This window comes from Nonomuraea insulae, assembly GCF_042656245.1.
Genome location: NZ_JBHSPA010000006.1, coordinates 15,139 through 69,267, shown reverse-complemented (window position 1 = coordinate 69,267; position 54,129 = coordinate 15,139). Strand labels below are relative to the sequence as shown.

The 54,129-nt window shown below is 69.9% G+C and carries 60 protein-coding genes and 1 tRNA gene (1 of these 61 only partly in view); 31 read left to right on the top strand and 30 right to left on the bottom strand.

The window, feature by feature from the left end:
- The 5 genes from ACFPZ3_RS03105 to ACFPZ3_RS03085 all read right to left on the bottom strand — a co-directional run.
- Positions 1 to 283, bottom strand: the 5' portion of a protein-coding gene (locus tag ACFPZ3_RS03105; RefSeq protein WP_379512386.1) for an ACP S-malonyltransferase. The gene continues 614 nt to the left of window position 1, outside the view; 283 of the gene's 897 nt are visible here — the first part of the coding sequence; the start codon lies at positions 281 to 283; the stop codon falls past the left edge of the window.
- Positions 284 to 386: 103 nt separating this feature from the next.
- A complete protein-coding gene (locus ACFPZ3_RS03100; protein WP_379512764.1) occupies positions 387 to 1,511 on the bottom strand; it encodes a PucR family transcriptional regulator in 1,125 nt (374 codons plus the stop codon).
- A 92-nt stretch (positions 1,512 to 1,603) separates the two neighbouring features.
- On the bottom strand, positions 1,604 to 2,035 hold the full coding sequence (locus ACFPZ3_RS03095) for a DUF350 domain-containing protein (protein ID WP_379512385.1): 432 nt from the start codon (positions 2,033 to 2,035) through the stop codon (positions 1,604 to 1,606).
- A 24-nt stretch (positions 2,036 to 2,059) separates the two neighbouring features.
- Positions 2,060 to 3,205: a glutathionylspermidine synthase family protein gene (locus ACFPZ3_RS03090; RefSeq protein ID WP_379512384.1), complete on the bottom strand. Its 1,146-nt coding sequence runs from the start codon at positions 3,203 to 3,205 to the stop codon at positions 2,060 to 2,062.
- Between the two features lie 3 nt (positions 3,206 to 3,208).
- Positions 3,209 to 3,598 (bottom strand): hypothetical protein, encoded by a 390-nt coding sequence (locus tag ACFPZ3_RS03085; RefSeq protein ID WP_379512383.1) that lies wholly within the window; start codon positions 3,596 to 3,598, stop codon positions 3,209 to 3,211.
- A gap of 102 nt (positions 3,599 to 3,700) precedes the next feature.
- Here ACFPZ3_RS03085 and ACFPZ3_RS03080 point away from each other — a divergent pair, with 102 nt between their 5' ends.
- The 4 genes from ACFPZ3_RS03080 (at position 3,701) to ACFPZ3_RS03065 (ending at position 7,392) form a co-directional block, all read left to right on the top strand.
- Positions 3,701 to 4,720, top strand: coding sequence for a PHP domain-containing protein (locus tag ACFPZ3_RS03080; protein WP_379512382.1), 1,020 nt, complete (start codon positions 3,701 to 3,703; stop codon positions 4,718 to 4,720).
- A gap of 311 nt (positions 4,721 to 5,031) precedes the next feature.
- Positions 5,032 to 5,760 carry a helix-turn-helix transcriptional regulator gene (locus ACFPZ3_RS03075; RefSeq protein ID WP_379512381.1) on the top strand — a complete coding sequence of 243 codons (729 nt, stop codon included), beginning with the start codon at positions 5,032 to 5,034 and terminating at the stop codon, positions 5,758 to 5,760.
- A 76-nt stretch (positions 5,761 to 5,836) separates the two neighbouring features.
- Positions 5,837 to 6,196 carry a VOC family protein gene (locus ACFPZ3_RS03070; protein ID WP_379512380.1) on the top strand — a complete coding sequence of 120 codons (360 nt, stop codon included), beginning with the start codon at positions 5,837 to 5,839 and terminating at the stop codon, positions 6,194 to 6,196.
- Positions 6,197 to 6,480: 284 nt separating this feature from the next.
- Positions 6,481 to 7,392 (top strand): calcium-binding protein, encoded by a 912-nt coding sequence (locus ACFPZ3_RS03065; RefSeq protein WP_379512379.1) that lies wholly within the window; start codon positions 6,481 to 6,483, stop codon positions 7,390 to 7,392.
- A gap of 19 nt (positions 7,393 to 7,411) precedes the next feature.
- On the opposite strand, the gene ACFPZ3_RS03060 is transcribed toward ACFPZ3_RS03065, so the two are convergent.
- From ACFPZ3_RS03060 to ACFPZ3_RS03040, 5 genes are all read right to left on the bottom strand, one after another.
- Positions 7,412 to 8,146, bottom strand: coding sequence for a maleylpyruvate isomerase family mycothiol-dependent enzyme (locus ACFPZ3_RS03060; protein WP_379512378.1), 735 nt, complete (start codon positions 8,144 to 8,146; stop codon positions 7,412 to 7,414).
- A 10-nt stretch (positions 8,147 to 8,156) separates the two neighbouring features.
- A complete protein-coding gene (locus ACFPZ3_RS03055) occupies positions 8,157 to 9,653 on the bottom strand; it encodes an alpha/beta hydrolase (protein ID WP_379512377.1) in 1,497 nt (498 codons plus the stop codon).
- Positions 9,654 to 9,841: 188 nt separating this feature from the next.
- Entirely contained in the window at positions 9,842 to 12,589 is a 2,748-nt protein-coding gene (gene aceE, locus ACFPZ3_RS03050) for a pyruvate dehydrogenase (acetyl-transferring), homodimeric type (protein ID WP_379512376.1), read from the bottom strand.
- 326 nt (positions 12,590 to 12,915) lie between these two features.
- Complete coding sequence (locus ACFPZ3_RS03045; protein WP_379512375.1) at positions 12,916 to 13,545, bottom strand: response regulator; 630 nt, start codon at positions 13,543 to 13,545, stop codon at positions 12,916 to 12,918.
- Positions 13,542 to 15,080, bottom strand: coding sequence for a sensor histidine kinase (locus ACFPZ3_RS03040; protein ID WP_379512374.1), 1,539 nt, complete (start codon positions 15,078 to 15,080; stop codon positions 13,542 to 13,544). Before ACFPZ3_RS03040 ends, ACFPZ3_RS03045 begins: the two co-directional genes overlap by 4 nt.
- A gap of 106 nt (positions 15,081 to 15,186) precedes the next feature.
- Here ACFPZ3_RS03040 and ACFPZ3_RS03035 point away from each other — a divergent pair, with 106 nt between their 5' ends.
- The 7 genes from ACFPZ3_RS03035 (at position 15,187) to ACFPZ3_RS03005 (ending at position 18,525) form a co-directional block, all read left to right on the top strand.
- A complete protein-coding gene (locus tag ACFPZ3_RS03035) occupies positions 15,187 to 15,369 on the top strand; it encodes a DUF1918 domain-containing protein (RefSeq protein ID WP_379512373.1) in 183 nt (60 codons plus the stop codon).
- A gap of 9 nt (positions 15,370 to 15,378) precedes the next feature.
- Entirely contained in the window at positions 15,379 to 15,786 is a 408-nt protein-coding gene (locus ACFPZ3_RS03030; RefSeq protein ID WP_379512372.1) for a secondary thiamine-phosphate synthase enzyme YjbQ, read from the top strand.
- A 118-nt stretch (positions 15,787 to 15,904) separates the two neighbouring features.
- Positions 15,905 to 16,336 carry a DUF3052 domain-containing protein gene (locus tag ACFPZ3_RS03025; protein ID WP_379512371.1) on the top strand — a complete coding sequence of 144 codons (432 nt, stop codon included), beginning with the start codon at positions 15,905 to 15,907 and terminating at the stop codon, positions 16,334 to 16,336.
- 37 nt (positions 16,337 to 16,373) lie between these two features.
- Positions 16,374 to 16,829, top strand: coding sequence for a peroxiredoxin (locus ACFPZ3_RS03020; protein WP_379512370.1), 456 nt, complete (start codon positions 16,374 to 16,376; stop codon positions 16,827 to 16,829).
- Positions 16,830 to 16,912: 83 nt separating this feature from the next.
- On the top strand, positions 16,913 to 17,158 hold the full coding sequence (locus tag ACFPZ3_RS03015) for a hypothetical protein (protein ID WP_379512369.1): 246 nt from the start codon (positions 16,913 to 16,915) through the stop codon (positions 17,156 to 17,158).
- A gap of 336 nt (positions 17,159 to 17,494) precedes the next feature.
- The gene (locus ACFPZ3_RS03010) at positions 17,495 to 18,436 is read left to right on the top strand and encodes an ROK family protein (RefSeq protein ID WP_379512368.1); all 942 of its coding nucleotides are present in this window, start codon (positions 17,495 to 17,497) and stop codon (positions 18,434 to 18,436) included.
- 17 nt (positions 18,437 to 18,453) lie between these two features.
- Positions 18,454 to 18,525, top strand: a tRNA-Val gene (locus tag ACFPZ3_RS03005).
- On the opposite strand, the gene ACFPZ3_RS03000 is transcribed toward ACFPZ3_RS03005, so the two are convergent.
- Complete coding sequence (locus tag ACFPZ3_RS03000) at positions 18,485 to 19,168, bottom strand: tyrosine-type recombinase/integrase (protein ID WP_379512763.1); 684 nt, start codon at positions 19,166 to 19,168, stop codon at positions 18,485 to 18,487. The two genes, ACFPZ3_RS03005 and ACFPZ3_RS03000, sit on opposite strands and share 41 nt — an antisense overlap.
- 14 nt (positions 19,169 to 19,182) lie before the next feature.
- Between ACFPZ3_RS03000 and ACFPZ3_RS02995 the strand changes: the two genes are divergently transcribed.
- Positions 19,183 to 19,338: a hypothetical protein gene (locus ACFPZ3_RS02995; RefSeq protein ID WP_379512367.1), complete on the top strand. Its 156-nt coding sequence runs from the start codon at positions 19,183 to 19,185 to the stop codon at positions 19,336 to 19,338.
- On the opposite strand, the gene ACFPZ3_RS02990 is transcribed toward ACFPZ3_RS02995, so the two are convergent.
- Both ACFPZ3_RS02990 and ACFPZ3_RS02985 read right to left on the bottom strand, forming a co-directional pair.
- Complete coding sequence (locus ACFPZ3_RS02990; RefSeq protein WP_379512366.1) at positions 19,335 to 19,928, bottom strand: DUF4240 domain-containing protein; 594 nt, start codon at positions 19,926 to 19,928, stop codon at positions 19,335 to 19,337. The two genes, ACFPZ3_RS02995 and ACFPZ3_RS02990, sit on opposite strands and share 4 nt — an antisense overlap.
- Before the next feature lie 252 nt (positions 19,929 to 20,180).
- Positions 20,181 to 20,543, bottom strand: coding sequence for a hypothetical protein (locus ACFPZ3_RS02985; RefSeq protein ID WP_379512365.1), 363 nt, complete (start codon positions 20,541 to 20,543; stop codon positions 20,181 to 20,183).
- Positions 20,544 to 20,868: 325 nt separating this feature from the next.
- Between ACFPZ3_RS02985 and ACFPZ3_RS02980 the strand changes: the two genes are divergently transcribed.
- Complete coding sequence (locus tag ACFPZ3_RS02980; RefSeq protein ID WP_379512364.1) at positions 20,869 to 21,099, top strand: hypothetical protein; 231 nt, start codon at positions 20,869 to 20,871, stop codon at positions 21,097 to 21,099.
- A 48-nt stretch (positions 21,100 to 21,147) separates the two neighbouring features.
- Here ACFPZ3_RS02980 and ACFPZ3_RS02975 read toward each other — a convergent pair whose 3' ends face one another.
- Entirely contained in the window at positions 21,148 to 21,852 is a 705-nt protein-coding gene (locus ACFPZ3_RS02975) for a LysR family substrate-binding domain-containing protein (protein ID WP_379512363.1), read from the bottom strand.
- A gap of 54 nt (positions 21,853 to 21,906) precedes the next feature.
- Between ACFPZ3_RS02975 and ACFPZ3_RS02970 the strand changes: the two genes are divergently transcribed.
- From ACFPZ3_RS02970 to ACFPZ3_RS02960, 3 genes are all read left to right on the top strand, one after another.
- Positions 21,907 to 22,278 (top strand): DUF5997 family protein, encoded by a 372-nt coding sequence (locus tag ACFPZ3_RS02970; protein ID WP_379512362.1) that lies wholly within the window; start codon positions 21,907 to 21,909, stop codon positions 22,276 to 22,278.
- A gap of 93 nt (positions 22,279 to 22,371) precedes the next feature.
- Positions 22,372 to 23,964 carry an alkaline phosphatase D family protein gene (locus ACFPZ3_RS02965; protein ID WP_379512361.1) on the top strand — a complete coding sequence of 531 codons (1,593 nt, stop codon included), beginning with the start codon at positions 22,372 to 22,374 and terminating at the stop codon, positions 23,962 to 23,964.
- A 138-nt stretch (positions 23,965 to 24,102) separates the two neighbouring features.
- A complete protein-coding gene (locus tag ACFPZ3_RS02960; RefSeq protein WP_379512360.1) occupies positions 24,103 to 24,360 on the top strand; it encodes a hypothetical protein in 258 nt (85 codons plus the stop codon).
- Between the two features lies 1 nt (position 24,361).
- Here the strand turns inward: ACFPZ3_RS02960 and ACFPZ3_RS02955 are convergent, their stop codons facing one another.
- Complete coding sequence (locus ACFPZ3_RS02955) at positions 24,362 to 25,768, bottom strand: glycoside hydrolase family 28 protein (protein ID WP_379512359.1); 1,407 nt, start codon at positions 25,766 to 25,768, stop codon at positions 24,362 to 24,364.
- A gap of 197 nt (positions 25,769 to 25,965) precedes the next feature.
- On the opposite strand from ACFPZ3_RS02955, the gene ACFPZ3_RS02950 reads away from it, so the two are divergent.
- Positions 25,966 to 26,112 (top strand): hypothetical protein, encoded by a 147-nt coding sequence (locus tag ACFPZ3_RS02950; protein ID WP_379512358.1) that lies wholly within the window; start codon positions 25,966 to 25,968, stop codon positions 26,110 to 26,112.
- Between the two features lie 61 nt (positions 26,113 to 26,173).
- Here the strand turns inward: ACFPZ3_RS02950 and ACFPZ3_RS02945 are convergent, their stop codons facing one another.
- Complete coding sequence (locus tag ACFPZ3_RS02945; RefSeq protein ID WP_379512357.1) at positions 26,174 to 26,431, bottom strand: hypothetical protein; 258 nt, start codon at positions 26,429 to 26,431, stop codon at positions 26,174 to 26,176.
- A gap of 208 nt (positions 26,432 to 26,639) precedes the next feature.
- On the opposite strand from ACFPZ3_RS02945, the gene ACFPZ3_RS02940 reads away from it, so the two are divergent.
- Positions 26,640 to 27,800 (top strand): ADP-ribosylglycohydrolase family protein, encoded by a 1,161-nt coding sequence (locus ACFPZ3_RS02940; RefSeq protein WP_379512356.1) that lies wholly within the window; start codon positions 26,640 to 26,642, stop codon positions 27,798 to 27,800.
- Between the two features lie 10 nt (positions 27,801 to 27,810).
- Here the strand turns inward: ACFPZ3_RS02940 and ACFPZ3_RS02935 are convergent, their stop codons facing one another.
- On the bottom strand, positions 27,811 to 28,041 hold the full coding sequence (locus tag ACFPZ3_RS02935; RefSeq protein WP_379512355.1) for a hypothetical protein: 231 nt from the start codon (positions 28,039 to 28,041) through the stop codon (positions 27,811 to 27,813).
- A 117-nt stretch (positions 28,042 to 28,158) separates the two neighbouring features.
- Here ACFPZ3_RS02935 and ACFPZ3_RS02930 point away from each other — a divergent pair, with 117 nt between their 5' ends.
- Positions 28,159 to 28,461, top strand: a complete 303-nt coding sequence (locus ACFPZ3_RS02930; protein WP_379512354.1) for a hypothetical protein — start codon at positions 28,159 to 28,161, stop codon at positions 28,459 to 28,461.
- A 15-nt stretch (positions 28,462 to 28,476) separates the two neighbouring features.
- On the opposite strand, the gene ACFPZ3_RS02925 is transcribed toward ACFPZ3_RS02930, so the two are convergent.
- The 5 genes from ACFPZ3_RS02925 to ACFPZ3_RS02905 form a co-directional block, all read right to left on the bottom strand.
- Entirely contained in the window at positions 28,477 to 28,842 is a 366-nt protein-coding gene (locus ACFPZ3_RS02925) for a hypothetical protein (protein ID WP_379512353.1), read from the bottom strand.
- 543 nt (positions 28,843 to 29,385) lie between these two features.
- Positions 29,386 to 29,700 (bottom strand): hypothetical protein, encoded by a 315-nt coding sequence (locus ACFPZ3_RS02920; RefSeq protein WP_379512352.1) that lies wholly within the window; start codon positions 29,698 to 29,700, stop codon positions 29,386 to 29,388.
- 78 nt (positions 29,701 to 29,778) lie between these two features.
- Positions 29,779 to 30,756 carry an aldo/keto reductase gene (locus ACFPZ3_RS02915; protein ID WP_379512351.1) on the bottom strand — a complete coding sequence of 326 codons (978 nt, stop codon included), beginning with the start codon at positions 30,754 to 30,756 and terminating at the stop codon, positions 29,779 to 29,781.
- A gap of 77 nt (positions 30,757 to 30,833) precedes the next feature.
- Positions 30,834 to 32,282 carry an aminotransferase-like domain-containing protein gene (locus tag ACFPZ3_RS02910; RefSeq protein WP_379512350.1) on the bottom strand — a complete coding sequence of 483 codons (1,449 nt, stop codon included), beginning with the start codon at positions 32,280 to 32,282 and terminating at the stop codon, positions 30,834 to 30,836.
- Between the two features lie 99 nt (positions 32,283 to 32,381).
- Complete coding sequence (locus ACFPZ3_RS02905) at positions 32,382 to 34,298, bottom strand: hypothetical protein (protein ID WP_379512349.1); 1,917 nt, start codon at positions 34,296 to 34,298, stop codon at positions 32,382 to 32,384.
- A 118-nt stretch (positions 34,299 to 34,416) separates the two neighbouring features.
- On the opposite strand from ACFPZ3_RS02905, the gene ACFPZ3_RS02900 reads away from it, so the two are divergent.
- Complete coding sequence (locus ACFPZ3_RS02900; protein ID WP_379512348.1) at positions 34,417 to 34,893, top strand: GNAT family N-acetyltransferase; 477 nt, start codon at positions 34,417 to 34,419, stop codon at positions 34,891 to 34,893.
- 52 nt (positions 34,894 to 34,945) lie between these two features.
- On the opposite strand, the gene ACFPZ3_RS02895 is transcribed toward ACFPZ3_RS02900, so the two are convergent.
- The gene (locus ACFPZ3_RS02895) at positions 34,946 to 35,236 is read right to left on the bottom strand and encodes a hypothetical protein (RefSeq protein WP_379512347.1); all 291 of its coding nucleotides are present in this window, start codon (positions 35,234 to 35,236) and stop codon (positions 34,946 to 34,948) included.
- Between the two features lie 202 nt (positions 35,237 to 35,438).
- On the opposite strand from ACFPZ3_RS02895, the gene ACFPZ3_RS02890 reads away from it, so the two are divergent.
- From ACFPZ3_RS02890 to nirD, 5 genes are read left to right on the top strand one after another with little or no spacing between them, the layout of a single operon-like run.
- Complete coding sequence (locus tag ACFPZ3_RS02890) at positions 35,439 to 36,749, top strand: MFS transporter (protein ID WP_379512346.1); 1,311 nt, start codon at positions 35,439 to 35,441, stop codon at positions 36,747 to 36,749.
- Positions 36,736 to 38,781 carry a molybdopterin oxidoreductase family protein gene (locus ACFPZ3_RS02885; protein ID WP_379512345.1) on the top strand — a complete coding sequence of 682 codons (2,046 nt, stop codon included), beginning with the start codon at positions 36,736 to 36,738 and terminating at the stop codon, positions 38,779 to 38,781. Before ACFPZ3_RS02890 ends, ACFPZ3_RS02885 begins: the two co-directional genes overlap by 14 nt.
- Complete coding sequence (locus ACFPZ3_RS02880; protein ID WP_379512344.1) at positions 38,778 to 40,172, top strand: FAD-dependent oxidoreductase; 1,395 nt, start codon at positions 38,778 to 38,780, stop codon at positions 40,170 to 40,172. Before ACFPZ3_RS02885 ends, ACFPZ3_RS02880 begins: the two co-directional genes overlap by 4 nt.
- A complete protein-coding gene (gene nirB, locus ACFPZ3_RS02875; protein WP_379512343.1) occupies positions 40,169 to 42,595 on the top strand; it encodes a nitrite reductase large subunit NirB in 2,427 nt (808 codons plus the stop codon). The genes ACFPZ3_RS02880 and nirB overlap by 4 nt, the downstream gene beginning before the upstream one ends.
- Entirely contained in the window at positions 42,592 to 42,942 is a 351-nt protein-coding gene (gene nirD, locus ACFPZ3_RS02870; protein ID WP_379512342.1) for a nitrite reductase small subunit NirD, read from the top strand. The genes nirB and nirD overlap by 4 nt, the downstream gene beginning before the upstream one ends.
- Here the strand turns inward: nirD and ACFPZ3_RS02865 are convergent.
- Positions 42,939 to 44,015 (bottom strand): sensor histidine kinase, encoded by a 1,077-nt coding sequence (locus ACFPZ3_RS02865; protein ID WP_379512341.1) that lies wholly within the window; start codon positions 44,013 to 44,015, stop codon positions 42,939 to 42,941. The two genes, nirD and ACFPZ3_RS02865, sit on opposite strands and share 4 nt — an antisense overlap.
- A 474-nt stretch (positions 44,016 to 44,489) precedes the next feature.
- Between ACFPZ3_RS02865 and ACFPZ3_RS02860 the strand changes: the two genes are divergently transcribed.
- Positions 44,490 to 45,026: a YybH family protein gene (locus ACFPZ3_RS02860; protein WP_379512340.1), complete on the top strand. Its 537-nt coding sequence runs from the start codon at positions 44,490 to 44,492 to the stop codon at positions 45,024 to 45,026.
- Between the two features lie 108 nt (positions 45,027 to 45,134).
- On the opposite strand, the gene ACFPZ3_RS02855 is transcribed toward ACFPZ3_RS02860, so the two are convergent.
- The gene (locus tag ACFPZ3_RS02855) at positions 45,135 to 45,389 is read right to left on the bottom strand and encodes a hypothetical protein (protein WP_379512339.1); all 255 of its coding nucleotides are present in this window, start codon (positions 45,387 to 45,389) and stop codon (positions 45,135 to 45,137) included.
- A 141-nt stretch (positions 45,390 to 45,530) separates the two neighbouring features.
- Between ACFPZ3_RS02855 and ACFPZ3_RS02850 the strand changes: the two genes are divergently transcribed.
- The 4 genes from ACFPZ3_RS02850 to ACFPZ3_RS02835 all read left to right on the top strand — a co-directional run bounded on the left by ACFPZ3_RS02850 (position 45,531) and on the right by ACFPZ3_RS02835 (position 47,345).
- Positions 45,531 to 46,223: a hypothetical protein gene (locus ACFPZ3_RS02850; RefSeq protein WP_379512338.1), complete on the top strand. Its 693-nt coding sequence runs from the start codon at positions 45,531 to 45,533 to the stop codon at positions 46,221 to 46,223.
- Between the two features lie 90 nt (positions 46,224 to 46,313).
- Positions 46,314 to 46,652, top strand: coding sequence for an NADH-quinone oxidoreductase subunit A (locus ACFPZ3_RS02845; protein ID WP_379512337.1), 339 nt, complete (start codon positions 46,314 to 46,316; stop codon positions 46,650 to 46,652).
- Between the two features lie 52 nt (positions 46,653 to 46,704).
- Positions 46,705 to 46,860, top strand: a complete 156-nt coding sequence (locus ACFPZ3_RS02840; protein ID WP_379512336.1) for a hypothetical protein — start codon at positions 46,705 to 46,707, stop codon at positions 46,858 to 46,860.
- Entirely contained in the window at positions 46,857 to 47,345 is a 489-nt protein-coding gene (locus ACFPZ3_RS02835; RefSeq protein ID WP_379512335.1) for a hypothetical protein, read from the top strand. Before ACFPZ3_RS02840 ends, ACFPZ3_RS02835 begins: the two co-directional genes overlap by 4 nt.
- Before the next feature lie 9 nt (positions 47,346 to 47,354).
- Here ACFPZ3_RS02835 and ACFPZ3_RS02830 read toward each other — a convergent pair whose 3' ends face one another.
- From ACFPZ3_RS02830 to ACFPZ3_RS02815, 4 genes are all read right to left on the bottom strand, one after another.
- Complete coding sequence (locus ACFPZ3_RS02830; RefSeq protein ID WP_379512334.1) at positions 47,355 to 48,137, bottom strand: hypothetical protein; 783 nt, start codon at positions 48,135 to 48,137, stop codon at positions 47,355 to 47,357.
- 6 nt (positions 48,138 to 48,143) lie between these two features.
- Entirely contained in the window at positions 48,144 to 49,049 is a 906-nt protein-coding gene (locus ACFPZ3_RS02825; RefSeq protein WP_379512333.1) for a DNA-processing protein DprA, read from the bottom strand.
- Between the two features lie 84 nt (positions 49,050 to 49,133).
- Complete coding sequence (locus ACFPZ3_RS02820) at positions 49,134 to 49,793, bottom strand: FadR/GntR family transcriptional regulator (RefSeq protein ID WP_379512332.1); 660 nt, start codon at positions 49,791 to 49,793, stop codon at positions 49,134 to 49,136.
- Between the two features lie 106 nt (positions 49,794 to 49,899).
- Positions 49,900 to 51,210: an ADP-ribosylglycohydrolase family protein gene (locus ACFPZ3_RS02815; protein WP_379512331.1), complete on the bottom strand. Its 1,311-nt coding sequence runs from the start codon at positions 51,208 to 51,210 to the stop codon at positions 49,900 to 49,902.
- A 73-nt stretch (positions 51,211 to 51,283) separates the two neighbouring features.
- Here ACFPZ3_RS02815 and ACFPZ3_RS02810 point away from each other — a divergent pair, with 73 nt between their 5' ends.
- A complete protein-coding gene (locus ACFPZ3_RS02810) occupies positions 51,284 to 53,227 on the top strand; it encodes a Xaa-Pro dipeptidyl-peptidase (protein ID WP_379512330.1) in 1,944 nt (647 codons plus the stop codon).
- A gap of 28 nt (positions 53,228 to 53,255) precedes the next feature.
- Here the strand turns inward: ACFPZ3_RS02810 and ACFPZ3_RS02805 are convergent.
- Positions 53,256 to 54,129, bottom strand: an 874-nt coding sequence (locus ACFPZ3_RS02805) for a hypothetical protein (protein WP_379512329.1), incomplete at its 5' end; no start/stop codon positions are given.

Sequence of the window (54,129 nt, the reverse complement as noted above, 5' to 3'; positions counted from 1 at the left end):
CCAGCGCGGCGGCGGCGAACTCGCCGACGCTGTGCCCGGCCAGCACGTCGGGGCTGGCGCCGAGCGCCTCGGCCGAGGCCAGCGCGGCGGCGACGAGCAGCGGTTGTGCGACGGCGGTGTCGCGGATCTCGTCGGCGTCGGCGGTGGTGCCGTAGGCGACCAGGTCGAGCCCGACGACCTCCGACCAGGCGCCGAGTCTGTCGGCCAGACCGGGCAGCTCGAGCCAGGGGGTCAGGAAGCCTGGAGTTTGGGCACCTTGGCCCGGAGCGACGAGTACAAGCACAAAATCCACCTTGCCCTGTAGAACTCCGACACGCGGATGGAGATCCGTACGAACTTTGTCCGGGGTGATTTGTAGGAACCCTACAGTGGGGATTTCGGCTGCATTACGTTAGAGCGCCCCAGGTTACGGCGCTCTCCGAGAGCCTGCCGAGGATGAGGCCGACCTGCAAGGTGAAGGCGGACCTGCCCTCCGTGGGCTGGTATCCGGTCAGCTCCGTGATCTTCTTGAGGCGGTAGCGCACGGTGTTCGGGTGCACGAACAGCAACCGTGCCGTCGCCTCCAGCGAGGTCCCCTGCTCCAGGTACGTCGCCAGCGTATCGAGCAGCGGTGTGCCCGCCAGCGGCAGGTAGACGTTCTCGATGAGCTGCTCCCTGGCGTCGGTGTCGCCGTCGAGCGCCCGTTCGGCCAGCAGGTCCTCGGCGTGCACCGGTCTCGGCGCGTCGGGCCAGCCGCAGGAGGCCTTCAGCCCGGCCAGCGCCGCCCTGGCGGACCTGGCGGCGGCGTGCAGGTCGGGCACCTCGGGGCCGATGACGATGGGGCCCACGCCGAAGCGGGCCACGACCTGCTTGGCCGCGTCGTTGACGCTGCCGGCACCGCCCACGATCACGATCAGCCGGTCGGCCTGCACCCCGGCCAGCAGGTCCATGCCGATGCGGCGGCCCTTCTCGCGCAGCCCGTCGATGACCGCGCGGGGGTCGTCGTCGGGCGCGTGGCCGGCGATGACGACCACGGGGGAGGAGGTCCAGCCGAGCGCGGCTGCCCAGGAGTGCAGCCCGTCGTCCACCTCGCCGCGGACGAGGGCGTCCACGATCAGGGCCTCCAGCCGGGCGTCCCAGGAGCCCCTGGCCTCGGCCTCGCGGGCGTAGACGTGGGCGGCGGCGAAGGCCACGTCGCGCGTGTAGCGCAGCATGGCCTGCTGGAGCTGGTCCTCGCCGCCTGGGGAGGCCAGCTCGTGGGCCTGCGCCTCGACCACCTCGACCACGACCCTGACGATGTCGACGGTCTGCTGGAGCGAGATCGACCGCTTGAGCTCGCGCGGGGCCGTGCCGAAGAACTCGATGCTGGGCGTGGGCCGGTCCTTGCCCGCGTACTGGAACCACTCGACGAACGCCGCGATCCCGGCCTGGGCCACGAGCCCGACCCACGACCGGTCCTCGGCGCTGAGCGCGCGGAACCACGGCAACTGCTCGTCCATGCGCGCCATCGCCGCCGTGCCGAGCGAGCCCATGGCCCGCTCAAGCCTGCGCGTGGTGTCCTCCCGGGTCCGGTCTGTCACGCCTCCTAGAGTGCCAGGTCTCCCCCGATGACCGGAACAGAGGTTCAGATCACGGCCACGGCCGTGATCAGGCCGATCGCCAGGTGGGTCACCGCCAGCAGACGGGAGCCGGGCTGCAGCTCGCTCTCCTTGACGAGGTCTCGTACGGAGATGCCGACCACCCGGTCGAACACCAGCATCGCCACCGTCTGCACCACGATCCCGACGAGACCGAACACCGCCGTGCCCGCCAGCCCCTCGGCGAGCCGCCCGCCGGAGGACCAGATGGAGGCGGCCACGATCAGGCCCACGGCGGCCAGCGCCGAGGTGGTGAGCAGGGTGGCGTTCGGGTTGCGCTCGGTGCGGATGATCTCGCTCAGCTTGCCGGGCGTGGCCCAGTCGATCACGTAGAAGCCGATGATCATCAGGATGACGCCGACGGCGGCGTAGGCGGCGATGGCTCCCGAGCCGCGGGCGAGGGTCTCAAGCAGGGTCACGTGCGTTCCAATCAAAGGAGGGTGTCAGTCGGCGATGCGGTGCGGGACGAAGGAGGAGGTGTCGTCGGTGATCAGGCCGGTCGTCTCCCTGATGCCCAGCCCGGCGGCCTCGTCGGCGATCATCCAGGCGCCGAGCACCGGGCGCTGCCCCTCGAACACGGGCAGGGCCTCGAAGCCCTGGAAGACGTACCCCTCCCGGCCGTAGGCGCCGGGCGTCTCCTGCGTGCCCTCCGGGGTGACGATGCGCATCGAGGCGCCCTCCCTGCCGAGCAGCGGCTTGGCGATGTAGGAGGTCAGGTCGCGGGGGCCGTCGAGGTAGGCGGGCAGCAGGTTGGGATGGCCGGGGTTGAGCTCCCACAACACGGCCAGCAGGGCCTTGTTCGACAGCAGGGTCTTCCACAGCGGCTCGATCCAGGTGGCGTGCCGTACGGCCTGCCGCCCGAAGTCGTCGCTCAGCATCCACTCCCACGGATAGAGCTTGAACGCCGAGCGGATCACGCGCTCCTCGACGTCGACGAAGCGGCGGTTGAGCTCGTCCCAGCCGATGTCCTCCATGGCCACGGCCACGGTGTGCAGGCCCGCCTGTTCGGCGGTCTCCTGCAGGTAGGCCACCGTCATGGCCTCCTCGCCCGTCTCGTCCGCGTTGGTGAAGGCGAAGTGGGTGGGCCCCGACGGGAGCCGAAGCGCGCGCCAGCGGTCGATGAGGCGTTCGTGCACCGAGTTCCACTGGTCGCCGTCGGGGAAGACGTCCTGCAGCCAGAACCACTGCACGACCGAGGACTCCACCAGCGACGTGGGCGTGTCGGCGTTGTACTCCAGCAGCTTGGCCGCTCCGGTGCCGTCGTAGCGCAGGTCGAAGCGGCCGTACACGTACGGGTCGCGCCGCTCCCACGAGCGGGCCACCTCCTCCCACGCCCACTCGGGGATGGCGAAGTCGGCGAAGCGCCCGGCAGAGACCACGTGCTCGACGGCCCGCAGGCACATCTCGTGCAGCTCCTCGACCTGCGTCTCCAGCTCCTCGACCTCGTCCATCGAGAAGACGTAGTGCACGGATTCGTCCCAGTACGGCCGGCTCAGCCCCGCCGGATGCGCGGCACGGTGGTAGGCCAGGCCCTGGCTCTCGATCGTCTTCTCCCAGTCGTTCCTGGGAGTGCCATGTTCGCGGCGCATGCGTCAGCTACCGCCGCTCCAGCTCCGGCCGAAGCCGCCCCGCTGGATCTCCTTGCCGCTCCGGCTGGTGATCTTCGCCTCGGAGGGGCGCAGGGTGGTGCCGCCCGAGATGCGGTTGCCGACTCTCCGCCCGCCGTAGTACCACAGGTACGCCCCCCGGGAACCGGCGTAGTAATGGGTCGAGGTGCCGTCGTCGTCGCAATTGTCGTCGTCCACGACCTCGTACGTGCCGTCGTCCAGCCGGATGGTGCAGTCCGCGGTGACCTCGTCGTCGTCCGCCACGGCGGCGCAGTAGCCGACCACCATCACGGACAGGACCCCGAGCACGACCAGCGGGATGACCTTCGACGACTTGCGCGGTGGCTCTTTGGGCGCTTGCGCCGGATTTGACATCAAACTCCTGCTTTCCTGGGCCGATCAGCCTAGCGGTGGCCCTTGTCCCTGTTCAATGTGTATGTCCCTGTGGTTGCCGTTGACTTGGGTATGAATGGACGCATGGAACCGGACGAGGCCTTGCGCGAGATCGCCTTTCTGCTCGAGCGGGCGGGCGAGCCCACCTACCGCGTGCGTGCCTTCCGCCGCGCCGCCGCGGTCGTGGACGAGCTGCCCAGAGACGAGCTCGTCCGGCTGACCCGCGGTGGCGGGCTCGGTGGCTTGCCGGGTATCGGCAAGGTCACCGCCCTTGTGATAAACGAAAGCCTTGACGGACAGGTTCCGACTTATCTGCGCAGAATGCGGGCCACCGAGGGCGTCGAGCTCGACGCCGAGACCGCCGAACTGCGGGCCGCGCTCAAAGGCGATCTGCACAGCCATTCCGACTGGTCGGACGGGGGGTCGCCGATCGAGGAGATGGCGGAGGCGGCGATCTCGCTCGGGCACGAATACGTCGCGCTGACCGACCACTCGCCGCGCCTGACCGTGGCCAACGGGTTGTCGGCGGAACGGCTGGAGCGCCAGCTTGAGGTGGTGGGCAAGCTGAACGAGCGGCTGGCGCCGTTCAGGATCCTGACCGGGATCGAGGTGGACATCAACCTCGACGGCTCTCTCGACCAGGAGCCCGAGCTGCTGGAGCGGCTCGACGTGGTGGTGGCCAGCGTGCACTCCAAGCTGCGGATGGGCGGCGAGGAGATGACCAGGCGGATGGTCACCGCCGTGGCCAACCCGCTGGTGGACGTGCTCGGGCACTGCACGGGGCGGGTGGTGCAGGCGGGCGGGAAGCGCGGGACGAAGCGGCCGGAGTCGGAGTTCGAGGCGGAGCTGGTCTTCGAGGCGTGCCGTCAGTTCGGGGTGGCGGTCGAGATCAACTCCCGGCCCGACCGGCTCGATCCGCCGAAGCGGCTGATGCGGCTGGCGTACGAGATGGGGTGCGTGTTCGCGATCGACTCCGACGCGCACGCGCCCGGGCAGCTCGACTGGCAGCGGCACGGATGCGAGCGCGCCGCCCGGTGCGGCATCGAGGCCGGGCGCGTCGTGAACACCTGGTCGCTCGACCGGCTGACGGACTGGGTGTCGTGAGAAAACCCGACCGGCTGACGGAGTGGGCGTCGTGAGAAACCCGACCGGCTGACGGAGTGGGTGTCGTGAGAAAACCCGACCGGCTGACGGAGTGGGCGTCGTGAGAAACCCGACCGGCTGACGGAGTGGGCGTCGTGAGAAAATCGGGCCGTCGTTGCGTGGCGGTGAAAGGCGAGCCGATCGCCGCTCCCGTCAGAGGGGCTTGAGGCACTCGCCGAACCGTGAGACCCCTGTGGCCGCGCGGTTACGTGGGTGTCCCGGGGCTACCGGGCGGCCCGCGATTGTCGGTGGCTCGGCGTAGCGTCTCGGCTGTGAACCGTACCGACCGGCTCTACGCGCTCGTCGAAAACCTGCGCGCCATCTCACCCCGCTGCCGCTCCGCCCGCGAGCTCGCCCAGCGGTTCGAGGTGAGCGTGCGCACGATCGAGCGCGACATCACCGCGCTGCAGGAGTCGGGCGTCCCGATCTATGCCGAGCCGGGGCGCAAGGGCGGTTACGCGATCGACAAGAAGCTGTCCCTGCCGCCGCTCAACTTCACCCCCGCCGAGGCGGTGGCCATCGCGGTGGCGCTCAGCCAGGCCGGTGACCAGCCGTTCGGCAGGCAGGCGCGCAGCGCGTTACGCAAGGTCGTGGCCGCCATGCCCGGGTCGGAGGGTGACCTGGCCAGAGAGCTGGCCCGGCGCGTGCAACTCGTCCACGTGCCCCGGGAGCAGGACAACGAGATCCAGCCGCTGGGCGCCGAGGGCATCTCGCGGGCCATCGAGGAGGCGCTGTTGCGGCGGCGGGTGCTCAGGCTCGACTACGCCGACGCCAAGGGGGCGCTGACCTCGCGCGACGTGGAGCCCGGGGTGTTCCTGGGCGGGCGGGGCGGGTTCTGGTATCTCGTGGCGTGGTGCCGGCTGCGTGATGACGTGCGCGTCTTCCGGCTCGATCGCATCGCCTCCGCCACCGTCACCGCCGAGCGGTGTCCCGAGCGGCCGCTCGAAGGGTTCGCGACCGAGGTCCCCGAGATGGTCGTGCACGGAACAATGCTCGATTAGTCAATCGAAAACACCGACATAGGGTTGTCGCCACAGCGTTAGATCGTTGCCTTGTTCGAGAAACTAGGAGACGATGATGGACAACACGGTGACGTGGTTCGAGGTCGCTACCGACGACCCCGACGGCGCCCAGCAGTTCTACGGTGGGTTGTTCGGCTGGACGTTCGCCGCCGGCGCGGAGGGGCCGATCGACTACCGGGCGATCGGTTATCCGGGGGCTGAGCAGCCTGGGGGCGGGCTCTACAACACCAAGGGCGAGTTCCCCGCCCACGCGGTCTTCCACGTGCAGGTGGCCTCCGTCGAGGAGACCTGCGCCAAGAGCGAGGAGCTGGGCGGCAAGGTCGTCGTCAAGGTGATCGACGACGGCGCCGGCACCGACTTCGCCTACCTGCGTGATGTGTCCGGCAGCCTCTTCGGGGTCTTCCACCGCAGGTGATCACCGTCTCGCCGGGCCGGGGAGTGCGCCTTCCCCGCGAATGTCCCGGCCGGCGAGCGGGCCGCGTCCCTGGGCTGGTCCCGGTCGCGGTTCACCCCAGAGCCCTGGACACGCCGCCGATCGCCGAGCGGCGGCGCGTCCAGGGCCACTCCCGGGCCCTGAAGGACCGTAGAGGGTGGCTGTGGCGCTCCCGGCCTGGAGATGGCACTTGGTGGAACCCCGTTGGAACGCCTACCACGTGGGTGCCAAGGAGGCGCCATCTCGCATGACGCAAGGGGACGCACATGTCAGCACGTGAATCGAGCGACCCAGGGGGCCGGGCGGCGAACAGCGGACTTCGAGGCCGGGCGCGGCGCGTGGCGGGGGTGCTCGGAGGCGTGGCGGCGCTGGCCGTTCTGCCGGTCGCCCTGGTCGCGCAGCCCGCGACGGCGGCACCGTGCTACGGCGACTGCCAGCCTGGTGTGGTGCGCTCCCCGGGGGTCCTCAAGTACGACGCCCCCGTGGGACTGAACGACCAGATCACCGTCAGCCCGGCTCCCGGCGGGCTCTTTACGGTCACCGACCCCGCCGCCACGCTCATCGTGGGCCCCGGATGCACGCTGGTGACTCCGCACGAGGCACGCTGCGCGGCACCGACCTCGGGAACCATGGCCGTCCGAGGGCTGGACGGCGATGACGTGATCACGAACGCCACGGGCCTCACCGCGCGCCTGAGCGGCGACGCCGGCAACGACCAGGTCGTCGGCGGCTCCGGCGACGACACGCTGATCGGCGGGGTCGGCGGCGATGTGCTGCGCGGCGGCGGCGGCTCCGACACCGCCCAATACCAGGCCACCCCCAACCTGCTCGGCGTCCGGGCCGACCTCGACGGCGCGAGCGGCGACGACGGCAGCGCCGACGACGGGCCCGCGGGAGCCAGGGACACCATCGCCGCGGACGTGGAGAACCTGGAAGGAACCAACTTCGGCGACGTGCTGATCGGCAACGGGGGGCCGAACGTCATCAACGGCGGAGGCGGCAGCGACCAGATCCAGGGTCTGGGCGGCGACGACGACCTCACCGGCGAGAGCGGCACCGGAACCCTCGACGGCGGCGCGGGCGGCGACCACTGCACGTCCGACAACCGGTCCGTGTCGGCGCCGCCCTACACCTTCGTCGGCTGCGAGTTCACGCTGATCATCGGTGCGGGTGGCTGAGCCGCCGGCCCGGGCGGCTTCAGAGAGCGGCTGTGGTGAGCCAGCGGGTCAGGAAGTCGTGGTCGCCGTAGACGGTGAGGGCGTCGGGGGAGCGGCGGCCGTACAGGAGGAGGAGCAGGTCGCTCACCGGGCCCTGGACGGCGGCGGAGCTCTTGGCGTGGCCGCGTGACCAGGTGATCTTCCCGGCGGGGCCCTGCGTGATGGTCCACTCGCCGTCGGTGTCGCTCGCGTGCAGGTGGATCGTGGCCCCCTCCGCGTCGAGCCGGGCCAGCGGCCGGGTGACCCATGCGGCGTGCGGCAGGTTGTGAAGGAACTCCTCGATTCCGTCGACCGCGGTCCCCGCCGGGATCTCCGGGTCGAGGCCGAGCGCGAGCTCGGCGTCGGCCCGGTGCACCACCAGCTCGAACAACATCCGGCGCGGCCACCAGGAGGCCCGCTTGTCCGGGCCCCACGTCCACACCGGCGTCGCCGGGTCGGTGACGCGCAGGGTCTCCAGCAGGTCGGCGGCCCCGGACCTCAGCCAGGCCGCGTCGCCGCTCTGCCCCTCGGCCAGCCCGCTGGGCACCTCCCGCGACCAGATCTTCTCCTGGACCCGTTCGCGCAGGACGTGCGCCGCCCAGCGGTGGGTCTGGCCGACATGCGTGACCAGCTCGGCGAGCGTCCATCCCGGGCATGTGGGCACCGGGATGGACAGGTCGTCGGAAAGGTCCGCCAGACGCGCGGTCTCTTCTTGGATCTGGGAGTAGTCCGTCATCCGGCCAAGACTAGGCCGCCGGGCACCTCGAACCCTTGCCGGGTACCTTGCCGTCGATCAGGTAGGAGTCCACGAGCCCCATGACGCACTTGCTGCCCGACAGGTAGGCCCCGTGCCCCTCGCCCTCGTACGTCACCAGCGTCGCCGTCTTGAGCTGGGCCGTCAGCTTGGGCGCCCACTCGTACGGCGTGGCGGGGTCGCCCCTGCCGCCCACCACCACGATCGGCGCGGACCCGGTCGCGTCCACATGCCGCGCCTCGTCGCTGCCCTTGGCCGGCCAGACCCGGCACAGACCGCCCGACCCCTCGCTGCCGAACAGCGGCGAGATCTTCATCGCGGCCGTCTCGGTGCGCCGCAGCGCGGCCTCGTCGGGCCGTTCGGCGGAGTCCACGCAGGTGATGGCCGGGAAGCTGGTCATCTGGGTGGAGTAGGTGCCGTCCTGGGCGCGCCCGGTGTAGGAGTCTGACAGGTACAGCAGCGCCTCGCCCCGCCCCTTGAGCGCCTCGCTGAGCGCCTGCTCAAGGAAGGGCCAGGTCAGCTCCGAGTAGAGCGCGGCGGCCACGCCGGTGGAGGCCAGGCCCTGGGTCAGCTCGCGGCCGTTGACCTGCAGGGGTTTGGCGGCGAGCTGGTTCATCAGCTTCTCGACGTTGGCGTTCGCGGTGGCCTGGTCCTTGCCGACGTCGCACGTGCTCTTGACGCAGGAGCGCAGGAAGCTCTCGTACGCCTTCTGGAAGCCGCGCGTCTGCGCCAGCGTGCGCTGCTCGAACGTCACCGTGGGGTCGAGCGGCGCGTCGAGCACCATGCGGCCGACGTTCTTGGGGTACTGGGTGGCGTAGACGCCGCCGAGTTGGGTGCCGTAGGACATGCCGACGTAGTTGAGCTTGGGGTCGCCGACGGCCGCGCGGATGCGGTCCATGTCGTGGGAGGCGTTCACGGTGCCGATGTAGGGGAGGATCTTGCCGGAGTTCTGCTGGCAGAGTGAGGCGAAGCGCTTGTTGGCCGCCTCGGCCTCCTGGTGCGTCTTGTCGTTGGACGGCAGCGTGTCGAGGGAGGTGAAGCGGTCCATCTCGGCCCCGTCGCCGCACTGCACGCCGGAGCTGCGCTCGACCCCGCGCGGGTCGAAGCTGACCAGGTCGTAGCGGGCGCGGAGGGTGGTGAGGGCCTTGGCGGCCTGGTCGAGCGTGTCGACGCCGGAGGCGCCCGGCCCGCCGAAGTTGAACACCACCGAGCCGAGCCGTTTCTCCTTGCCGGTGGCCGGCAGCTTGATGAGCGCCAGGTCCAGTTTCTCCCCGTCGGGTTTGGCGTAGTCGAGGGGCACCGAGAGCTTGCCGCAGCGTACCGAGGCGTCCTGGCGGGCCGGTGGCTCGCCGTCAGGGCGCTGGACGTCGGTACAGGGGCCCCAGGCGATCTTGTCAGGATCCATGGTGGAGTCGGCGGCCGGCTCGGCGGGTGTGGCGGAGCAGCCGGCGGCCGCCAGGAGCAGGGCAGCGGCGATAACGCGACGCATGACGAAACTTCCCCTCACATCTCTTCAGGGGGAAGTAGTGCCCACAATACGTGACCGTGCACCATACCTGGGTGAGGCGGCACGTACCCCTCCTGAACGTGCCGCCTCACTTGGCCAAACGGCGCGGACGGCCGAATATGACGGCGCTCCCGCGAAAAGTAATCGCGGGAGCGCCTCGTCTGGATGACTCAGACGCCCATGGATTGGGTGTCGTTGCTCTCCGCGCCGCCTGCTTCGGTGACGCCGTTCTTCAGGTGGTAGCGGGCGATGGCCTCGCGCAGCACCTCGCCGTCGAGCTCGCCGCGCTTGACCAGGCTGCTCAGCACGGCCAGCGTGATCGAGGCCGCGTCGACGTGGAAGTGGCGGCGCAGCGCCGAGCGGGTGTCGGACAGGCCGAACCCGTCGGTGCCCAGCGAGGACCAGTCACCCGGCACCCACTGCGCGATCTGGTCCTGGACGGCCTTCATGTAGTCGCTGACGCCCACGAACGGCCCCTGCACGCCGGTGAGCAGCTGGGTGACGTAGGGGACGCGGCGCTCGGCGTCGGGGTTGAGCAGGTTGTGCTCATCGCACGCCAGCGCGTCGCGGCGCAGCTCGGTCCACGACGTCGCCGACCACACGGTGGCCGACACGCCCCAGTCCTCGGCCAGCAGCCGCTGCGCCTCGACCGCCCACGGGCCCGCCACGCCAGAGGAGAGGATGTTGGCCTTCGGGCCCTGCGTCTGGGGTCCGTCGGCGAACTTGTACAGGCCCTTGAGCAGGCCCTGCAGGTCGACGTCCGCCGGCTGGGCCGGCTGCAGGTAGGGCTCGTTGTAGACGGTCAGGTAGTAGAAGATGTCCTCCGGCTGGTCGCCGTACATCCTCCTGAGGCCGTCCTTGACGATGTGCGACACCTCGAAGGCCCAGGACGGGTCGTAGGAGACCGCTGCCGGGTTCGTCGAGGCGATGAGCGGGGTGTGGCCGTCCTCGTGCTGCAGGCCCTCGCCGTTGAGCGTGGTGCGGCCCGCGGTGGCGCCCAGCAGGAAGCCGCGGCCCATCTGGTCGCCCATCTGCCACATCTGGTCGCCGGTGCGCTGCCAGCCGAACATCGAGTAGAAGATGTAGATCGGGATCATGTGCTCGCCGTGCGTGGCGTAGGCGCTGCCGGCCGCGATGGCCGAGGCCATCGAGCCCGACTCGCTGATGCCCTCGTGCAGGATCTGCCCCTGCACCGCCTCCTTGTACGACAGCAGCAGCTCCCTGTCGACGGCCTCGTACGTCTGCCCGTGCGGCGAATAGATCTTGGCCGTCGGGAACATGGCGTCGAGACCGAAGGTGCGCGCCTCGTCCGGGATGATCGGCACGAACCTGTGCCCGATCTCCTTGTCGCGCATGAGGTCCTTGAGCAGCCGCACGAACGCCATCGTGGTGGCGACCTGCTGCTTGCCCGACCCCTTCTGGATGATGCCGTAGACCTCGTCGCCGGGCAGCTTGACCGGTTTGGCGCGCATGACCCGCTTGGGCAGCACGCCGCCGAGCGCCGCGCGGCGCTCCTTCATGTACTGGATCTCGGGGTCGTGCTCGCCCGGGTGGAAGTAGGGCGGCAGGTCGCCTTCGAGCGCAGAGTCCGGGATCGGCAGGTAGAGCCGGTCGCGGAACTCCTTCAGCTCGGCCTTGGTGAGCTTCTTCATCTGGTGCGTGGCGTTGCGCGCCTCGAAGTCCTTGCCCAGTGTCCAGCCCTTGATGGTCTGGGCGAGGATCACCGTCGGCTGGCCGACGTGCTCGCGGGCCGACTTGAACGCCGCGTAGACCTTGCGGTAGTCGTGGCCGCCGCGCGACAGCTTGCGGATGTCGTCGTCGCTCAGGTGCTCGGCCATCTTGCGCAGGCGCGGGTCGGAGCCGAAGAAGTTGTCGCGGATGTAGCCGCCGGACTCGACCGAGTAGGTCTGGAACTGGCCGTCGGGCGTGGTGTTCATCTGGTTGACCAGCACGCCGTCGACGTCCGCGGCCAGCAGCGGGTCCCAGTCGCGGCCCCATACGACCTTGATCACGTTCCAGCCGGCGCCGCGGAAGTAGGACTCCAGCTCCTGAATGATCTTGCCGTTGCCGCGTACCGGGCCGTCCAGCCGCTGCAGGTTGCAGTTGATCACGAACGTGAGGTTGTCGAGCTCCTCACGCGCGGCCAGGCCGATCGCGCCGAGCGACTCCGGCTCGTCCATCTCACCGTCGCCGAGGAAGGCCCATACGTGGCTGCGGCTGGTGTCCTTGATCTGCCGGTTGAGCAGGTAGCGGTTGAACCGCGCCTGGTAGATCGCGCCGATCGGGCCCAGGCCCATGGAGACCGTCGGGAACTCCCAGAAGTCGGGCATGAGCCGCGGGTGCGGGTAGGAGGGCAGGCCGTGGAAGCCGTGCGACAGCTCCTGACGGAAGGCGTCGAGCTGGGCCTCGTTGAGGCGGCCCTCCAGGAAGGCGCGGGCGTAGATGCCCGGGGCCGCGTGGCCCTGGAAGAAGACCTGGTCGCCCGACTCGCCGTGATCCTTGCCGCGGAAGAAGTGGTTGAAGCCCACCTCGTAGAGCGAGGCGGCCGAGGCGTAGGTCGCGATGTGGCCGCCGACGTTGGTGCGGGCGTTGGCCCGGGACACCATGATGGCCGCGTTCCAGCGGATGTAGGCGCGGATGCGGCGTTCGACGTGCTCGTCGCCAGGGAACCAGGGCTCGCGCTCCGGCGGGATCGTGTTGATGTAGTCGGTGCTGCGCAGGCCCGGCACGCCGACCTGATGTTCGCGGGCCCGCTCGAGCATGCGGAGCATCAGGTAGCGGGCTCTGGTGCGGCCCTCGGTCTTCACGACGTTGTCGAGAGACTCGAGCCACTCGTTGGTCTCGCTGGGATCGACATCAGGCAGCTGGCTGGGTAGGCCGTCGCTGATGATCGAGAATCGCTGGCGTCCGGAAGCCACTGGGTCTCGCCTTCCGAGATGGACTGATGTCTGGTCAGGGTCGCCTTCCATCCTGGTCGCTAGCCGTAGAAAACGCATCTCTACTTGCCAGTAACCAGTGTGTCCCTGCTGGCAGGGCCATCCTTGATGGCCTAGACCACCGATGGTAGGACGAATCGCCAACAAAGGTTACATCGCGGGAGCAATTTAACAAGACAGGAAAACGAACGAAATTTCGCTCGTATGTCCTGGGACACCCGCGATGCCTCCTTCGTAGCATTAGCCTCCCCTTCCGGGGAGTGTTCTCGCTGCGGCGGGCGAGTCTAGCCGCCGTACCTGAGGCCAGGTCACAGCGCCTCGTCGAGCGGCACCAATCCCTGCTGAAGCGCGTAGATGGCGGCCTGCGTACGGTCCGCCACGCCGAGCTTGGCCAGGACGCTGGAGACGTGCGACTTGACCGTCTCCCTGCCCATCCGCAGGTCCCTGGCGATCTCCGCGTTCGAGCGGCCCCTGGCCAGCGCCGCCAGCACCTCGCGCTCCCTCGGGGTCAGCGTGTCGAGCGGCCGCCGCATCCTGCCGAGCAGCAGCGCCGCGACCCCCGGTTCCAGCACGCTGCCGCCGCGCGCGGCCACGCGCACCGCCTCGACCACGCGATCGACGGCGGAGGTCTTGGACAGATACGACAGCGCGCCCAGCCGCATGGCCGCCACCACCCGGTCGTCCTCCTGGAACGAGCTCAGCACGATCACCGCGGGGCCGTCCTCCGGGAGCCGCTCCAGCACCGCCAGCCCGTCCACGCCGGGCATCACCAGGTCGAGCAGCAGCACGTCGGGCCGCAGCCGTTCGACGGCGCGCAACGCGCCCTCGCCGTCGCCGCAGTCGCCCACGACCTCGACACCGTCTTCCTGCTCCAGGACGAAGCGCAGGCCCTGCCTGACGACCTCGTGGTCGTCCACTATGAGGACGCGGATCGTCATGCGAGGCTCGCCGTCACCTTCGTACCGCCTTCGTCGCTGTCGATCTCCAGCCGTCCGCCGAGTTCCGTCATCCGCTCGCGCATCAGCGTCAGGCCCATGCCGTGCCTGGTGGCCAGGCTCTCCGGGTCGAAGCCGGTGCCGTCGTCCGACACCGACACGGTGACCGCGCCTTCGCGCTCGCTCAGGCATACCTCGATCCTGGCCGGGTTCGCGTGCTTGACGGCGTTCCCGAGCGCCTCCTGCACCAGGCGGAGCACCGCGTGCTCGGCCGCGGGCGGCAGCGCGACCTCCTCCAGCACGGCCTCCACCTCGATGCCGAGCCGCTCCTCATAGGCGTGGCAGATCTCGCGCAGCGCGGGCAGCAGGCCCGCGTCCTCCAGCGCCACCGGGCGCAACTCCAGCAGCAGCGCCTGCATCTCGCGCATCGCGCGGGCGGCGGTGCGCTCCATCGACTCCGACTGCACGCGCAGGTCGCCGGGGGCGGCCCTGCGCATGCCCGCGGCCAGCAGGCTCAAGGAGAACAGGTCCTGGGAGATCGAGTCGTGCAACTCCCTGGCGATCCGGCCGCGCTCGGCCTGCCGGGCCTCGGCGTGCGCGTTCGCCCTGGCCGCCTCCACCGCCGCGCCGAGCCGGTCGGCCATGCGGTTGACCGAGCTCTCCAGCGTGCTCACCTCGTCGGCGCCCGCCACGGGGACGCGCGGGCGGAAGTCGCCGCCCGCCACCGCCGTCGTCACCTCTGCCAGGCGGCGTACGCGGCTGGTCAGGCGGCGCGTGCTCAGCAGCCCGAACACCAGCCCCACAGGCACCACCAGCGCCAGCGCCAGCCCGCCCGCCATGAGGAAGGGCAGAAAGTCCCCGGCCGTCGGCGCGGTGGCGGGTTCGGCTCGGAGCGGGGCCGCTGGGGGAGGCGGCCCCGCCCCGCCCAGCACCGGGGCGGCGGGCGCGGCGTCCGCGGGAGCCTGGACATAGACGTAGCCGAGGGTGCCGAAGCCGGTGGGGTTCTCCGGCGACTTGATCAGCACCGGGCTGAAGTGCCAGGCCGTCGCCCCCGTCCTGGTGCTGCCGGTGCCCTGGCTCTCCTCGGCCGGCACGGCGACGTCGAGCCTGCCGGTGCCCTGGCTCTCCTGGGCCGGCACGGCGACGTCGAGCCTGCCGCCCACCGGATAGGTCGCGGGCGTCGAACTGGCGACGACGACGCCTGAGGTGTCCACCAGCGCCTCCATCAGGACGAGCCCAGGCTGACGCCGCGGTCGCGCGCCGCCCGCGACCGTCCTGCCCCTCGTCTCGGCGGCGACCGCCTCCAGGAGTTCGCGGGGCGGGAGCTGAGGGCGCGCGGTCGAGATCCTGGCCACCTCAAGGCTCAGCACCCTGGTGTCCTCGCCCGCCTGCTCCCGCAGCACGGCGGCAAGATCGGCGGCGTTGGCGCGGGGGATCAGGAACAGGGCCGCGATCACGGCCTCGACCAGGAGCACCGCGGTCGCGGTGACCAGCACGTAGGAGGCCGCCATCTTGCCGCGCAGACCGAAACGCAACATCCGCGCAGCGTAACGGTCCGGTCATTTTTCTTCCTCCCCCTCTAGGGGGAGCAAAACTTGTGAGGCGGTCTTTTCGTTCGGCTTTCGGCGTACCAAAGTAGGGAGTATGAACGCGAACACAGGAGACCGGCTCCTGGTGCACGGGAATACCGTCGGCGAAAGGGAGCGGGCCGGAGTAATCACGGAGGTCCAGGGCATGGACGGCGGGCCGCCCTACATCGTGAGGTTCGATGACGGGCACACGGGGCTGGTGTTTCCGGGACCCGACGCTGTCGTGGTCCCTAAGTAAGATTTGCCCGTGAGATCTGAAATCATCTCTGTGACCACCGGTTCACGAGAGACGGTGCACGACATCACGGCCGAATGCGCAGACTTCGTCCGCGCTCAGGGCGAGGATGGGCTGCTGCACGTTTTCGTGCCGCACGCGACCGCCGGCGTCGCCCTGCTCGAGCTGCACTCGGGCAGCGACGACGACCTGCTGGCCGCCCTGCGCGACCTGCTGCCGGCCGACGACCGCTGGCGGCACGCCCACGGCTCCCGAGGCCACGGCAGGTCGCACGTCATGCCCGCCCTGATCCCGCCGTACGCCACGATCCCCGTCCTGGACGGGCGAATGGCGCTCGGCACGTGGCAGTCTGTGGCACTCGTGGACCTGAACGTCGACAACCCGCAACGCCAGGTTCGCCTGTCGTTTTTGTCGGATTGATTTTGCCTGGACAGGGGCCGTACCCGTGGCGACCGTTGACGACTGAGGGTCACAGCGTGTGGACTGTGCCGAAGCGATAAACCGCATATGCGGGGCCACTCAAGCAGGAGGGATAAACGTGAGCGCGACCGCGGGTCAGGCGCAGGGCGAGCGCGGCCTGGCCGAACGACTCGGCCTCAAGCCGAGTCAGGTGGTGCAGGAGATCGGTTGGGACGAGGATGTCGACGACGAGCTTCGCGACTCCATCGAAGACCTGACCGGCAACGAGCTGCTGGATGAGGAGAGCGACGACGTCGTCGACGTGGTGCTGCTGTGGTGGCGCGACGGCGACGGAGATCTCTTCGACGCTCTGACCAACGCCATGCGAGCACTCGCCGAGGGCGGCGAGATCTGGCTGCTGACTCCCAAGGCCGGGCGCGATGGCCACGTGGAGCCGAGCGACATCGGGGAGGATGCCACCACGGCGGGTCTCTCGCAGACCAGCAGCATCTCCGCCGCACCCGACTGGTCCGGGACCAGGCTCGTTCCGCCGAAGGGCAGCCGCCGGTAGGAGCCCGAGCGCCTGTCGTACGGCAGGATGGAGCCTTGTGAACGCACATCCTGCCGAGGTCGGCGCCCTGGCTCCGGAATTCGAGCTGCAGGACCAGCACGGCACTCCGGTGAGCCTGGCTCAGTTCCGGGGTGAGAGGGTCGTGCTGGTCTTCTACCCGCTGGCGTTCAGCGGGATCTGCCACGGAGAGCTGTCCGCCCTGCGCGATCAACCCTTGGAAGGTGCGCGGGTGCTGACGGTCTCCGTGGACTCCGTCTTCACACACCGTGCCTGGGCGGATCGCGAGGGTTATACATTCGCGCTGCTCTCCGATTTCTGGCCACACGGACAGGTCGCTCAGGCGTACGGTGTGTTCGATGAGGCGAAGGGGCTCGCTCAGCGGGGGACCTTCATCATCGACGGCGACGGCGTGATCCGGTGGTCGGTGGTCAATCCGATCTCCACGGCACGTGACGTCGCCGACTACATCAAGGCACTCGCCGATATTTCTTGACTTCGGAGGGAAGGATGCCCTGCTACCGCTGCGGGGCCCGGCAGACGGACCCGGTGCGCGGCGCCAGCCCATGGCGGCGCGGGGTGCGTAATGAGTCTCAGGTGCTGATCTGCCCGGACTGTCAACGGCTGCACGACCTCGACCTCGACGCCTGCGCGACCTGCGGCTCCACGTCGCTGATCTGCCGGTTGGGTGAGGTGGAGTGCCGGTCCTGCGGGGCCGTGCGCATGGCCTGCTCGTCCGACGAGCTGGCTCAGGTGGTGCCGCCGCCACCCGGGCTCTCGGCCGAGGTGGAGGCGGCGCTCAATCGGGTGCTGGGACGGGCCTAAAGGGCTTCTGAGGCCCTGTCGGGGGGCTGAGGGTCATTGGTCCTTGTTGGTACGCGCTGAGGGCTTCACGGGGTTTGTGGGGCTGTGTGAGGGGACGCGCGGGTGCTTTGTTGCGTATGCGCGCGGGTGCTTTGTTGCGTGGGCGCGCGTGGGCGCTGGTTGCGTGAGTGCAGAGGCCTGCGCGGGCGCTGGTTGCGTGGGTGCAGAGGGCCTGCGCGGGTGCTCGTCGCCTGGATGCAGAGGGCCTGCGCGGGTGGTCGTCGCGTGGGTGCTCGCCACAGATGCCCTTTTCCGGACATTTGCTGAGCTGCGCTATCGTCTCCTTTCGTGTCCGCAATGAGTTCGTTCGTAGTCGCGCTCGACGTCGGTGGCACGTCCATGAAGGGCGGCCTGGTCAGCGAGTCAGGCGCGGTGCTGCTAAGCGAGCGGCGTCCGACCCCCCGCGCGGAGGGCCCGGACGCGATCGTGACGGCCATCTCCGACTTCATCAGCCACCTGGCCGCCTCGGGCGACGGCGTCCCGGCCGGCGTCGGGCTGGCCGTACCGGGCCTGGTGTCCGAGAACTCCGCCCTGTACGCGGCCAACCTCGGCTGGCGCGACGTGCCGGCCGAGAGCTTCACCAGCCTGGACATCCCGGTGATGCTGGGACACGACGTACGCACGGGCGGCCTGGCGGAGAGCATCCTCGGCGCCGGCCGCGGCCTCACCGACTTCCTCTTCCTGCCGATCGGCACGGGCATCGCCGGCGCCTCGATCATCGCCGGCGAACCGTACGGCGGCTCCTCGGGCTGGGCCGGCGAGATCGGCCACACCCCTGTCTTCCCCGACGGGGAACAGTGCGCGTGCGGGCAGTTCGGCTGCCTGGAGACCTACGCGTCGGCGGCCTCGGTCGGGCGGCGCTACAGCCAGCGGGCCGGGGTCGAGGGCATCAAGGCCGAGCAGGTGGTGGCCTCCGACGACCCGGTCGCCATAGAGATCTGGGACGAGGCCGTGGAGGCGCTGTCGCTGGCGCTGGCCACGTACACGCTGCTGCTGGACCCCTCGGTCATCGTCCTCGGCGGCGGGCTGGCGGAGGCCGGTCCCGCGCTGTTCGACCCGGTGCGTACCCGCCTGATCAAGCGCCTGGCCTTCCGGGACGCGCCCCCGCTCATCCCGGCGGCGCTCGGGGTGGACGCGGGCATGCTCGGAGCCGCCCTGCTGGGCTGGCGCTCGGCGGGCCGACCGGAGCTGGGGCCCGGGTGGGCGGTGGATGTGCGGCCGGGGCCCTTGGTGTCGTAAGGTGTAGTGCCGATCAGGGGCGGTTAGCTCAGCGGTAGAGCACTCGCCTTACAAGCGAGGGGTCACTGGTTCGAACCCAGTACCGCCCACCTGCGAAAATACCTTGTGTGTGATCTTGGAACTTGTGTCTGAGCGACTAATTCCCAAAGATCTTGTCCATTGCCGCAGCCCTTGCATGATCACGGGCCGGATCTGGTGTCGGTAGACCGTTTCGGTGACCACCATGTTGGAGTGGCCGACCAGGCGCGAGATGTCCTTGATGGGGATACCGGAGTCCGACAGTACGGAAACAAAGCTGTGCCGCAACTTGCGAAGTGACCATTCCCGTCCGGGAGTCCTGCCGCCCTCCGCAACCTTCCGGAAGTCGCGCCGTACGTTGTGCGCGGTGAGGGGAGTGCCCGTGGGGTGTGCAGAACACGAGGTACGTGTCCTTCCAGTGGTCTCCCGCCTTCTCCTGTGCGAGGTCCTGGGCGTCCGTGAGCAGGCCCAGCGCGGCCACGCAGCGCTGGGGCAGCTGGAGCGACCGCCGAGACTTGACGGTCTTGGTTTCGCCCTTTTGCCGGACGGATCGCCAGACGTAGGCCGCGAACTCGTCGTGCTCCCAGCCGCCCGGCTCACTGGCAGCCAGGCGGCACGGGCCTCGTCGTATGCCACGACGTGCGACCAGAGGAGCGCCCTCAGCTCCTCCGTTCGAGCACCGATCAGCAGGGAGAGGACGATGTAGGCCCGCATCCGTTCGCCGCACCATGGCCCACCCCAACGGCCACCCCATCGAAGTTACCGAGGTCAAAGCCCCCGCCAACCGCTACGAGATCGGCCACCATCGCGAACTCGCCGACCACACCGAAGCGGATCTGACCCCGCAGGAACTCCGCGACAACGGCATAGATCTCGTGATCTAAGGGCGGCGGTCGTAGAGTTCGCGCATGTATCGGTTGATCCGAGGGAGCCTGCGGGCCGACTCTTCCGCATTGTCGAGTTCCCATGCCTCGTCCGTAGGATTGGGCATCGCGAACGACTCGAAGCCACGAGACCTGAGGACTTCTGCCAGTTCCTCATATCCTTTGCCTGTCGCTTGCTCCCAAGCCTTCATAGCCACGTAATCCAGGCTTTCAAACGTGGGCCAGTCATCGTTGGTCCACGTCTGCCGGTTCCGCGCCATGACGACAAGTCGCCGGACCGCTGGCACGTCCACCAGGGCATCAGGTTCACGAGCAACGCGTTCGAAGGTCTCACGGCCCAGGCCGACGAGCCACATCTGGAAGTACCAGAAGCCATCGTCGGACCCGTCCAAGTACAGGGCGCGTACGGCGCCCCACATCAACCGTGTGTCGATCTTGCGCCGAGCCGTGAGCATCCAGGCATTGAAATCGACGATCTCTTTGGCAGGGCGTTGCACCATTTGCTCGTGAAGCCATTCCAGACGTGTCTCTTTGCTGGTGGTTTCTCGCGCAGATTGCTCGATCAGGAACCAGAATTCGTCCACGTCCATGACGAGCGATCTTGGCAGAAGTGGTAGAGCCAGCCAAGGCGTATTGAGCAGCCGACACAATCAATGAACTCCGGCAGGCGGCCTAAAGTCGACGCGACCCGACCTGGCTCAGAGCTTCTTTACTGGTTTCAAGGCGACGGCGCTTCGGGCCGTACTACCGCCGCACGGCCGCCGTACAACCTCCGTGGCCGAACTCCGCGCCGCCGCCATCGTTCCGCCGCCGGCCTCCACCGCTTCGCGGGGCTTCGGGTGTCAGTGCAGCGGAACGTACGGCTCCCACAAGGCCCCAAGCGCCGCCACGGCCGCGAAGGCCATGAGCTGCATGACCACGATGCCATTACGTCGGCGCCGCCAGGCAGCAACCACAGTGACGATCAAGATCAAGGCCATGACGGTGAAAGAGCCGTAGGCGACGGTGGAGCGAAAGGTCATCTCCGCCTGCCACTGCGCGGGGGAGGGGTCTTCGCCCGAGCAGAGCACAGTGGCGCCGTCGCACAGCACGCCCCGGTTGCGTGCCCAGTCGATGGCGAACCCCATAGCCATAAACAGAACCACGTCCCCAATCAGCACTGCGACAGCGGCGACATTGCGCCCGGTTAAGTCGTCCCTCTTCACAGGCAAAGCCTAGAGACCGCGGATCCGGCCCGCATCCTGGAGCTGGTTCCCATCCCCGTCCTCACAGGCGTGTCGGTGGTCTCACCGGTGAAGCTGGCCAGGCACACGCCCGCCAACCCGTGAAGCGGCCCCGTGATCACATCGGTGATCACGGGGCCGCGGCTTTTGATCTACTTCGCCAACGGTGTCCGATCATGGAACGGGGTTTCGTGCCATTAGCCTGCGCCGGGAGGATCTCGGTACGGCCGGACCGAGTCATTACGCAAAGGCGGGAAGCGCGGCCCGTCTATGCACCGGACACCTCGCCCCCCTACGATCGCTCGCCATGAAGAACCGCGACATACTGCTCTGCTTTATCGGGCTTGGCTTAATCGCCCTGGTTGTTGCCGCGTTTACGTCGGGAAGCACTTCGGGCGTCACCTTCGCCCTCATCGGGCTTGCCTTCATGCTGGCGGCAGGGGTCATGGCGCTGGTGGAGCGGAACGATGAGAACCATACGCCTCCGGCAGGGACCCGGCTCCGGGATGATCGGGAGAGCGGTCCCAGCCGTCCGTAGGCCGGTGGCTGAGTGAGCCGGATCTTCCCGCACGCCCACCTACGAGGGTCACCGGGGCCGGGGGCCCTTTCTTTTGCGGGCGGCCGGCACGGATCGGCGCTGTGCGGGTTTCTGGGGCTTGCGTTGGGCCGGCTTCTCCGCAGGAGCGGCGGGCGTACGGCCTCGTGAGCTGTTCGCCGTCCGGCCGCGGACGATGCCGATGAAATCCTCCACCAGGTCGGTGGTCGCGTCCTTGGGCCAGGCCAGCGCGACCTGGGACTGCGGCGCGTCCTGAACCGGCCGGTAGGTGAGGTCCTTGCGGTCGTGGAGGCGGGCCAGCGACTGCGGGACCACGAGAAGCCCGGTGCCGGCCGCCACCAGTTCGACCGCGTCCGCCGTTGTGGCCGGCCGGGTGAACGCGGGTAGCCCGGGCAGGGCCGTCCACTCGATGGTGTCGTCCAGAGGGTGGAACAGCAGCTCGTCGGCCAGGTCAGCGATGGCCACCTCGTCGGCTGCGGTCACCGCGTGGTCCTTGGGCGCCACGACCACCGTGGTCTCCACGTAGAGGGGGATCACGCTGAGTCCGTCACGGTCGAACGGCAGCCTGGCGAACGCGGCGTCGGCGCCGCCGTCCCGCAGGAGACCCACCACCTCGGCGGCGGGAACCGCGATCAAGGTGATCGGCACGCTGGGCATCCTCTCGGTCCAGACGTTGACCCATTTCGCGGGCGTCACCCCGGGCACGTACGCCAGCCGGAACTCCCCATCACTCATCTGCTCAGGGTATCGATGTCAGGGAACCCCTTCCGACTGGCTACTCTCGACGCCATGACCTCGTCCAAAACGAAGACCATCCAGACGATGAAGCCTGAGACCGCGGCCAAGAAGCTGGGTGTCCTCCTCGCAGCCACCCCCGCCGAGTTCCAGGAGGGTGTCGTCTCCAGGGACGAGCTGAACGAGTTGCAGTCGACGCCCCCCGCCTGGCTCGCTGACCTGCGCCGCAACGGCCCGCACCCCAAGCAGGTCGTCGCCGCGAAGCTCGGGGTCTCCATCTCCGGCCTGGCCAGAGGCGGGATCACCGAGCCGCTCACCACCGCTGAGATCGACGCGCTGAAGGCGGAGAACCCGGAGTGGCTGGAGCGCGAGCGGTCCATCCAGGCCGAGGGCCGCAAGGAAGCGCTCCGCCTCAAGCAACGTTAGACGGCACGCCTCCACCGGGTAAGTAGCTGCGGCTTCGGCGTCCGGTCGCCGCCATTTAACCTGCTGTTGTCCGGATCGCAGCAGGCTCGGCGCATGACCGCGCTCAACCGCCGCACGCTGCTCAGAGGTACGACCGCCATCGGAGCCGGGCTCGTCCTGGCTCCCGCGCTCGGCTCCCCTGCCCTCGCCCGCACCGCCCGCCGTGGCCCGGCGCAGATACTCTCCGACCGGCCCGTCCTGACCCACGGCATCCAGGCAGGCGACGCCATCGACGGCTCCGTCTCCCTGTGGACCCGCGTCGACCGCTCCGCCCGGCTGCGGGTGGAGATCGCCACGGACCCGTCCTTCCGCCGGATCCTGCGCAGGGTCGCCGGGCCTGCCGTCACCCCCGCCTCGGATCTGACCGGCCAGATCAACCTGCGCGGCCTGCCCACCGGCACCGACCTCTACTACCGGATGACCGCCGCCGACCAGCACGACCACGACCGCCGCAGCGAGCCGCTCGTGGGCCGCTTCCGCGCGGGTCTGGGCCGGCGCGACGGCCGCCGCCCGATCCGCTTCATCTGGTCCGGCGACATCGCCGGTCAGGGCTGGGGCGTCAACCCCGACCTCGGCGGTTTCCGGATCGCGGACGCCATGCGCGCGGCGAGCGCCGACTTCTTCCTCTCCTCCGGCGACAACGTGTACGCCGACGGGCCGCTCACCGAGACCGTGACCCTGCCCGACGGCCGGATCTGGCGCAACCTGGTGATCGAGGAGAAGACCGCGGTCGCGCAGACGCTCGACCAGTACCGCGGCCAGTTCAAGTACAACCTGCTCGCCGACAACTGGCGTGCCTTCCTCGCCGAGACCGCGATCGTCGCCCAGTGGGACGACCACGAGGTGGTCAACAACTGGTACCCCGGCCAGGTTCTGGTCGGCCGTGCCGGATTCCCCGACGGCACGCTCGTGGACACGCTGGCGGCTCGTGCCCGCCAGGCGTTCCACGAGTACATCCCGATCTCGCCCGTCTCGCCGGACAAGGCCGGCCGCGTCTACCGCAAGCTGTCCTACGGGCCGCTGATGGATCTGTTCATCCTCGACATGCGTACCTTCAAGGACCCGAACACCACCGGCCTCGAGACCGTCGCCGACGGCGGCCTGCTCGGCAAGGAGCAGACCGCGTGGTTGCTGCGCGAGCTCAAGGCGTCGAAGGCGACCTGGAAGGTGATCGCCAACGACCTGCCGATCGGCCTCGTCGTGCCCGACGGCGGCAACCAGGAGTCGTCGTCCAACGGCGACCCGGGCGCGCCGCTGGGCCGCGAGCTCGACATCGCTCACCTCCTCACCCAGATCAAGCGTCTCGGCATCCGCAACCACGTCTGGCTCACCGCCGACGTGCACTACACAGCCGCGCACCACTACCACCCCGACCGGGCGGCGTACCAGGACTTCGACCCGTTCTGGGAGTTCGTCTCCGGCCCGCTCAACGCCGGCGCCTTCGGCCCGAACGCGCTGGACGCGACCTTCGGCCCTGAGGCCGTCTTCCAGGCCGTGCCGCCGCGGGCGTCCGCCTCGCCGCTGGAGGGCTACCAGTTCTTCGGCCAGGTCGACATCGACCCGCACACGAAGCAACTGACCGTCACCCTCAAGGACGTCGAGGGCAATGCGCTCTTCACGCAGACGCTCGACCCGGAGCGCCGCTGACACCCGGTCGCCGGGCCGAGGTGCTCGCCTGGGACGGCTCGCTTGGTGGCATGCTGGGCTCCGGTGCCGGTGGCTCTCCGCAAAGAGAGGGCCACCGGTACGATCCCAGTACCGTTCATCGGCCGGAATGGGATGCCGTTGCCTGAGCATTTATGTTCGCCGCCGGAGGGTGACCGGTGGAAGTGTCCCGACTGCGGCAGGCTGTGGGAGGAGTTGCCTGACAGGGCCGAGCCGGCGCCCAGGCGCAGGGTCGACAGGTCCATGGTGGCTGGGGTCATGGTGGTGGCCGCGGTCCCGCTGGCGTCCTTCGCGCGGTCGCCTGTTCTCGTCGCCGCCCTGTGCGTCGTGGGACTGGTCGGCGTCGTCTGGTGGTTCTGGCAGACCTTCCGGAACTGACTCAGGGCACGATCAGGGGTTCGCCGTTGGCCAGGACGTTCTTGAGCACCAGGTCCTCGACGTGCTCGACCACGACGGGGGTCGCGGTCGTGCCGAAGTCCACGTCGGTCAGGGTGATGCCGCGGATCGGCGCGTCGGCGTACCCGCGCAGGTTGAGGGCGCGTTTGGCGGTCTGTACGGTCACGTTCCGCACGTCGATGCCGCCCACCACGGGGTTGAAGCCGTGTCCTGGGCCCTCCTCGTAGAAGAAGTCGATGTCGATGACCGAGCCGCCGACCTGGCCGATCTCCAGGTCCCTGGCGTGGAAGCCCTCGATGAAGCCGCCGCGTACGGAGTTCGTCTTGAACCGCAGCGCGATGTCGAGGTTCGTGCTGGACATCGTGCAGTCCCTGATGAAGACCTCACGCACACCGCCGGACATCTCGCTGCCGATCGTCATGCCGCCGTGCCCGTCGCGGAACGTGCAGTTCTCGACCAGGATGTGCTCGGCGGGCACGTTCACCCGGCGGCCGTCGGCGTTGCGGCCCGACTTGATCGCGATGCAGTCGTCGCCGGTGTCGAAGGTGCAGCCGCGGATCACGACCATGCGGCTGGATTCGGGGTCGCAGCCGTCGTTGTTCGGGCCGTGGCTGGAGATCGTGACGTTCTGGACGAGTACGTTCTGCGACAGCGTGGGGTGGACCTCCCACATCGGCGAGTTGACGATGGTGACGCCGTCGATCAGCACGTTCTCGCACCGATAGGGCTGGACGAACGACGGGCGCAGGTAGCCGCCCTCGCCATAGAGGCGCTGCTCGACCGGCACTCCCTGCTCGGCCTGGGCGAACAGCGCCGCCCTTGCCTCGGCCTGGCGCGGCTCGCCCGGCTCCCAGCCGTAGCTGTCCGAGCCCTTCCACGGCCACCAGTGGTCGTTGTCGGCCTGCCCGTCGAGCACGCCGGAGCCGGTCACCGCGATGTTCTTCTGACCGTAGGCGTAGATCAGCGGGGAGTAGTTGTAGAGTTCGACGCCCTCGAACCTGGTCAGGACCAGCGGGAGGTACGCCTTCGGGTCGGTGCTGAACAGCAGCCTGGCGCCCGCGGTGACGTGCAGGTCCACGTTGCTGAGCAGGTGGACGGCGCCCGTCAGGTAGCGTCCCTCCGGCACGTCCACGTGTCCGCCGCCCGCCCTGTGACAGGCCTCGATCGCGGTACGGATGGCCGCCGTGCAGTCCGTGACCCCGTCGCCGACGGCGCCGTATTTCCTGATGTCGAATCGGCGGTGGGGGAATCGCGGTCCGCGTACTCGTGCGGCGATCCGGTCGGCGCGGGCCCACGGGTTCGGTGCGGCGTGGGCGACTCCCTCAAGGAGCGCCGGGGCGGCGAAGGCGGACATCGCCATGGCACGCATGGCGTTGCGACGGCTCAACATGGGCGGCTCCCTGCCGGGCTCGGGACATCCGGATCATAAGCCAACCCATTGCAGTGATCTAGGTGTATGCGGTGCATTGGGGCAGGAAAGGGGCTGCAACCGGTTGCAGCGAGCAGGAGCCTCGCCCGCGCGCCGGGGAACGAAGAAGGGCTTCACTTGTCACGTCTCCAGAGCTTGCCCCAGCTCGACGTGTTGCGGTGGTCGGGCTGGGAACGATCGGCCTGGCGTCGCAGTGGGGGCACGCCGTTCTGGGGACCGTCGCGGGCATCGCGTGGTTCGCGGCCGTCGTGTCGCTGATCATCGTGCTCTACTCGTCGGCCCGGCTGACGGGAATGGGCGGGTAGATCGTCTTCCTGGGGTACGAAAAAGGCCCGCCGACGGAAATCGGCGGGCCCTTTCATTTACTCAGTGCTTCTTGTGGCAGTGCCACTTGTAGTAGTAGTGGTAGTGGCCCTTCTTGTGGTAGTGGCCCTTGTACCAGTGGCCGGCCTTATACCATTTCTTGTACCAGTGCTTGTGCCAATAGTAGCCGTGGGCGCAGCCGGTGGCCTCACTGATCGTGGTGGTGCCGGCGGTCGTGCTTGCCTGGGCCGGAGCGGAGGTAGCAAGGCCGGTGAGGGCCAAGGAAGCGGCAAGGACGCCGCTTGCCAGGAGCTTTCGCATGATCTCTTCCTTTCGTGCGAAGTAAATCTCACGATAGGAAGCCGATTGATTCCGCTCTATGTACTATTACGCGCTCGGCGACGCTGGTTCGCGCCGGGCATCGTGCTGATCAATATAGTGGACCCCCGCCGTTCTGGGCCCCGTGCGGTTCGCGCTCCTCGCGGTCCTGATCTTTGCTGCCCGCTTTGTGTCTGTCATTCTTGGCGTCATGGAACTGTCCGGCGAGGCGCTGATCGTGTATCGCGGTCGCGTCAGGGGCTGTGTGCTGGCCGGAGCGATCGGGGGCGCGCTCGGCGCGCCCGTCGAGTCCGACTCCATCGCCACGATCCGGGCGCGGTACGGCGACGCGGGGATCACCGAGTTCGCCGGGCGGGTGACCGGTGACACGCAGTTGACGCTCTTCACCCTGGAAGGGCTGATCCGCGCCGAGATCCGTTTCACCCACAAGGGCATCTGCGGCCTTCCCGACGTGGTCCGGCACGCCTACCTGCGGTGGCTGGACACTCAGCGGCACGACGCCCCGCCGCCGGCCGGTGAGAACGACTACGTCCGTAACGGATGGTTACGGACGCAGGGGTGGTTGTACAGCCGTCGTTCGCCCGGAAAAGCCTGCCTGTCCGGGTTGCGGAGCGGCGCGTGGAGGTCCGATGAGTTCGAGGAGTTCGGGGCGCATGGGCGCGCCGGTCCGGTCAATCCCGGGTCCAAGGGGTGCGGCGCGGTCACGCGGTCCGCGCCGTTCGGGCTGGGGGGCAGGTCGGCCCGCTTGGCGTTCGAGCGGGCCGCTGAGTGCGCGCGGATCACGCACGGGCATCCGACCGGGTATCTCGCGGCGGCGGCCTTCGCGGCGCTGATCCATTTCCTGGTGCACGGGGCGGAGTTGCGCGAGGCGGTGGATAGAACGCTGGAACTTCTCGCCACGTGTTCCGGGCATGAGGAGACCTCGCGGGCGTTGCGGGCGGCGGTCGTACTCGCTGATGAGGGAGGGGCCGCGCCCGGGAAGGTAGAGAGACTGGGCGCCGGGTGGGTCGCGGAGGAGGCTCTGGCCATCGCGGTCTACTGCGCGATGGTGGAGCAGGCTCCGGCCCGGCACCGGGGGGACGGGTTCGGCGCGTACTCGGGGATCACGCCCTTCCAGCAGGCGTTGCTGCTGGCGGTCAACCACTCGGGCGACAGCGACTCCACGGGGGCGCTGTGCGGCGACATCCTGGGTGCCTGGCACGGGGACGCCGTCCTGCCGGGGGAGTGGCTGGTGCGGCTCGAAGGGCGCGCCACGATCGCTGAGCTGGCCGATGACTTCGCGATCCAGATGACGGACGGCGATGCCCCGGCTTACTGCGAGGCCTGGTTCAAGAAATATCCCGGCATCTGACGACGCGCCGTCACGGGCGGTCGCGGATCGCGGCCTCGATGCGCAGGCCGATGCCGCTCAGCGCCGCCATCAGGCAGATGACCAGCAGGGGCCAGCGCACGTCCTCGTCGGAGACTGTGAACGTCACCAGTAGCGCGGTGCCCAGGCCCGCGGCCATCAGGACCGCGCCCGAGAGGCGTAAGTCGTCGGCGTCCTGCGGTTCTGGCTTGTCGTCCGAAGAGGGCTTTGGCTGCTCGGTCATGGTGGCGAGTATTACATGATCGGCGATGTCACTCATAGTGATTTATCGAGCACGATGTGTAGTAGTGTCCAAGTTGTATGAGGAGAGAAGGTTGAGCGGAAGAGGCGGGTGGCTTTCATGGTGAAGCATCGCATTGTCGCGTCGGCGGTCGTCGTACTGGCGGGGGCGGCGCTGGGCGGGAGCGTGGGAGTGAGCGGTCCCGCGTGGGCGGACGGGAGCGCTCCCGGGTGTGTCTCGCGGATCATCTCCGATCAGCCGGAAGGGCTGATCGTGCGGCTGAGGAACGGGTGCGGCATGCCCATGCGGGTCAAGGTCGACGTCAGCGAGGGCGCTGGCGGGCCCTGCACGATGCTCGCCAACGGGACGACGAACGAATGGAGGTTCAAGTCCGGATCGTACGTCGAGACGGTCCTCTGCTGATCCGAATCGGGGCCGCTATACCGGGCAGGGTGCGGTGGTGCCGGCGCCGATCGAGTACAGGAGGGTCTGGCGGTAGGCCTGCGGGACCACGGCGCGGCCCGCGCAGAGTGTGTAGTTGCCGCTCACGGCGTGGAGTACGACGCGGCAGCCGGGCAGTGGGCTGTTGTTGAAGGAGCCGACGCGTTGCCCGGAGATGTAACCGACGAAGTCCTCGCAGGCCGAGTAGGTGACGGACTTGACCGGCTGGGAGAAGGCGGTGTCGGAGTAGAGCGTGAGCCGGCCCGTGGCCGCCGCGGCGGCCGGGTACGCCGTGAGGGTGAGTGTGGCGAGGACGGTGGCGGCGCACGCCGCGCGGCCTCGGGAACGCAGGGTGCGTAACATGCTGCTCCTCAGGTGATCCGAACATGGCGATAAGCCCAAATGTCGCGATAAATCCGGACACGACGGTAGGTCTGAACGTCGCGACAGGTCCGAATATGGCGATGGTGCTATGAAAAGGTCGCCGGTGTACGGCGAGCGCCCCGTGGAACCCCGTGCCCGACCCCTCGCGGGAATCGGTCTGGCCTCATCATGAGCGAGCGGCGTGGGCCTGTAAAGCTCCCCCGATCCGACGCGTGATCGACTCCGGCGAGGGCGGGCGGATGGCGGCACGCGTCAACGATGCCCGAGGTCGGCCTCTCCGGGAAGGTTGGATGACGGTGCGCGCCCGAAGCCGGCCGCCTCTAGGGGAAGGATGGCGACGGAATCCGGTAGGGGCCCTTGCCGAGGCCGGGCAGGAGGACGATGGTGGAGTTACGCACCCGCCGAGGTGATCTTGGCGGGCGGCCCCGGCCCGGACGGCGAGATGGGTGGCGGTGGCCCCCTGGGGTCACCAGACCTGCCGCCGTTTGACGGTGCCTCTGCTGCTCCGGGCCGGACCAGAGATCAGCCCCTCGTCTCCACCCAGATGCTGACCGTCGTGTGCGGCGTGATGCCCGTGTAGGAGACCGTGCCGGCGGGCTGCCACGGGCCCTCGATCGGGATGAGACCGACCTCGGGCAGGAAGTGCCGCTGCAGGACGCGGATCCGGTGCTCGCCGGTGCCTGACGTGCACAGGCTCCAGGCCCCGCGGGTCTGGGTGTCGAGCCCGTACGTGCAGCCGGTCGGCGCCGCGAAGGCGCTGGGGGAAGCGGCGACGAACAGGGCGGAGGTCAGGATCGCGGTGGCGGCGCCGGCCGCCCATCTTCTTCTCGCGTGCATGAAAGCTCCTCAGGGGAAGGGTGGAGCGGGCGAGAATGCTTAGGAAAGTTTCCTAAAAGATGGGCGCGGCGTCAATGGCTACCAGCGTTCGTGGACCTGCGGGCGGATGAGGTCGTCGTAGACCCCGCGCACCGCGTCCAGGGTCGCGGCGTCCAGGGACGGCAGGGCGGCGGCGCTGGAGTTGGCCGTGGCCTGGGCGGCGTTGCGGGCCCCCGGGATCACCACCGAGACGCCCTCCTGGTCGAGGATCCAGCGCAACGCGAACTGGGCCATGGTCACCCCCTGCGGCACCAGCGGGGCCAGGCGGCGGACCGCCTCCAGACCGGTGGCGAAGTCCACGCCCGAGAACGTCTCCCCGACGTCGAACGCCTCCCCGCCCCGGTTGTAGGTGCGGTGGTCGTCGGCCGCGAACGTCGTGTGCTCGTCGTACTTGCCCGACAGCAGGCCGCTGGCCAGCGGGACGCGCGCGATGACGCCCACCCCGGCGGCGCGGGCGGCCGGCAGGACCCGCTCCAGCGGCTTGAGCCGGAAGGCGTTCAGGATGATCTGCACCGTCGCCACGCCGGGCCGGGCGATCGCGGTCAGGGCCTCCTCGCAGGTCTCGACGCTGACGCCGTACGCGGCGATCTTCTTCTCCGACACCAGCGTGTCCAGGGCGTCGAACACGGCGTCCGCCGAGTAGACGGGCGTCGGCGGGCAGTGGAGCTGGACCAGGTCGATGGTGTCCACGTCGAGGTTGCGGCGGGAACGTTCGTTCCAGGCGCGGAAGTTGGACATCACGTAGGTCGCGGGGACCTGCTCCAGACGCCGGCCCATCTTGGTGGCCACGGTCAGCTCGGGGCGGTCCTTGGCGAAGCGGCCGACGATCTGCTCGCTGCGCCCGTCGCCGTACACGTCGGCGGTGTCGATGAAGGTGACGCCCCCGTCCACCGCCGCCTGGAGCGTGGTGGCGGCCTCGTCCTCCGTCACCTGGCCCCAGTCGGCGCCGAGCTGCCAGGCGCCGAGGCCGACCACGCCGACCTGGCGCCCGGTACGTCCCAACACGCGCTGTTCCATGGGGTGCGAACCTTTCTCGAAGTAAGTGCCTGAGCAGCACCATTCTCCATGAGGCCCGGCACCTGCGATGGCCGGGGTTACGCGGCTGTGCGGCGGGACAGGTGGTGGTCGGCGAGTGCGCGCGTGATCGCCTGCAGCGCCCGGTGCAGGGAGACGGCGTCCAGATGGCCGTAGTTGAAGACGATCCCGTTCCCGGCGACGCCGCCCAGGTGGTGGTAGGCGGCCAGTTCGGCCACCAGCACCCGCCGCGCCCGCAGCAGCCTGACCACCGACTCGGCCGGGACGGCGGCCGGGAGCAGGAGGGTGGCCGCCGCGCCGGTGTGCGCGCCGAGCAGTCGCACGCCCGGGTACGCCCCCAGGGCCTGGCGAACGAGCGACCGCTTGGCCGCGTACAGGATCGACAGCCGCTCCGCCCGCCGCCTCACGACACCCGACGTGAGCAGGTCCGTCACCGCGAGCTGGCAGGTGAGCGACGGCCGCGCCCACACGCGCTCCTTGATCTCGCCGGCCAGCCGCCGCGGCACCAGCGCGAACGACAGCCGCAGCGTCGGCGTCAGCAGGTCGCGGAACGCGCCCACCATGGCCGTGGCCCACGGATCGCCGATGGCCAGCACGCTGGGGCGCGTGCCGATCTCGGTGGTGAACAGGCCGTCGAAGGCCGGCTCCAGCACCAGGCCGCCGCTGTCGCGCGCCCACGCGGCCAGGGCGCGACGGCGCTCGATCGGCATCCGCGTGCCGAGCGGGCTGCCCCGGTCCGGCCGGACCACCGCGACGTCGCAGCCGGCCGGGATCAGGTCAGGCCGCGCGCCCACGCCGTCGGCAGGCAGGGGCAGTACGGTGCCGAGCCGGCCGAGCGCCGTCCTGAGCTGCGGCGGCGCGGGGTCCTCCAGCGCGATGACCGGGTCGGGGCCGCCCTGCGCGCGCATGATCAGCTCCAGCGCGTCCCCCTGGCCGGCCGTGACGATCACCTCATGGCCGTCAAGCGCGAGGCCGCGCGTGTCACGCAGGTACGCGGCGATCGCGGCCCGGAGCGCGGGCAACCCGGCCGTGGGCGGGTCGGTGAAGGGCATGGCGCGCCGGTCGGCCCGTCCCCAGGCCTCCTGCCACGCGGCCAGCGGGAAGCCCTCCGTGCTGGGCCGCACCGACCGCAGGTCGATGAGCATCTCGGCGGAGACCGCCCGGCCCGCCGGGTCCGAGGCGTCGGTGCCGGAAGGAGATGAGGCGTGCGTACGGGAAGGCGACCGGTCCGCCAGGCCCGACGCGTGCGGGCCGGCGGCCGGCCGGACCGGCGGCCCTGAGACGTAGGTGCCGGAGCCGCGATGGCCGGCGATGTGTCCCTCGGCCAGCAGCCTCTCGTACGCCGCCAGCGCCACACCGCGCGAGATCCCCAGCACCCCGGCCAGGGTACGGGTGGACGGCATCCGGGTGTGGGCGGCGAGCTGCCCCCGCATGATGGCTCCGCGGAGCTGGGCGGCGAGCTGGTCCTGCAGCGGCTCGGGCAGATCGCGTTCTAGCCGGATCGGCACAGTAAGCCTTTGCGGATGACGCATGAAATGTCCCCCAGTGGACGGTTCGAAAGTGGCCCCCTCCACAAGGCGTGACATCCCGTTCCACCCCCGTGCCATCTATCGGGGCCGGTAGGAGCACCGCACCCCGGTCTGCACGCACCCCCGCAACTCCTCCCCGATCGCCGCGTCCACGGCCTCGATGCGGCCCAGCGCCCGCCTGATCGCCTTGCCGACGGCGATCCTGGCCCGCTCCTCGCTCCCCGTGAACGGCCGCGCCCGGCCGCCGATGCCGGTCGCGGCGGACAGCTCGTTCAGCAGCCACTCGCGCTCCAGCCGCAGCGCCGCCGCCCGCTCGATGTCGTGCATGGCCTCCAGCTCGTCGATCTCGGCCTGCAACTGGGCCAGCCGCTGCCGGTAGGCGCCCCTGGCCACGTCGTCGAGCATCGGCTGGGCCGATTCGCCGTCGCCGTCGCGCCGCCACGTGCCCGCCGCCAGGTCGGCGGCCAGGATCTCGCGCCCTGGGTTGGCGACGAGCGTGGCCAGATGCCCCATGCCGACGCTGTGATCGACCAGCGCGGTCCGGTCGCCCAGCTCGACCTGCCAGTGCCGCCCGTGCCGGCGGATCCGGCAGCCGCCGTCCGCCCCACTCGCCCGCCCGGCCGGCGCGGGCAGCACCATGCCCAGCTCCTTGGCCTCACGGACGGCGGCGGCCTGCTCCGCCCGCGCGGCCTCGTCCTGGGAGCCGTCGCGCAGCGCCATCGCCTGGCCGAGCCGGAACCGGGACAGCGTGGCGGCCGGCCAGTGGCCCAGCGCCAGGCTGTCGTGCACGGCGGCGCGCAGGTGCTGCACGGCCAGGTCCAGCTCCCCGGTGGTGAGCGCCGCCATGCCCAGCGAATGGTGTACCGAGCCCCAGCAGGCCACGCCGAGGCTGGCCATCACGGGCAGGCCGGCGTGGGGGAGCAGCAGGGCGTACGCGCGGGCGGCCGTGTCGGTGTCCTGGAGCAGGTGGGCGGTCTCCGCGACGCAGAACATCGTGAGCAGCCAGGTGCTGGAGCGGGGCAGGGCGGCCAGGTCGCGTAAGCGGGCCAGGTGCCCGGCCGCCAGCCGCCGGTCGCCCCCGAGGACGGCGGCCAGCGCCAGGGCCGCCACGTAGGAGTTGTCGATGGGGCTGAGTGTGGGGGAGCTGACCAGGTCGGCCAGGAAGGGCAGCAGTTCGGTGCCGCGGCCCTGGTACCAGCGGATGGCGCCGAGCTGGCCGCCGTACCAGCCGGTCGCGTCCGCGTCGCCGGCCGCCACGCCGCGCTCGAAGCACGCGCCGGCCAGCTGCTCCGCCTCCTCGAATCGGCCCGCCCTGATGGCCAGCATGACCTCGATGGCGTCGACCACGAAGCCGGCCGCCAGGTGGCGGTGGCTCTTCAGCAGGATCCGCAGCTCCTCCAGGCAGCGCTCCGCGTGCGGGTCGGCGGCCAGGTAGAGGTCCACCGTGCGCCACAACACCCCCATCACCAGGTCGCCGCCGCGCTCGGTGACGGCCGCCTGGCCGATCAGCTCGCCGGCCAGCTCCCGCCTGAGCTTCCCGTGCTCGGGACCCAGCAGGCAGTGGTGCGCCAGGCTCAGCGCCTCCGCCAGCGCGACCGGGTCGCCCGAGCCCCTGGCCAGCGCCAGCACCCGCAGGATCCCCTCGTGCGCGCCCTCCCGGTAGTCCTCCTCGCCCCGCATCCGCGCCCGCAGCCGCAGCGCGAGGGAGGAGGAGGGGTCGAGCAGCGACAGCGCGTGCTGCTGACGGGCGCGCACCGTCTCCGACTCGGCGGCCGTCCGGTGCTCGAACACCCAGACCCCGCCCATCCCCAGCGCCGCCCGCGCCAGCGCCTGCGGCTCGCAGCACGTCTCCGCCTGCCGGTAGGCCGCGTCGAACCAGCTCCGGGCCGTTCTCAGGTCGCCGTGCTCGAACAGCGCGCGCTCCCCCTGCGCGAGTGCCGTCTCCAGGTCAGAGCATGAGGGCACCTGTACGTCCACCCGTTGGGCCACGCTCACGATTCCGCTCCCCTGTCGGTTATCCGCACTGAGCGTTCAAACGGTTCCCCGAATACCGTTCTAGGAGGACGACGTATGGCGCACGGGGCATGGTTCACCGACCCTTACCCTGAATCCCATGATTCGTCCTGCCACCCCCGCTGACGTGCCCGCGATCGTCAGCATGATCCGCGAGCTCGCCACGTACGAGAAGGCCGCCCACGAGGTGCGCGTGACCGAGGAAGGGCTGCGTGACACGCTCTTCCGCGACAAGCCCGCCGCCTACGTGCACATCGCCGAGCAGGACGGCGAGGTGGCCGGCTTCACGCTGTGGTTCCTCACCTTCTCCACCTGGCGCGGCGTGCACGGCATCTACATGGAGGACCTGTACGTACGCCCCCAGCACCGCGGCGGCGGCCACGGCATCGCCCTGATGCGAGAGTTGGCGGAGATCTGCGCGGAACGCGGATACCAGCGCCTGGAATGGGCCGTCCTCACCTGGAACGAGCCCGCCATCGGCTTCTACGACAAGCTCGGCGCGGTCAACCAGGACGACTGGTACCGCTACCGGCTGACCGACGAGCCCCTTCAGCGCCTGGCCGAGCGGAGGGACTGAGCCGGACGTCACGCAGGTCACGCACGGTGACGTGACCTGCGTGACACATTCGTCAAACGCCGGCGTGCGACCGGGTCCGTGTGGTCTCGGCCTGGTCGAATGTGCCGAACTCCGGCTCTTCGAGGTCCCGGTGGGTCTCCTCCAGGCGCAACGCGACCCCCAGCGCGATGAACGTGGGCGCCCACTGCCCTATGAAGATCCCCCAGCGGTCGGCCCTGTCCAGCCCGGCTTGCTCGACATTCTTCGACAACAGCCAGGTCCCGAAGGACAGAGCGATCGACGCCGCCCCCGCGGTGTACATATGACCGGACCGGATGCCCATCTGGTGCAGCTTTTTGATCATGTTTCCCCCCTCGCTGTGAGTGCTGTTACCCGAGAGACCACCAGGTAACCGATCATTACGCGCATGTTTCCGAGGTGACGCTTGTGCGTGGCTTGTTACCGAGGTGAATCACACGTAACGCATGCACACTCACGCACTGTCAGAGTGCGTAACGAGCGCTTCCTACCTTGGTGACCCTGGACGCCGAGCGTAGGAGAGGTCGATGGCGCGCTGGATCGCCGAGTGGCACCCCGATGACCCAGCCTTCTGGGAGAGTTCAGGCAAGCGCGTCGCACGACGCAACCTGATCTTCTCCATCGTTGCCGAGCACCTCGGCTTCACCGTGTGGACGTTGTGGAGCATCGTGGCGACCAAGATGGGGTCGTACGAGTTCACCACCGACCAGCTCTTCTGGCTGGTCGCGCTGCCGAACCTCATCGGCTCGGTGCTGCGGGTGCCCTACACCTTCGGCCCCGCCAGGTTCGGCGGGCGCAACTTCACCGTGGTGAGCGCGGCGTTGCTGCTCATCCCCGCCGTGCTGCTGGGCGTGGCGGTGAACAACCCCGGCACGCCCTACTGGCTCTTCCTGGTGATCGCCGCCCTGGCCGGCTTCGGCGGCGGGAACTTCGCCTCCAGCATGGCCAACATCACCTACTTCTACCCGCGCAAGAAGCAGGGCCTCGCGCTCGGGCTGAACGCCGCGGGCGGCAACATCGGAGTCAGCTCCGTGCAGCTCGTCATGCCGCTGGTGATCGGCTCGCTCGGGCTGGCCGCCGCCGGGTGGTTCTGGATCCCGTTCGTCGTCGTGGCCGGCGCCTGCGCCTTCTTCTTCATGGACAACCTGACCAGCGCCAAGGCCGACCCGCGCGAGCAGCTCTCGGTGGCGGGCAAGGCCCAGACCTGGATCATGTCCTTCCTGTACATCGGCACGTTCGGCTCGTTCATCGGCTACTCCACGGCCTTCCCGCTGCTGAGCCAGAGCCTGTTCCCCGAAGCGCCGTTCGCCGCGGTCGCCTTCGCAGGGCCGCTGGTCGGATCGCTGATCAGGCCGGTGGGCGGCTGGCTGGCCGACAGGCTCGGCGGCGCCCCCGTCACGTTGTGGAACTTCGCCGCCATGGGCGCCGGGATCCTGCTGGTCTGGCTGGCGAGCACGTCGGGCAACTTCTGGCTGTTCTTCCTGGCCTTCCAGCTCCTCTTCCTCACCTCCGGCGTCGGCAACGGCTCCACCTACCGGATGATCCCGGCTATCTTCCAGGCCAAGGCCGTGGCCGAACGCGGCGAGGGCGAAGAGGCCCTGCTGTACGGCAAGCGCCAGGCGGCGGCCGCCATCGGCATCATCTCGGCGGTCGGAGCGCTCGGCGGGTTCCTCATCAACCGGGCGTTCGGCATGTCGTTCGCCGCGGCCGGCACCCCCGCCCCCGCCTTCCTCACCTTCGGCCTCTTCTACGTGTCCTGCTTCGCCCTGACCTGGTGGTGCTACACCCGCAAGGTCGGCGTCAAGGCCGTGGCGAGCCTCGCCCATGCCCGGGTCTGATGTGGCGACGAAGGCGCCCACCAAGACGCACTGCCCGTACTGCGCCCTGCAGTGCGGCATGGAGATCGGTCCCGGGCTGGAGATCAGCCCGCGGACCGACATCCCGGCCAACGCCTCGGGGGCGCTGTGCCAGAAGGGATGGACGGCGGGCGAGCTGCTCACCAACGGCGAGCGCCTGACCGCCCCCCTCCTGCACGGCGAGCCCGTGGAATGGGACGTCGCACTGGATTACGTGGCGTACCGGTTGTCCGCCATCCGCGCCGAGCACGGCCCCGACGCCGTGGCCGTGTTCGGCGGGGGCGGGCTGACGAACGAGAAGGCGTACTCGCTGGGCAAGTTCGCCAGGGTCGCCCTCGCGACCAGCCAGATCGACTACAACGGCCGTTTCTGCATGTCCTCGGCCGCCGCCGCCTCCACCAAGGCGTTCGGCATGGACCGGGGCATGCCGTTCCCGATCACCGACCTGGGCGACGCCGACGTCGTCCTGCTGGCCGGCGGGAACGTGGCCGAGACCATGCCCCCGTTCGTGCGCCACCTGACCGGCCCGCGCATGATCGTCATCGACCCCCGCCGCACCCAGACCGCCAAGCTGGCCTGGCTGCACCTGCAGCCCACCCCGGGCACCGACCTGGCGCTGGCCCTCGGCATGCTGCACCTGGCCATCGCCGACGAACTCGTCGACGAGGCGTACGTGGCCGCCAGGACGACCGGGTTCGAGGAGGTACGCATTTCGCTGGCCTCCTGGTGGCCGGAGCGCGTCGAGCGGATCACCGGCGTGCCCGTGCACCAGATGCGGCAGGCGGTCAGGGCGATGGCCGCGGTGGACAAGGCGTACATCCTGACCGGGCGCGGCGCCGAGCAGCACGCCAAGGGCACCGACACGGTCAGCGCGTTCATCAACCTGGCCCTCGCCCTGGGCCTGCCCGGCACCTACGGCTCCGGATACGGGTGCGTGACCGGGCAGGGCAACGGGCAGGGCGGGCGCGAGCACGGGCAGAAGGCCGACCAGCTCCCCGGCTACCGCAAGATCGACGACCCGGCCGCTCGCGCGCACATGGCGAAGGTCTGGGGGATCCCCGCCGAGGACATCCCCGGTCCTGGGCGGTCGGCGTACGAGCTGCTCGACGCCCTCGGCACCCCCGGCGGTCCGCGCGCGCTGCTGCTCTTCGGCTCCAACCCCGTCATCTCCGCCCCCGCCTCCGAGCACGTGGCCGAGCGCATCGGCGCCCTCGACCTGCTCGTCACCTGCGACTTCGTCATGTCCGAGACCGCCGCCCTGGCCGACGTGGTCTTCCCCGTCACCCAATGGGCCGAGGAGAGCGGCACCATGACGAACCTCGAAGGCCGCGTCCTGCTCCGCAACCGCGCCGTCGCGCCGCCAGAGGGCGTCAGGAGCGACCTGGACGTCCTGGCCGGACTCGCGGAACGGCTCGGCGAGCACCGCTTCGAGACCGAGCCGGTCAAGGTCTTCGACGAGCTGCGCCGCGCCAGCCAGGGCGGCCTGGCCGACTACTCCGGCATCACCTACGAACGCATCACCGAAGAGACCGGCGTGTTCTGGCCCTGCCCTTCCCCTGGGCACCCGGGAACGCCCCGCCCCTTCCTCGACTCCTTCGCCACCCCGGACGGCCGGGCCGTCTTCGTGCCCGTCCAGCACCGGCCCCCCGCCGAGGAGACCGACGCGGACTACCCCGTCCACCTGAGCACCGGCCGCGTGCTCGCCCACTACCAGAGCGGCGCCCAGACCCGCAGGATCGCCCAGCTCGTCCAGGCCGCCCCGGAGCCGTTCGTCGAACTCCACCCCGACCTGGCGGAACAGCTCGGCATCACGGCCGGCGACATCGTGCGGGTCAGCAGCAGGCGCGGCGAGAGCAAGGCCGTGGCCAGGATCAGCGACGCCATCAGGCGCGACACCGTGTTCATGCCCTTCCACTGGGAGGGCGCCAACCGGCTCACCAACCCGGCCCTGGATCCGACGTCGAAGATGCCGGAGTTCAAGGTCTGCGCGGTGAGGGTGGAGAGGGACTCATGAGGCTCGTCGTCGTGGGCAACGGGATGGCCGGATCACGACTGGTCAGCGAAGTACGCACCCGTGACCCGCACATGAAGATCACCGTGTTCGGCGCGGAGACGTGCCGGCCCTACAACCGGATCCTGCTGTCCAACGTGCTGGCCGGCAGCTCCAGGCCGGAACAGGTGCGGCTCGTCGACCCCGCATGGTACGAGGCGCACCACGTGCGGGCCGCCTTCGGCAGCGCCGTCGCCCACATCGACAGGGAGACCAGGCACGTCGTCACCGCGGACGGGCGGCGCGAGCCGTACGACCTGCTGGTCCTGGCCACCGGCAGCGACGCCGTCGTCCCGCCGATCCCCGGCGTGGAGCGGGCCATCCCGTTCCGCACGCTCGACGACTGCGAACGCATCAGCGGCGCCGCCGAGCGCGCCCGCAGGGCCGTGGTCGTCGGCGGCGGCCTGCTCGGCATCGAGGCCGCCCGCGGCCTGGCCGGGCGCGGCCTGCCCGTCACGCTCCTGCACCTGGCCGGCCACCTCATGGAACGCCAGCTCGACGTCGAGGCCGGCGAGGTGCTCGGCGAGACGCTGGCCGGGCTCGGCGTGGAGATCCGCACCGGCGTCAGCGCCTCCGGCATCGAGGACGACGGCGTGCGGCTCGCCGACGGCGAGCTCGTCGAGGCCGACCTCGTGGTGCTCGCCTGCGGCGTGCGCCCCGTCACGGGACTGGCCGCCGAGGCGGGGCTGGAGGTGCGCAGGGGCGTCGTCGTGGACGACGAACTGCGCACCGACGACCCCTCGATCTTCGCGATCGGCGAGTGCGCCGAGCACGACGGCACCGTCTACGGCCTGGTCGCCCCCGCCTGGGAGCAGGCCGCCGTCGCCGCCGACATCCTCACCGGCGGCAAGGCCCTCTACCGCGGCTCCCGCCTCGTCACCCGCCTCAAGGCCAAGAGCGTCGAACTGGCCGCCATGGGAGAGACGCAGCTCGGCGAGGAGCACGCCGAGGTGGTGCGCTTCAGCCACCGGGCCCGCGGCACCTACCGCAAGCTCGTCATCCGCGACGGCCGCCTGGTCGGCGCGATCCTGCTGGGCGAGAGCGACGCCGTCGGCACGCTCACCCAGCTCTTCGACCGCGGCGGGCCGCTGCCGGGCGACCGGGCCGGGCTGCTGTTCCCCGGGCTGTCGTCGGCGCCCGTGGCCGACAGCCCGACGCTGATGCCGGACGCGGCCAAGGTCTGCCAGTGCAACAACGTCACCAAGGGCCAGATCAGGGCCTGCTGGGAGGCCGGGGCGCGCGACGTGAACGCCGTCGCGACCGCGACCAGGGCCACGACCGGATGCGGAACCTGCCGCGACGCCGTCGAGGGCATCGTCGGCTGGCTGTGCGAGCAAGAGGGAGTCGCCGTATGAGCAAGATCGTTGTCGTGGGGTATGGCCCGACGGCTCACCGGCTGGTCGAGGCCCTGACGAGCAAGGGTTTCGACGGCACCGTGACCGTGATCGGTGAGGAGCCGCGTCCGGCCTATGACCGGGTGGCGCTGACCTCCTACCTGTCGGGCACCACCGTCGAGGACCTCACCTACGAGGTGCCCGCCGGGGTCGTGACCAGGCTGAACAGCCGGGTCACCGGCATCGACAGGGACGCCCGCCAGGTCACGCTGGCCGGCGGCGACATCGAGCCCTACGACGTGCTCGTGCTGGCCACCGGCTCCGCGCCGTTCGTGCCGCCGGTGCCGGGCGCCGAGCACGCGTTCGTCTACCGCACCATCGAGGACCTGGACGCGATCAGGGTGGCCGCCAAGGACGCCGTGGAGGGCGTCGTGGTCGGCGGCGGGCTGCTCGGCCTGGAGGCCGCCGACGCGCTGCGGGCGCTCGGGCTGAAGGCGCACATCATCGAGATGAGCCCGTGGCTGATGCCGCGCCAGGTGGACGAGGGCGGCGGCTCGGTGCTGAAGTCGCACATCGAGGGGCTCGGGCTGAGCGTGCACGCCGGCGCGGGCGTGCAGGAGATCGTGTCCGTCGACGGCCAGGTGACCGGGCTGCTCAAGCCCGACGGGACGCTGGTGGACGCGCAGGTCGTGGTGTTCTCCGCGGGCATCAGGCCGCGTGACGAGCTGGCCAGGTCGTCGGGCCTGGAGGTCGGCGGCCGGGGTGGCATCGTGGTGGATCCGGGGATGCGGACCTCCGACCCCGCGATCTACGCGGTGGGCGAGTGTGCCCTGGCCGGCGGTATGGTTTATGGCCTCGTTGGGCCGTGCAACACGATGGCCGAGGTGGCGGCGGACCGGATCATGGGCGGCTCGGCGACGTTCGAGGGCGCCGACATGTCCACGAAGCTCAAGCTGCTGGGTGTCGAGGTGGCGCAGTTCGGGGCCATGGAGGGGGCGCTCGACGTCACGTACATGGACCCGGTGGGCGGCGTCTACAAGAGGTTGTTCATCAGCGACGACGCGCGGACGTTGCTCGGCGGCATCTGCGTGGGCGACGCCTCGCCGTACACGTCGTTGCGGCCGTTCGTGGGCAAGGAGCTGCCGGCCTCGCCGTCGGACCTGCTGTTCAGCGGCGCGGGCGCGAGCCTCGACCTGCCGGACGAGGCCCAGGTGTGCTCGTGCAACAACGTGTGCGCGGGCGACATCCGCACCGCCGTCGCCGACAAGGGCGTCACCGACGTGCCCGGGATCAAGGCGTGCACGCGGGCCGGCACGACCTGCGGGAGCTGCGTGCCGATGCTCAAGCAGTTGCTGGAGAAGTCGGGCGTCGAGGTCAGCAAGGCTCTGTGCGAGCACTTCACGTACTCGCGGGCCGAGCTGTTCGACATCGTACGGGTGCGCGGCATCGCGACGTTCTCCGAGCTGATCACCCAGCACGGGCAGGGCAGGGGCTGCGACATCTGCAAGCCGGCCGTGGCCTCGATCCTGGCCTCGCTGCACAACGGGCACGTGCTGGAGGGCGAGCGGGCCACGCTGCAGGACACCAACGACGCCTTCCTGGCCAACATCCAGAAGAACGGCACGTACTCGGTCGTCCCGCGCATCCCCGGCGGCGAGATCACGCCGGACAAGCTGATCGTCATCGGCGAGGTGGCCCGTGACTTCGGTCTCTACACCAAGATCACCGGAGGGCAGCGCATCGACCTGTTCGGGGCCCGGGTCGAGCAGCTCCCCGAGATCTGGCAGCGGCTGGTGGAGGCCGGGTTCGAGTCGGGTCACGCGTACGGCAAGGCGCTGCGCACGGTCAAGTCGTGCGTGGGCTCGACGTGGTGCCGCTACGGCGTGCAGGACTCGGTGGGCATGGCCATCGCCCTGGAGCTGCGCTATCGGGGCCTGCGCTCGCCGCACAAGCTCAAGTCGGCCGTGTCCGGCTGCGCCCGCGAGTGCGCCGAGGCCCGGTCGAAGGACTTCGGCATCATCGCCACCGAGCAGGGCTGGAACCTGTACGTCGGCGGCAACGGCGGCTTCAAGCCCCGCCACGCCGACCTGCTGGCCAAGGACCTGAGCACCGACGAGCTGATCAGGACCATCGACAGGTTCCTGATGTTCTACATCCGCACCGCCGATCGGCTGCAACGCACCGCAACCTGGATCGAGTCCCTGGACGGCGGGCTCGACTATCTCCGTGAGGTGATCATGAACGACTCTCTCGGCATCTGCGCCGACCTGGACGCGCAGATGGACAACCACATCGCCACGTACGCCGACGAGTGGCAGGCCACGCTGGACGACCCGGACAAGCTGCGCAGGTTCGTCAGCTTCGTCAACGCCCCCGGGGTGCCCGACCCGTCGATCGTGTTCGACAACGAGCGCGGCCAGATCAGGCCGGTGATGGCCCGATGAACTGGACCGCGATCTGCTCCTACGAAACTCTGCTGCCGGAACGCGGGGTCTGCGCCCTGGTGGACGGGGTGCAGGTGGCGATCTTCCGTACCTATGACGGCGAGCTGCACGCGCTGGCCAACCTCGACCCGTTCAGCGGGGCCTACGTGCTCTCGCGCGGCATCGTCGGCACCAGGAAGGGCGAGCCGACGGTCGCCTCGCCGCTGCACAAGCAGGTGTTCTCGCTGGTGGACGGGCGCTGCCTGGACGAGGAGGGCGTGTTCGTGCGGGTCTACCCCGTGCGGGTGGGAGACAGCGGGCACGTCGAGGTCAGCCTCGTCGACGAGCGGGTGGAGGCAGGCGTCTAGCCGGCGGGCAGTGCCGCCCTGATCCGCCACGTGCCGTCCGTCTCCTCGCGCTCGAACGTGCCGCCCGCCAGGCGGGCGCGCATGCGCATCCCCACCAGGCCGCGGCCCTCCCCGGCCGCGGCCCGGCCGGTGGCGGCGTTCTCCACGGTCAGGACCAGGTCGTCCCCGACGGTCAGGTCCAGCCTGACCGGGCCGTGGCCGTGCTTGAGCGCGTTGGTGACGGCCTCCCTGGCGATCGCGTACGCGGCCCGCGACGTCGCCTCCGGCACCCGGTCCACGGGGTCGGAGCGGCACTCCACGTCCAGGCCGTGCAGGAGCGTGCCGAGGGCGGCCAGGGTGGGGGCGTGCGGCATGCCGGCCGCGTTCTCGGCAGCGTTCTCGTCAAGGACCCTGAGCAGCACGTCCAGCTCCTGCTGTGCGTCCCTGGCGGTGCTCACCAGGTGGCCGAGCGAGCGTTCGGCCACCGGGACGGTCGCGGGCCGCTCCAGGGCCGCCTGGGCGGCCATGGCCTGCACCAGCACGACGCTGAGCGCGTGCCCCACCGAGTCGTGCAACTCCAGGGCCAGGCGCTGGCGGCGGCCGAGCTCCTCGATCACCAGCGACGGGTCCGAGCGCAACAACCCGCGCGCCGCCCACCGCTGCGCGTACCCCGCGCCGACCATCACCGCCAGCGCGATCGCGACCAGCGCGAACACCTCCACGATCGCGCCCGGCCCGGCCCGCCACCTGCCCAGCCCGAACACCCCGGCCACCCCGGGCACGAGCGCCAGCACGCCCGCGCTCAGCGTGGCCCCCACGAACAGGTGCAGCGCCGTCAGCACCCGCAGGTAGAGGCCGTCGGCACGCTCGGGCACGGCCACGCCCAGCAGCTCCGCCAGCGCGATGGCCTCCAGGCGCGACACGAGCGGCACGCACGCCACGAGCGCCGAGGCCGGCAGGCACACCGCCCACAGCAGCAGGATGCGCGGCAGGGACAACTCCGTCAGCAGCACCACCGCGGGCACCGCCGCCACCGGGGTCAGCAGCGCCGCGCCGAGGAGCTGGTACAGCACCGCCTTCCAGGGAACGCTCACACCTTCAGAAGTTAGCCGAACGGCCGCGCGGGCACCTCCCTCACGCGAGGGAGATGTTCACTCAGCGTGATCACGCAGTACGGCTGCGGCTGTCCTTGCGTATCGGCTGCGCGGCGGGCAGGCGGCAGGCTAGGCTCTGGTCTCCACGGCGCCGGCGTCCACCGGGGGGTAGACATGCTGGCTGCGGTGGGCCGCTGGAAGCACGCACCGCCGTTCTGACACAACGCTGTCACAGCGTTCGGCGTCGTCGCGCTGGGGGAGGGGTTCGGGGTTCGCCTGGGTTCGCGGCACTAGATGGACGCTATCGGCGCTCCCGCGCCCGCTGGTATCGGTGCGGCAACGATCACAACTCTGACCGGTCTCTCCAACTTCCGTGAACCGTTACCGTGAGTAATACCTGGACCAGGTAAAGGGGCCGTGCGGACTGCCTAAACCGCGCATTCGCCGTCGATCATCGGGGGCATCAAAGCGGCCATGAGCAAGATTTCTCAGCGCAGGGCACTCCTGCTGGCGGCCATCGTCCCCGCCCTCCTCATCGCGGGCTGCTCCGCGAACAATCAGGCGATGAAGGGGGCGGCGAGCCCTGGCGGGCCCACGGACATGGACTCCATGTCGCCCGAGCAGAGCGACACCTCCACCGGCGAGGCCTCGCCGACCGGGGCCGGCGGCCAGGCGGAGTCGGCGGTCCAGGCCTTCTTCAACGCGCTCAAGTCGGGGAACGTGGACCAGGTCGCCGAGTCCTTCTCCAACGAAGCGGTGGCCGCCGTGAACGGGCAGCCCACGGCGGAGGGCAGCGACGCCATCAAGGGCCTGTTCCAGAAGCAGCTCGCGGGCGCGAACGGCTGGAAGCAGGCCACGCACACCATCGAGGAGTCGCGTACGGCGGGCAGCGACGACGCCATCGTGCGGTCGACGAGCAAGATGGGCAACGACAACTTCCGTGAGCTGTTCCTGCTCACGCGGGACGGCGGGGAGTGGAAGATCTCGCAGTTCATGAACAACAAGGCGTGAGAGGTACTCGGGCGGTCTAGGGCGGGTGCGCGGGAGCCTTCTCGCGCGCCCGATCCGTCGCCGGCGTCATCCGGTGACCTGGTGCGTGACCGGCGGTATATCGCGTGGTCAGAGCTCCATATTCTGGGCGGTGTCGCCGGGGATGCGGGGCGTGATGCGGCGCTGGTCGACCAGTGCCAGATAGACCGCGAAAGCGCCCCTCGTCCACATGTCGGCCTGCTGCGCGGTCAGCCTGATCTCCTCGCCCTCGTGCGAGACGATCATGTACTCGCCCAGCGGCATTCGTCGCCACGCCACCAATATGTTCTCGTAAACGAGCACGTCGAGCATCGCGGTCAGATATTCACGTCCGGCGGCGGACACGGCGCAAGCCTCCTTGCTCCTCGCCGAATTCTCGCCTTTGACTCCATTGTGCGCGTCTTATCGGGAAATGTCGCATTTCCTTTTGGGGGTGCCGGAGAACCTCGGGGCCGCTCCCGGTGTATCTACACCGGAGGTGGTCTCATGAGGAAGATCCTGCTCGCGCTGGCGGCCGTGCTGGTCGCCTGCTGGCTGCCGGTCCCGGCCGCGGCGGCCGGGAACTGGGCGGTGACGTACGTCGATCCCGCGCCGGCCCGGTTCGCCGGTGGGCAGTCGTACGCGCTGGGCTTCTGGGTGTTGCAACACGGCACCCATCCGTTCGAGGGCAAGATGTCGCCCGTCGGGCTGCGGTTCACGCGGGCGGACGGCAAGAGCGTGGAGTTCGGGGGGACGGCGCTGCCCGAGGCGGGGCACTACGCGACGTCCGTGGTGCTGGAGGAGGGTGTGTGGAGGGTGGAGGGTGTGCAGGGGCCGTTCCAGCCGTACCAGGTGGGGACGCTGACCGTGCCCGGCTCGTTGCGGATCGATCCCGTGCCGGCCGATCTGGCGGGGGCCCTCACCGGGGCGAACGAGGACTACTGGGACGCCGTACGGCCGCCACTGCCCGCTCCGGCGTCGGCGACCGTTCAGGAGGTCGCCACGGCGGCCCCTCGGGTTGAGCCCCAGCCTCGGGATGAGGAGAGCGGCGTGCCCGCCTGGACGCTGCTGCTCGCCGTCGCCGGTGGCGCGGTGCTGGCGGTGGGGGCGCTGCGCCTGCCGCGTCTGAGGCGGCGCAGGACGGAGGAGCCCGATCCGCCGGTGGACGCCTCGGCGGAGACCATCGTGATCTCCGGATGACAGACCGCCGGGGTGTGCCCGCGACGCCGTTCTTCCCGAGCGGCACGCGTCGCGGGCGCATCCCGGCTCTCACCTGATGGGGGAGGCTTTGTGGGGGCGGTGCTGGGGCTGGTGGCGCTGCTCGGCGTGGGGATCGCCGGGGTGTACGCCGTCTCCGCCTTCCTCGCGCCTCGCGGGGTGGTCCAGGTCAGGCCGTTCCTGTCGGGGGCGCGGGCTCGTGAGCACGCGATGTCGCGCTTCCACGTGCGCTGGTACGCGGTGACGTTGATCTTCCTCGCCTTCGACATGGAAATGATCTTCATGTATCCGTGGGCCGTCGTCGTGGCCGACCTGGGGCCCATGGCGGTCGTCGAGATGTTCCTCTTCCTGGGGTTGCTGCTGGTGGGGGTGCTCTACGCCTGGCGGGAGGGGGCGTTCAGGTGGGCTTGAGCGGGTGGTTGTCGCGCCAGGCCGCCCTCCGGCCCCGGGTGCTCGTCGTGGGGTGTCCGTACGGGACGCGGGTGCGGCTGCTCGTCGAGGCCGAGGTCGATCGGCGGCGCTGGCCAGACGGCCCCAGACCGGCCAGGTGCACCTCTACTTCGCCCAGGCCGCCGTGGCGCTGATCGTGCTGGCCGTCGCCTTCGCCGTCCTGGGATGAACGCGCTCTCCACAGTGATCTTCCTGCCCCTGGTCGCCGCCGCGGCGCTGGCCCTGCCCAGGCTCGGCGCGCGGGCGGCCATCCGGATCTGGATCGCCGCCACCGCCGCCGACCTGGCCCTGGTCGTCGCGATGTGGATCGGGTACGGCGGCGGCCTGGCGTACCAGACCAGACTGCGCTGGATCCCCTCGGTCGGCGCCGGTTACCACGTCGGCGTGGACGGCCTGTCGCTGCCGCTGATCGCGATGACCTCGCTGCTGTTCCTGCTCTGCGCCGTCTACTCCCTGCGTGAGACCCACCGGCCCCGGGCGTACGCGGCGTTGTTCCTGTTCCTGCAGACGGTCTGCCTCGGCCTGTTCGCGGCGCTCGACCTGCTGCTCTGGCACGGCACAGCCGAACGCCGCACAGGCACAGTCGCCCTGCTCGCCGCCACCGCCTCCCTGGCACTGGGGATGGCCGTGCTGCTGGGTTATCTACAACCGTGACACTTGCGGTCAGTGGTGGCGGCCAGTGACGGGACAGATGTCCACGGAGTACTCGCGATCGGTGAGTATCTGCTGAAGCGACTGCTCAACAAGCGATCGCTGGAAGTCGGTACGGATACGGCGGGCGATGACCACGATGCTCACCTCCGCCACCCCCGCAAGCAGAAGTGCGGAGGCCACGGACTGCGCGTGGCCGCCCTGAACCCAGGTGTCCTCCAGTACGACGATGTGCTTGCCCGCCACAGCTGCTGGATCGGGCAGAGTGAAGTGCTCAGGCCGCGCCTCACGCCGCTGCATCTCAGGGATGTCAGGCGTGGCTTCGAGCCTTACCTCGTTCCAATGCTCCGGCAGAACGGCCGCCAGAGTGCAGAGGGGATGGGTGCCGGGACGTCCTCGAAGCGAGGGGACCGTCGCCACACCTGTGGCGGGCCTGGACGCGACGACATCGAGACATGATGCGTGGGCACGCGCGAATCCCAGAAGGAGAAGGAGTAACCGCTGGTAGGAGGGATTGCGGAGCCGCTGAGCTTTGGGCATGGGATCTTTGTAGCGATACATGTCCCGGTCTGCCTGGGTGCCCACAATGGCATAGGTCAAGGGGATGACCCGGCGGGCGACGGGCGCATCTCCTCGTCGGGCATCCCTGTCGCACCGGTAGCACCGCGTGTATCGCGGCGCGACGGGTCCCGTGCAGATCTCACAGGTGACGTTCGGTATTCGGAGGGGGTTCGTCATGATCGCGCCAAGCCGCTCGCGAATCATCTCCCGTAGCACCGGTGATGTCTCCGCCAAAGGGAGTCAGCCTATCTGTGAAAGCAAATCTTCGAGCTGCTTGGGGCGGTCGAGCAGGTCATCGACGATGGTCATCGCCTCGAGAACGTCCTGAGCCACGTGAACGTCCGGCTTACCAGCCGTAACCCGTCCCCACTCGGTGCGATCGATGACGGAACGCATCAGGATCACGGGACGGCCGTGTTCCACAGCTTTGCGCGCCTGGATACGGGTCCCGCTGCGCTCGCCGGCCTCAACGATGATCGTCGCCAAACTGTAGCCCGACATCGTGCCGTTGCGCAGCGGGAACGTCGTTTTGTCCGGGGCTTTGTCCGGCCAGAACTGGGAGAACACCGCCCCGTGTTCGGCGACCTCTCGATGAAGATCGCGATTTTCCGGGGGGAAATGTTTACGGATTCCGGTGCCGATGACGGCCACCGTCCGGCCGCCCGCTCGAAGCGCGGCCTGATGCGCCGCGGTGTCGACACCGGCGGCCAAGCCTGAGACGACGGTAAGGCCGCGCTCGACGAGCCGCGTGGCCAATTCGGCCGTGATCACCCGGCCTTCGGATGAGACCCCTCGAGAACCGACCACCGCAACGCCGTCGTCGTCATCAAGGACCGCCCCACGGGCGAACAACAACGGGGGGCGATCGAACACGTCGCGCAACCTGTGCGGATAGTGATCGTCTCCCAACGTGATGACCTGGACGCCGTCCTGCTCCCAGGAAGCGATCTCCTCTTTGGCCTTCGCTATCGCTTCTTCCATGGGATCGGAGAACAGATCGACGGGGGCCAGGCGCCGGCGCAGCAACGCTACCGCCGAGGCCTCATCAGTGAGCTGTTGAACGAGCTCGCGCTCGCCTCTTTCCGTGGGCGTACACCGAAGTAGCGCCACCATCGCGGCGCGTTCCGTGTCATCCCACCGGCCCACATCACCAGGGTAGTGTCTCGGCCGATCCCGCGTCATCCCCGACATCGAACACGTGTGCCTGTTTTCTTGTCCGGCCGTCCTTGGTCAGAGGTCGCGTTCCTGCTGGTCGAGGATGGAGACGGAGACGGCGATCGCCTGGGTGGCGTCGCCGGTCTCGATGGCCTGGAGGAGGTCGTGGTGGGTCTTGTCGGGCACCAGGGCCGCCTGCTCCTGGTCCCTGACGCTGTCGCGTAGCGCGTCGCTCATGCTGCGGTAGAGGTCGCCGAGGAGGGGGTTGTGGGCCGCGTCCGCCACGCGCAGGTGGAAGTCCACGTCGGCGTCGGCGAAGCCGTCGAGGTCGCCGGTCTGGCCGGCGCCGTCCCTGCGGGACAGGGCCTCGTGCATCGCGGTCAGGTCCTCGGCCGTGCGGCGGCCCGCCGCGAGCCGGGCCGCCACGAGGTCGAGGCCGCGGCGGACGTCGATGATGTCCATGGCGGCCGCCGTGTCGAGCCGGCGCTGGAGCGCGACCTTGGACTCGTCGGTCGCGGTCACGTAGGTGCCGTCGCCCTGCCGGGTGTGCAGCAGCCCCGCGTGGGCCAGGACGCGCACGGCCTCGCGCACGGACAACCTGCTCATGCCCAGGCTCTCCGCGAGCCGGCTCTCCGACGGGATCTTGGTGCCGACCGGCCACACCCCTTCGGCGATCTCACGGCGGAGCTCGGCGATGGCGGCGTCCACGAGCGAGGTCCGAGCGACGTTACGCATGCACCTTCTCCTCATCGGCTGAAGACATCCACCCTAGACGCGTTCGCGCACGCACGGTTTCGTGGCGGGGCGGGGTGTCACCCCCGAAGGATCGCAGGGAAAGGGGTCAGGTCAGGGCGGTGGCGAGGCGTTCGATCGTGTCGCGGCCCTCCAGCGGGCGCAGCCAGGCCGTGGGCAGGGCGGTGGCGCCGTGGAGGGCGCCCAGGAGGTTGCCGCAGACCGAGCCGGTCGAGTCGCTGTCGCCCGAGTGGTTGACCGACAGCAGCAGGGCTCTGTCCACGGAGGGCTCGACCAGGGCGCAGTAGACGCCGATGGCCAGGGCCTCCTCGGCCACCCAGGCGCCGCCCAGCGATTCGACGGCCTCGGGGGAGTGCGCGCCGGTCGAGGCCAGGGACAGGGCGGCGCGCAGGGCCGTACTCGTCTCGTCGTGGCCGGGGTAGGTGGACAACAGCTCCAGGGCAGCATGGACGGCGGGGGCGAGCGCTTCGCCTGTCATCAGGTTCGCGACGATCGCGGCGAAGGCGCCGGCGGCCAGGTAGCCGGTGGGGTGGCCGTGGGTGATCTGGGCGCAGGCCGCCGCCAGCTCGAACGCCTCTTTGGGGACGAGCGCGATCAGGCCGAACGGGGCCGAGCGCATGACCGTGCCGCAGCCCTTCGACTCCGGGTTCACCGGGCCAGGCTCGCCCCATGCGGACCTCCCCGGGAACGGGCGGCCCAGGCCCGACAGGCAGGCGTTGCCCGGGGCGCGGGTGGAGTACAGCCAGCTCTCGTTCCTGAGCCACCCTGTCCGGTGGGGGCGGTCCGCGGGAGGGGGCGTGCGGTGTCGCTGGGTGTCGAGCCACCTCAGGTACGCCTGCCGCACCGCCCCGACCGCGGCCTCTCGATCGCCACCCGCCATCGCGCCCCGAGGGCCGCCGCCCCTCGCCATCGCGCTCCGAGGGCCGCCCCCCGCCATCGGGCCCCGAGGGCCGCCCCTCGCCGTATCTCCGGGGCCGCTTTCAGTCGCGTCAGGTGCGCCGCCGATCGACGCGGCCCGTGGGCCGCGGTCCGCTGCCTCTCCGGCGCGGCCCTCTTCGGCGCGGCCCTCCCCGGCGGCGCGGTGTGCCGCGGGCGTCGTCTCGTCGAGAGGGTGTCGCGGGGTGGTGGGTGGGCGCGTCGGTCCCGGGGAGGTGCTGGGAGGCGGGTTAACGTGGGCGGTGCGGGCTTCCAGGAGGCCCTCGACGGTGAAGAGGGTCATCTGGGTGTCGTCGGTGATCAGGCCGGTTCTGCCGCGCCAGGTCGTGACATATCCGGTGATGCCCTCTGCCCCGTGCTCCCTGCGGATCTCCCGCAACGACTGAAACTCGATCGGCGCCCCGAGCGCGTCGCCGATCGCGCCGCCCAGGAGGCAACCTCGGACCCGATCCAGAACATCCATGCCTGGGATCTTGCCACCTCCCGGGACGGGTGAGAGATTGCGCATATTTGGTCAATTGTCCCGGAGGTCACGCGTGTCCCAATTACGCCCAGCCCTCTTCGCAGTCGCCCTCACCCTCGCGATCGCGACCCCGGCTCAGGCCGCTGCCGGCCCGGCCACGGGCCCACCCACAGCCGGCATAAGCGTCGAGAACAGTCGTACGCAGCCGGTCTTCTCCTACGCGGACGCCATCCGCGAGCACGTGTACGTCGAGTCGACGGTCGACAGCGACCTGGACGGCAACCTCGACAAGGTCAGGGTGGACATCATCCGGCCCAAGGAGTCGGGCCCGGCGCTCAAGGTGCCGGTCATCATCGACGAGAGCCCGTACTACGACAACTCAGGCCGCGGCAACGAGGGCGAGCGGAAGGTGTACGACGCCGCCGGAAATGTCGCGAAATTTCCGCTCTTCTACGACAACTACTTCGTCCCCCGCGGCTACGCCGTCCTCAACGTCGACATGCTCGGCACCACCAGGTCGGAAGGCTGCCCTGACGTCGGCGGCAAGGCCGACGTGCTGGGCGGCAAGGCCGTCGTCGACTGGCTGAACGGCCGCGCCAAGGCCGTCAAGGCCGACGGCACCCCGGCCGTGGCCGACTGGACGACCGGCAAGTCCGCCATGATCGGCAAGTCGTACGACGGCACCCTGGCCAACGCCGTAGCCGCCACGGGCGTCGAGGGCCTCAAGACCATCGTGCCCATCTCGGCGATCAGCTCCTGGTACAAGTACCAGCGCTCGAACGGCGTCGTCTACAACTATGACTACGCCTCCTGGCTGGCCAACTACGTGGACACCGATCCCGAGGCCAAGTGTCAGCCGGTACGCGACAAGATGGACGCCGAGGACGGCGACGACACCGGTAACTACAACCCGTTCTGGGCCGAGCGCGACTACCTCAAGGGCCTGCTCGGCGACGCCTCCAAGGTCAAGGCCAGCGTCTTCGTCATCCACACCGTCAACGACCTCAACGTCCGGCCCGACAACTTCTCCACCTGGTGGAAGGCCCTGGCCGACAGGAACGTGCCGCGCAAGATCTGGGTCGGACAGACCCAGCACGTGGACCCGTTCGACTTCCAGGGCCGCAGGGACCTGTGGGTGGACACGCTGCACCGCTGGTTCGACTACTGGCTGCTCGGCGTGCGCAACGGGATCATGAGTGAGCCCCGCGCCGACGTCGAGGTCGGCCCGGCGCAGTGGACCACCCAGCGCGACTGGCCGGCCCCGTTCGCGCTCAAGGCGTCGCTGCGCCCCGCGGCCGACGGCTCGCTCGGCCTGCGGCCCGCCGCCAGGAACAGCACCGCCACCTTCACCGACGTCGCCATGAGTGAGAACGCCATGGTGGCCGACGTGGGCACGGCGAACCCGGGCCGGGTGGCGTTCACCACCGGCGCGCTCCCGCTGAACCTGCGCCTGTCCGGCACCCCCACCGCCGACCTGCGGGTCAAGCTGGACAAGCCCACCTCCAACCTGACCGCGCTGCTGGTGGACTTCGGCGCGGACACCCGCGTCGACTGGCGCACCGGCCAGGGCATCACCACGCTCACCGAGGAGGACTGCCACGGGGAGAGCACCGCGGCCGACGACGCCTGCTACCGCAAGGTGGTCACCAACGTCGCCACCCGGCCGCTGGAGATCGTCGCCCGCGGCTGGATCGACGTGCAGAACCGCGACTCGCTCAGCCAGTCCAAGCCGCTGCCCGCGGGCACGTACGGCACGGTCAAGTGGCTGACGCTGCCGCAGGACTACACCTTCAAGAAGGGCCACAGGATCGGCCTGGTGGTGGCCGGCACCGACTCGACGTACACCGGTGAGGACGGCACCGGCGCGACCGTCACCATCGATCTGGCCAGGAGCAGCGTGAGCGTGCCGTTCGTGCTGGGCACGCCGCTGGCCGACGTGCCGAAGGACACGGCCAGGTTCCGCGGTCCCGACCAGCTCGACCTGCCCGAGCCCGACCGCGAGTTCCACTTCTTCTGACCGGTCGCCGGTAGGGGCCGCGGGGTCCCTACCGGCACCCGTTCCAGGCCACGTTCATGGTCAGGCTGCCCTGGGCGGTGGTGGTGCCACCGGTACGCCGGCCGTCGCCGGTGGTCCGGCCCGTCCACCGTACGGTGATCTTCCCTCGCTCGGCTTCCTTGCGGAGGCAGTAGGCGTCGCCGACCCGGAAGCGGGTCCCGGACACGTCGATGCCGTCCGTGCCGGTGGCCGAGGTGATCTCGCACCGGCCGGTGCACGACAGGGAGAACGACCCGGTACGCTCCTCCGAGCCCAGCCACGCCGACGACGGCGACAGCCTGGCCACCGGCGGAGCGGGCTTGGGCAGGGCGGCCTTCCTGCGCACCGAGTTCAGCCCGGAGCCGTCCGCGCGCTCGGCAGCGGTAGCGGCAGGGGCCGCGGGCACCTGGTCGGCGGGTTCCTCCTCCAGCAGCACCTCCGTCTGCGCGGCGGTCTTGGTGACCGCGACCGGGTGGTCGCGGGCGTTCATGACGGCCCAGATCAGGCCGGCCGCCAGCAGGCCCACGCCGAGGAGCAGCGCGAGCCTGGCCACGGCCCTGATCGGCGTGCCGGGCTCGGGATCGTCGTCGTCGGGCAGCTCCCGCCAGTACTCCTGCCACGAAGCGCCGACGTCCCCGCCGGGTGGCTGCTCGATGTTGGACAGGGTGAGGCCGCCGTACCGGATGACCGCGCCGTTGTTGTGGACGCCGTTGCTCTCCCCCTTGACGACGGCGCTGTAGACGAGCTTGTCGCCGTTCGCGCCGCCGCGGAAGGCCCGCGTGCGGCTCGGCGGCGTGAACGGGTGCCGCCCGCGCACGGCGGGCGCCGCGAGCGGCTCCTCGCCGGTGGCCGCCGGCTCGCCGGTGGGCGCTGCGAGCGGCGGC

Bases quoted from the DNA above. Each gene is read 5' to 3' on its own strand.
- ACFPZ3_RS03035 (WP_379512373.1), top strand. From the start codon at position 15,187: ATGAACGCGAACACAGGAGACCGGCTCCTGGTGCACGGGAATACCGTC.
- ACFPZ3_RS02980 (WP_379512364.1), top strand. From the start codon at position 20,869: ATGAAGAACCGCGACATACTGCTCTGCTTTATCGGGCTTGGCTTAATC.
- ACFPZ3_RS02835 (WP_379512335.1), top strand. From the start codon at position 46,857: ATGAACGCGCTCTCCACAGTGATCTTCCTGCCCCTGGTCGCCGCCGCG.
- ACFPZ3_RS03100 (WP_379512764.1), bottom strand. From the start codon at position 1,511: ATGGGCTCGCTCGGCACGGCGGCGATGGCGCGCATGGACGAGCAGTTG.
- ACFPZ3_RS02975 (WP_379512363.1), bottom strand. From the start codon at position 21,852: ATGAGTGATGGGGAGTTCCGGCTGGCGTACGTGCCCGGGGTGACGCCC.
- ACFPZ3_RS02935 (WP_379512355.1), bottom strand. From the start codon at position 28,041: ATGACCGAGCAGCCAAAGCCCTCTTCGGACGACAAGCCAGAACCGCAG.
- ACFPZ3_RS02940 (WP_379512356.1), top strand. From the start codon at position 26,640: ATGGAACTGTCCGGCGAGGCGCTGATCGTGTATCGCGGTCGCGTCAGG.
- ACFPZ3_RS03000 (WP_379512763.1), bottom strand. From the start codon at position 19,168: ATGCGGGCCTACATCGTCCTCTCCCTGCTGATCGGTGCTCGAACGGAG.
- ACFPZ3_RS03090 (WP_379512384.1), bottom strand. From the start codon at position 3,205: ATGCGCCGCGAACATGGCACTCCCAGGAACGACTGGGAGAAGACGATC.
- ACFPZ3_RS02885 (WP_379512345.1), top strand. From the start codon at position 36,736: ATGCCCGGGTCTGATGTGGCGACGAAGGCGCCCACCAAGACGCACTGC.
- ACFPZ3_RS02850 (WP_379512338.1), top strand. From the start codon at position 45,531: ATGAGGAAGATCCTGCTCGCGCTGGCGGCCGTGCTGGTCGCCTGCTGG.
- ACFPZ3_RS03010 (WP_379512368.1), top strand. From the start codon at position 17,495: ATGAGTTCGTTCGTAGTCGCGCTCGACGTCGGTGGCACGTCCATGAAG.
- ACFPZ3_RS02860 (WP_379512340.1), top strand. From the start codon at position 44,490: ATGAGCAAGATTTCTCAGCGCAGGGCACTCCTGCTGGCGGCCATCGTC.
- ACFPZ3_RS02895 (WP_379512347.1), bottom strand. From the start codon at position 35,236: ATGATCAAAAAGCTGCACCAGATGGGCATCCGGTCCGGTCATATGTAC.
- ACFPZ3_RS02970 (WP_379512362.1), top strand. From the start codon at position 21,907: ATGACCTCGTCCAAAACGAAGACCATCCAGACGATGAAGCCTGAGACC.
- ACFPZ3_RS02945 (WP_379512357.1), bottom strand. From the start codon at position 26,431: ATGCGAAAGCTCCTGGCAAGCGGCGTCCTTGCCGCTTCCTTGGCCCTC.
- ACFPZ3_RS02890 (WP_379512346.1), top strand. From the start codon at position 35,439: ATGGCGCGCTGGATCGCCGAGTGGCACCCCGATGACCCAGCCTTCTGG.
- ACFPZ3_RS03060 (WP_379512378.1), bottom strand. From the start codon at position 8,146: ATGACGGACTACTCCCAGATCCAAGAAGAGACCGCGCGTCTGGCGGAC.
- nirD (WP_379512342.1), top strand. From the start codon at position 42,592: ATGAACTGGACCGCGATCTGCTCCTACGAAACTCTGCTGCCGGAACGC.
- ACFPZ3_RS03085 (WP_379512383.1), bottom strand. From the start codon at position 3,598: ATGTCAAATCCGGCGCAAGCGCCCAAAGAGCCACCGCGCAAGTCGTCG.
- ACFPZ3_RS02995 (WP_379512367.1), top strand. From the start codon at position 19,183: ATGGCCCACCCCAACGGCCACCCCATCGAAGTTACCGAGGTCAAAGCC.
- ACFPZ3_RS03045 (WP_379512375.1), bottom strand. From the start codon at position 13,545: ATGACGATCCGCGTCCTCATAGTGGACGACCACGAGGTCGTCAGGCAG.
- ACFPZ3_RS03080 (WP_379512382.1), top strand. From the start codon at position 3,701: ATGGAACCGGACGAGGCCTTGCGCGAGATCGCCTTTCTGCTCGAGCGG.
- ACFPZ3_RS02820 (WP_379512332.1), bottom strand. From the start codon at position 49,793: ATGCGTAACGTCGCTCGGACCTCGCTCGTGGACGCCGCCATCGCCGAG.
- ACFPZ3_RS02900 (WP_379512348.1), top strand. From the start codon at position 34,417: ATGATTCGTCCTGCCACCCCCGCTGACGTGCCCGCGATCGTCAGCATG.
- ACFPZ3_RS03070 (WP_379512380.1), top strand. From the start codon at position 5,837: ATGGACAACACGGTGACGTGGTTCGAGGTCGCTACCGACGACCCCGAC.
- ACFPZ3_RS02965 (WP_379512361.1), top strand. From the start codon at position 22,372: ATGACCGCGCTCAACCGCCGCACGCTGCTCAGAGGTACGACCGCCATC.
- nirB (WP_379512343.1), top strand. From the start codon at position 40,169: ATGAGCAAGATCGTTGTCGTGGGGTATGGCCCGACGGCTCACCGGCTG.
- ACFPZ3_RS03040 (WP_379512374.1), bottom strand. From the start codon at position 15,080: ATGTTGCGTTTCGGTCTGCGCGGCAAGATGGCGGCCTCCTACGTGCTG.
- ACFPZ3_RS02915 (WP_379512351.1), bottom strand. From the start codon at position 30,756: ATGGAACAGCGCGTGTTGGGACGTACCGGGCGCCAGGTCGGCGTGGTC.
- ACFPZ3_RS02955 (WP_379512359.1), bottom strand. From the start codon at position 25,768: ATGTTGAGCCGTCGCAACGCCATGCGTGCCATGGCGATGTCCGCCTTC.
- ACFPZ3_RS02880 (WP_379512344.1), top strand. From the start codon at position 38,778: ATGAGGCTCGTCGTCGTGGGCAACGGGATGGCCGGATCACGACTGGTC.
- ACFPZ3_RS03055 (WP_379512377.1), bottom strand. From the start codon at position 9,653: ATGCGTCGCGTTATCGCCGCTGCCCTGCTCCTGGCGGCCGCCGGCTGC.
- ACFPZ3_RS02920 (WP_379512352.1), bottom strand. From the start codon at position 29,700: ATGCACGCGAGAAGAAGATGGGCGGCCGGCGCCGCCACCGCGATCCTG.
- ACFPZ3_RS03065 (WP_379512379.1), top strand. From the start codon at position 6,481: ATGTCAGCACGTGAATCGAGCGACCCAGGGGGCCGGGCGGCGAACAGC.
- ACFPZ3_RS02815 (WP_379512331.1), bottom strand. From the start codon at position 51,210: ATGGATGTTCTGGATCGGGTCCGAGGTTGCCTCCTGGGCGGCGCGATC.
- ACFPZ3_RS02990 (WP_379512366.1), bottom strand. From the start codon at position 19,928: ATGGACGTGGACGAATTCTGGTTCCTGATCGAGCAATCTGCGCGAGAA.
- ACFPZ3_RS02925 (WP_379512353.1), bottom strand. From the start codon at position 28,842: ATGTTACGCACCCTGCGTTCCCGAGGCCGCGCGGCGTGCGCCGCCACC.
- ACFPZ3_RS02930 (WP_379512354.1), top strand. From the start codon at position 28,159: ATGGTGAAGCATCGCATTGTCGCGTCGGCGGTCGTCGTACTGGCGGGG.